General features: G+C 43.1%; 42 protein-coding genes and 1 tRNA gene (1 of these 43 only partly in view). 6 read left to right on the plus strand and 37 right to left on the minus strand.

What is annotated here, in order from left to right; all coding sequences use genetic code 11:
- Both DABAL43B_RS12290 and DABAL43B_RS12295 read left to right on the plus strand, forming a co-directional pair.
- On the plus strand, positions 1 to 240 hold the 3' end of the coding sequence (locus tag DABAL43B_RS12290; RefSeq protein ID WP_079692661.1) for an SMI1/KNR4 family protein. 402 nt of this gene lie to the left of the window's left edge; the window shows 240 of its 642 coding nt (coding positions 403–642); its start codon lies beyond the left edge, outside the window; the stop codon is at positions 238 to 240.
- 141 nt (positions 241 to 381) lie between these two features.
- A complete protein-coding gene (locus tag DABAL43B_RS12295; protein WP_079692662.1) occupies positions 382 to 1,176 on the plus strand; it encodes a Cof-type HAD-IIB family hydrolase in 795 nt (264 codons plus the stop codon).
- Positions 1,177 to 1,248: 72 nt separating this feature from the next.
- On the opposite strand, the gene DABAL43B_RS12300 is transcribed toward DABAL43B_RS12295, so the two are convergent.
- The 3 genes from DABAL43B_RS12300 to DABAL43B_RS12310 form a co-directional block, all read right to left on the minus strand.
- Positions 1,249 to 2,043, minus strand: a complete 795-nt coding sequence (locus DABAL43B_RS12300) for a hypothetical protein (RefSeq protein ID WP_145952538.1) — start codon at positions 2,041 to 2,043, stop codon at positions 1,249 to 1,251.
- Positions 2,044 to 2,107: 64 nt separating this feature from the next.
- Positions 2,108 to 2,374, minus strand: a complete 267-nt coding sequence (locus DABAL43B_RS12305; RefSeq protein ID WP_079692664.1) for a hypothetical protein — start codon at positions 2,372 to 2,374, stop codon at positions 2,108 to 2,110.
- A gap of 52 nt (positions 2,375 to 2,426) precedes the next feature.
- The gene (locus DABAL43B_RS12310) at positions 2,427 to 3,224 is read right to left on the minus strand and encodes a 3-oxoacyl-ACP reductase (RefSeq protein ID WP_079692665.1); all 798 of its coding nucleotides are present in this window, start codon (positions 3,222 to 3,224) and stop codon (positions 2,427 to 2,429) included.
- A gap of 285 nt (positions 3,225 to 3,509) precedes the next feature.
- Between DABAL43B_RS12310 and DABAL43B_RS12315 the strand changes: the two genes are divergently transcribed.
- On the plus strand, positions 3,510 to 4,634 hold the full coding sequence (locus tag DABAL43B_RS12315) for an ABC transporter substrate-binding protein (protein ID WP_079692666.1): 1,125 nt from the start codon (positions 3,510 to 3,512) through the stop codon (positions 4,632 to 4,634).
- Positions 4,635 to 4,759: 125 nt separating this feature from the next.
- On the opposite strand, the gene DABAL43B_RS12320 is transcribed toward DABAL43B_RS12315, so the two are convergent.
- The 11 genes from DABAL43B_RS12320 to pilM form a co-directional block, all read right to left on the minus strand.
- Positions 4,760 to 5,995 carry an FUSC family protein gene (locus DABAL43B_RS12320; protein ID WP_079692667.1) on the minus strand — a complete coding sequence of 412 codons (1,236 nt, stop codon included), beginning with the start codon at positions 5,993 to 5,995 and terminating at the stop codon, positions 4,760 to 4,762.
- 198 nt (positions 5,996 to 6,193) lie between these two features.
- Positions 6,194 to 7,615, minus strand: a complete 1,422-nt coding sequence (locus DABAL43B_RS12325) for a glutamate synthase subunit beta (RefSeq protein WP_079692668.1) — start codon at positions 7,613 to 7,615, stop codon at positions 6,194 to 6,196.
- A 171-nt stretch (positions 7,616 to 7,786) separates the two neighbouring features.
- Positions 7,787 to 12,250 (minus strand): glutamate synthase large subunit, encoded by a 4,464-nt coding sequence (gene gltB / locus DABAL43B_RS12330; RefSeq protein WP_079692669.1) that lies wholly within the window; start codon positions 12,248 to 12,250, stop codon positions 7,787 to 7,789.
- 668 nt (positions 12,251 to 12,918) lie between these two features.
- Positions 12,919 to 14,046, minus strand: a complete 1,128-nt coding sequence (locus DABAL43B_RS12335; RefSeq protein ID WP_079692670.1) for a hypothetical protein — start codon at positions 14,044 to 14,046, stop codon at positions 12,919 to 12,921.
- Between the two features lie 116 nt (positions 14,047 to 14,162).
- Positions 14,163 to 15,296, minus strand: coding sequence for a 3-dehydroquinate synthase (gene aroB / locus DABAL43B_RS12340; RefSeq protein ID WP_079692671.1), 1,134 nt, complete (start codon positions 15,294 to 15,296; stop codon positions 14,163 to 14,165).
- An 84-nt stretch (positions 15,297 to 15,380) separates the two neighbouring features.
- Positions 15,381 to 15,941 (minus strand): shikimate kinase AroK, encoded by a 561-nt coding sequence (gene aroK, locus DABAL43B_RS12345; protein ID WP_079692672.1) that lies wholly within the window; start codon positions 15,939 to 15,941, stop codon positions 15,381 to 15,383.
- A 175-nt stretch (positions 15,942 to 16,116) separates the two neighbouring features.
- On the minus strand, positions 16,117 to 18,471 hold the full coding sequence (pilQ, locus tag DABAL43B_RS12350; protein WP_079692673.1) for a type IV pilus secretin PilQ: 2,355 nt from the start codon (positions 18,469 to 18,471) through the stop codon (positions 16,117 to 16,119).
- Positions 18,472 to 18,498: 27 nt separating this feature from the next.
- Positions 18,499 to 19,032: a pilus assembly protein PilP gene (locus DABAL43B_RS12355; RefSeq protein WP_079692674.1), complete on the minus strand. Its 534-nt coding sequence runs from the start codon at positions 19,030 to 19,032 to the stop codon at positions 18,499 to 18,501.
- Positions 19,032 to 19,766: a type 4a pilus biogenesis protein PilO gene (locus tag DABAL43B_RS12360; RefSeq protein WP_079692675.1), complete on the minus strand. Its 735-nt coding sequence runs from the start codon at positions 19,764 to 19,766 to the stop codon at positions 19,032 to 19,034. Before DABAL43B_RS12360 ends, DABAL43B_RS12355 begins: the two co-directional genes overlap by 1 nt.
- On the minus strand, positions 19,763 to 20,416 hold the full coding sequence (locus DABAL43B_RS12365) for a PilN domain-containing protein (RefSeq protein WP_079692676.1): 654 nt from the start codon (positions 20,414 to 20,416) through the stop codon (positions 19,763 to 19,765). The genes DABAL43B_RS12360 and DABAL43B_RS12365 overlap by 4 nt, the downstream gene beginning before the upstream one ends.
- Complete coding sequence (gene pilM, locus DABAL43B_RS12370; protein WP_079692677.1) at positions 20,416 to 21,471, minus strand: type IV pilus assembly protein PilM; 1,056 nt, start codon at positions 21,469 to 21,471, stop codon at positions 20,416 to 20,418. The genes DABAL43B_RS12365 and pilM overlap by 1 nt, the downstream gene beginning before the upstream one ends.
- 193 nt (positions 21,472 to 21,664) lie before the next feature.
- Between pilM and DABAL43B_RS12375 the strand changes: the two genes are divergently transcribed.
- Positions 21,665 to 24,367 carry a penicillin-binding protein 1A gene (locus DABAL43B_RS12375; RefSeq protein ID WP_079692678.1) on the plus strand — a complete coding sequence of 901 codons (2,703 nt, stop codon included), beginning with the start codon at positions 21,665 to 21,667 and terminating at the stop codon, positions 24,365 to 24,367.
- Positions 24,368 to 24,449: 82 nt separating this feature from the next.
- On the opposite strand, the gene DABAL43B_RS14285 is transcribed toward DABAL43B_RS12375, so the two are convergent.
- The 15 genes from DABAL43B_RS14285 to DABAL43B_RS12450 all read right to left on the minus strand — a co-directional run bounded on the left by DABAL43B_RS14285 (position 24,450) and on the right by DABAL43B_RS12450 (position 45,540).
- Positions 24,450 to 24,977: a DUF6586 family protein gene (locus DABAL43B_RS14285; protein ID WP_079692679.1), complete on the minus strand. Its 528-nt coding sequence runs from the start codon at positions 24,975 to 24,977 to the stop codon at positions 24,450 to 24,452.
- 207 nt (positions 24,978 to 25,184) lie between these two features.
- A complete protein-coding gene (gene rpoC / locus DABAL43B_RS12385; protein ID WP_079692680.1) occupies positions 25,185 to 29,405 on the minus strand; it encodes a DNA-directed RNA polymerase subunit beta' in 4,221 nt (1,406 codons plus the stop codon).
- A gap of 151 nt (positions 29,406 to 29,556) precedes the next feature.
- Positions 29,557 to 33,675, minus strand: coding sequence for a DNA-directed RNA polymerase subunit beta (gene rpoB, locus DABAL43B_RS12390; RefSeq protein ID WP_079692681.1), 4,119 nt, complete (start codon positions 33,673 to 33,675; stop codon positions 29,557 to 29,559).
- 777 nt (positions 33,676 to 34,452) lie between these two features.
- Complete coding sequence (gene rplL, locus DABAL43B_RS12395) at positions 34,453 to 34,824, minus strand: 50S ribosomal protein L7/L12 (protein WP_011514491.1); 372 nt, start codon at positions 34,822 to 34,824, stop codon at positions 34,453 to 34,455.
- 126 nt (positions 34,825 to 34,950) lie between these two features.
- Positions 34,951 to 35,478 (minus strand): 50S ribosomal protein L10, encoded by a 528-nt coding sequence (gene rplJ / locus DABAL43B_RS12400; protein ID WP_079692682.1) that lies wholly within the window; start codon positions 35,476 to 35,478, stop codon positions 34,951 to 34,953.
- A 461-nt stretch (positions 35,479 to 35,939) separates the two neighbouring features.
- Positions 35,940 to 36,641, minus strand: coding sequence for a 50S ribosomal protein L1 (rplA, locus tag DABAL43B_RS12405; protein WP_079692683.1), 702 nt, complete (start codon positions 36,639 to 36,641; stop codon positions 35,940 to 35,942).
- Positions 36,641 to 37,072: a 50S ribosomal protein L11 gene (gene rplK, locus DABAL43B_RS12410; RefSeq protein ID WP_079692684.1), complete on the minus strand. Its 432-nt coding sequence runs from the start codon at positions 37,070 to 37,072 to the stop codon at positions 36,641 to 36,643. Before rplK ends, rplA begins: the two co-directional genes overlap by 1 nt.
- Positions 37,073 to 37,166: 94 nt before the next feature.
- Entirely contained in the window at positions 37,167 to 37,697 is a 531-nt protein-coding gene (nusG, locus tag DABAL43B_RS12415) for a transcription termination/antitermination protein NusG (RefSeq protein WP_079692685.1), read from the minus strand.
- 85 nt (positions 37,698 to 37,782) lie between these two features.
- Entirely contained in the window at positions 37,783 to 38,268 is a 486-nt protein-coding gene (gene secE / locus DABAL43B_RS12420; RefSeq protein ID WP_079692686.1) for a preprotein translocase subunit SecE, read from the minus strand.
- Positions 38,269 to 38,319: 51 nt separating this feature from the next.
- Positions 38,320 to 38,395: transfer RNA gene (locus tag DABAL43B_RS12425), tRNA-Trp, on the minus strand.
- 314 nt (positions 38,396 to 38,709) lie between these two features.
- The gene (gene tuf, locus DABAL43B_RS12430) at positions 38,710 to 39,900 is read right to left on the minus strand and encodes an elongation factor Tu (RefSeq protein WP_079690918.1); all 1,191 of its coding nucleotides are present in this window, start codon (positions 39,898 to 39,900) and stop codon (positions 38,710 to 38,712) included.
- Positions 39,901 to 40,122: 222 nt separating this feature from the next.
- Positions 40,123 to 42,249 (minus strand): elongation factor G, encoded by a 2,127-nt coding sequence (gene fusA, locus DABAL43B_RS12435; protein ID WP_079692687.1) that lies wholly within the window; start codon positions 42,247 to 42,249, stop codon positions 40,123 to 40,125.
- Between the two features lie 427 nt (positions 42,250 to 42,676).
- Positions 42,677 to 43,150, minus strand: a complete 474-nt coding sequence (gene rpsG, locus DABAL43B_RS12440; RefSeq protein ID WP_011514497.1) for a 30S ribosomal protein S7 — start codon at positions 43,148 to 43,150, stop codon at positions 42,677 to 42,679.
- Between the two features lie 209 nt (positions 43,151 to 43,359).
- Positions 43,360 to 43,734 (minus strand): 30S ribosomal protein S12, encoded by a 375-nt coding sequence (gene rpsL, locus DABAL43B_RS12445; protein WP_011281154.1) that lies wholly within the window; start codon positions 43,732 to 43,734, stop codon positions 43,360 to 43,362.
- 450 nt (positions 43,735 to 44,184) lie between these two features.
- The gene (locus tag DABAL43B_RS12450; protein WP_079692688.1) at positions 44,185 to 45,540 is read right to left on the minus strand and encodes an EcsC family protein; all 1,356 of its coding nucleotides are present in this window, start codon (positions 45,538 to 45,540) and stop codon (positions 44,185 to 44,187) included.
- A 610-nt stretch (positions 45,541 to 46,150) separates the two neighbouring features.
- On the opposite strand from DABAL43B_RS12450, the gene DABAL43B_RS12455 reads away from it, so the two are divergent.
- Both DABAL43B_RS12455 and DABAL43B_RS12460 read left to right on the plus strand, forming a co-directional pair.
- Positions 46,151 to 47,386 carry a beta-ketoacyl-ACP synthase II gene (locus DABAL43B_RS12455; protein ID WP_079692689.1) on the plus strand — a complete coding sequence of 412 codons (1,236 nt, stop codon included), beginning with the start codon at positions 46,151 to 46,153 and terminating at the stop codon, positions 47,384 to 47,386.
- Between the two features lie 3 nt (positions 47,387 to 47,389).
- Complete coding sequence (locus DABAL43B_RS12460; RefSeq protein ID WP_079692690.1) at positions 47,390 to 49,111, plus strand: anthranilate synthase component I family protein; 1,722 nt, start codon at positions 47,390 to 47,392, stop codon at positions 49,109 to 49,111.
- Positions 49,112 to 49,251: 140 nt separating this feature from the next.
- On the opposite strand, the gene hisC is transcribed toward DABAL43B_RS12460, so the two are convergent.
- The 8 genes from hisC to DABAL43B_RS12500 all read right to left on the minus strand — a co-directional run bounded on the left by hisC (position 49,252) and on the right by DABAL43B_RS12500 (position 57,583).
- On the minus strand, positions 49,252 to 50,385 hold the full coding sequence (gene hisC, locus DABAL43B_RS12465; RefSeq protein WP_079692691.1) for a histidinol-phosphate transaminase: 1,134 nt from the start codon (positions 50,383 to 50,385) through the stop codon (positions 49,252 to 49,254).
- A 90-nt stretch (positions 50,386 to 50,475) separates the two neighbouring features.
- Complete coding sequence (gene hisD, locus DABAL43B_RS12470; RefSeq protein ID WP_079692692.1) at positions 50,476 to 51,771, minus strand: histidinol dehydrogenase; 1,296 nt, start codon at positions 51,769 to 51,771, stop codon at positions 50,476 to 50,478.
- Between the two features lie 264 nt (positions 51,772 to 52,035).
- Positions 52,036 to 52,731, minus strand: a complete 696-nt coding sequence (gene hisG, locus DABAL43B_RS12475) for an ATP phosphoribosyltransferase (RefSeq protein WP_079692693.1) — start codon at positions 52,729 to 52,731, stop codon at positions 52,036 to 52,038.
- A gap of 143 nt (positions 52,732 to 52,874) precedes the next feature.
- On the minus strand, positions 52,875 to 54,143 hold the full coding sequence (gene murA / locus DABAL43B_RS12480) for a UDP-N-acetylglucosamine 1-carboxyvinyltransferase (protein ID WP_079692694.1): 1,269 nt from the start codon (positions 54,141 to 54,143) through the stop codon (positions 52,875 to 52,877).
- A gap of 112 nt (positions 54,144 to 54,255) precedes the next feature.
- Positions 54,256 to 54,507, minus strand: a complete 252-nt coding sequence (locus tag DABAL43B_RS12485; protein ID WP_079692695.1) for a BolA family protein — start codon at positions 54,505 to 54,507, stop codon at positions 54,256 to 54,258.
- A gap of 128 nt (positions 54,508 to 54,635) precedes the next feature.
- Positions 54,636 to 55,586 carry an alpha/beta hydrolase gene (locus tag DABAL43B_RS12490; RefSeq protein WP_079692696.1) on the minus strand — a complete coding sequence of 317 codons (951 nt, stop codon included), beginning with the start codon at positions 55,584 to 55,586 and terminating at the stop codon, positions 54,636 to 54,638.
- A gap of 433 nt (positions 55,587 to 56,019) precedes the next feature.
- On the minus strand, positions 56,020 to 56,856 hold the full coding sequence (locus DABAL43B_RS12495) for a BON domain-containing protein (RefSeq protein ID WP_079692697.1): 837 nt from the start codon (positions 56,854 to 56,856) through the stop codon (positions 56,020 to 56,022).
- Between the two features lie 217 nt (positions 56,857 to 57,073).
- A complete protein-coding gene (locus tag DABAL43B_RS12500) occupies positions 57,074 to 57,583 on the minus strand; it encodes a YraN family protein (RefSeq protein WP_079692698.1) in 510 nt (169 codons plus the stop codon).
- Between the last annotated feature and the right edge of the window lie 88 nt (positions 57,584 to 57,671).

The raw sequence follows: 57,671 nt of genomic DNA on the forward strand, positions 1-57,671 counted from the left end.
TTAGACCCAGACAAGCTCGGTACCATTGGACAAGTAATTAACTTTGGTCGTGATGAAGAGCGGAAAATTGTGGCTAGCGAAAGTGTTAGTGACTTCCTATCATGGCTAGTAAAAGAGTTGGGCAACAGTAATTTTAATATAGCTATCGAAGATGATGAAGATAGAAGTTTGAATATGCTTACTCCCGAGAGCGGACATTTTTTAGATGCTTTAGCAAAAATTTATCCTGAGCAAAAGTGATGGCATATGATGGATAGCCACATAACATTAACAAAAACACATGAATTCATTTTATTACAACCACGCTACTTCTTTATAGTTAATACGTTTTAAATCACTAGCGATGGTAATATTTAACATAATAGGACTGTTAAACTCACTATGAATAATAAAGCCCCCACCCCCAAAATCATATTTTTTGATATCGACGATACCTTAAGCCGCAACGGTATTATCGCCGCGCACAATCAAGCAACGCTTGAAGCGCTAGCTAAGACTGATATTAAACTGGTGATTTCGACAGGACGATCAAAAGCCATATTGCCTGCGGATATTTTAGCGTTACTAGATGCCGATGTACTAGATGCTATCATCTGTATGAATGGACAATACAGCTTTAATAAAGAGGGCATGATTAGTCATTACCCATTAACAGATACGCAGACCAACAAAATTGTACTGTTATGCCAAAAAAGTGAACTCATCCATAAATTTGACTCAGCAACTCATATTGCATGGTCACATGAGAACGAGCGTCTGCGTGAATACAATGCGATAACGCCAAACTCTATCCTTGACCCAGATTATCATAAGGCCAATACGGTTTATCAATGCTCGGTATTTTTTAACAACCAAGAAGAGAAAATGCAGGAGGTTGATTTCGCTCAGGATGATTTAAAACTGGTACATTGGCATCATATTGGCGCAGATATCTTGCCAGCAGAAGCGTCCAAAGCACGAGGTATCATAGATTTATGCCAGCATTACGCCATTGATGCGAAGGATTGCATGGCATTTGGTGATGGATTGAATGATTTAGAGATGTTTGATTTGGTCGGGTTTGCCGTAGCAATGGGCGATGCAAAAGCAGAACTTATAGAGCGTGCAGATTTTGTCACTGGTACGATTGAAGAGCATGGTATTCAAGCGGTGGTTGAGCATTTACTTGTAGTCTAGCAGTCAGTTCAAAAATCGTAAAAGAGAAAAGCTTAAATTATATTAGCTATACTGCGTTTAATTACTCCTACATTATTGTTTAAATTGATTAAACGCATCCACACCAAGCCAATCTGCTCCCAGCATCACTACACTCAGTACTAATCCTATAAGCAAACACAACTTAAAACCAAAAGGCATATACCTGTATGGCATTTGGGTAATGCCATACAGGTGCATATTTTCCACTTTATTAATGGGATAAAATATTAGTCCAACAGCTATCATAAACATAAAAGGCGCTAAGAAATAAAACCCCAATAATTGCATCGGCTTTTCTGCATAGAAAATAACCATCAAATATGCGCTCATCACCATAATAAATAGAGCAATAAGACGAGTGATAAATCGTGGTTTGGCAAATTGACGAGCATATTTGCCTACATCGTGGACACGCTGATTTTGGACATTAAGTATAGGATCAGTATAAATTTGTTCTATCGATTTTATGGCAGGAATTAAGCGTCCAATCTGCCAAACATCTCTAATTGAGGAATACAACCAATAAGTTAAAATAAATACAATAAGCAGTAGCCACCATTTTACATTTGGATAGACTGCCCAAATCATAACTACAAATATGAATAATGATATGAGTGAGACAAGGCACTTTAAAAGAGCGTTCAACCGCTTTGCTTGCAGTCCTATTAATATAAGTCGTTTTCGAGCAATAAACGTAGGTGACTCCGCGCCAAGCGGTATCTCATTGGTCAGTTTTTTGCCCATAATGCTGAGTGTGCCTTTGATACTGGCATCGTTCAGCCCTACTCCATGATGAAGAATCTCCATCAGCTCATCAATACGAGCTTGGTGTTTATGATTTATCAAAATATATAAATTCCAGCTGCGTTTATCTTTTAGAGACTAAAATAGTTTAGTTTCTTAATAACTTCTAACCCCTCCCCATAACCAAACCATAAATCCAACTACCCAGTTTGTATAGGCCAACAGCAATCAAAATGAATATTAATGCAGCGATTAGATAAGCCAAAAATGTTGGCATATTGGTCAACCAACCAATACTAAACGCCACACCCAAATACGTTTCTAATGGCCAGCTTAAAAGTGGCGTGTCTATACCACCCGTATTAAAAAATGCCATGATGGCGCACAGACCTATCAAAGCAGTGATGATTCCAGCAATTTTTTGGTTATTCATATCATCTCTCTTTTACAATTGATTCAAATTTATCTCATAAATAATCGAACCATTACGGCATTGTCAAACCACCATCAACCGCAATAGATTGACCAGTGATAGCCGAACTCAAGTCTGACGCCATTAGCAATACTGAATTGGCAAAATCGGCAACTGAGGTTGCTTGGCGCAATGGCGTCGTCGTGGCGATATAATCAAACACTTCTTCAGTCGTTAATTTACTAGCATCAGTAGTTTTCAACAGTCCACCTGCCAGTAAGTTAACACGGATACCATATTGTCCAAGCTCAGCCGCTAGATTACGCGTCAAACCAATGAGCGCAGATTTTGCCGTAGTATAGTCGTAATAAGTCACCACCGGATTATAAACAAGATTGGTTGAGATATTGATAATCTTGCCCATCTGCTGGGCTTTCATTTGCGGTAATACTGCTTGCACGGTATTAACTGCGCCTTGGACAATACCATCTATTTGCTGAGAAAAATGCGCCCATTTAACGGTCTCAATACTGGTGTAATCAGCACTTGGGTTGAACTGATAGCTCGGCAAAGCATTATTAATCAAGATATCAATACGCCCGAAACGTTCTACAACTTCCGCTGCCATCGCTTGCATTTGTGCCAAGTCAGTCACATCACCTTGATAAGCAAACGCTTGCCCACCTGCCGCTTCGATATGAGCAACGACTGTTTCAGCAGCCGCTTTACTATTGAGATAATTAACACAAACAATCGCGCCTGCCGCTGCCATTTGCTGAGCAATTTGCGCGCCGAGACCACGACTCGCGCCTGTAACTATGGCGACTTTATTGGTCAATAATGCTGGTATAGTCGCTTGAATCTCATTCATTATGTTTTATCCTTTATTATTTGATACTTATAGAAAACAAGGCTTATTTTAATGGCTTTATTTTAGTGACACTACAAACTAGACAGCGCCAATCATAGCATGATTAACGAATTGCATAATGTGGGGCTATTCTCACTACCTTTATATACTTTAATTAAAACTAAGCAAATTCAAGCAGTTGCCCTTTAAATTTCGACTTAGCATAACCATAACCGTATAATGAATATACTATAACGGTATCATGTGCCCGACTTTTATCTTTTTGCCCTATTTAGGAGAGCCATCTTGTCCCATTTATCATCAAGTCTTTCAACTAGCAACCTTACCCGAATGCTACCTAAAGCACTGTTGTGCGTTGCTATTGGGCTTTCGCTTGCTAGCTGTAGCAAATCTGACAATGCCGCGGCTGATGGTAGTGCTGCTCCCAGTAATGTCACGCTCAATCTCTATAACTGGTCAGAGTATATGCCACAAGAGATTCTCGATGGCTTTACTAAAGAGACCGGCATTCGAGTTAATTACACCACCTTTGATTCAAATGAAGCAATGTACGCTAAATTAAAACTGCTTGATGATTCGAGCCAATATGACTTGGCGATTCCATCGACTTATTATGTCGAAAAAATGGCAAAAGAAGGTCTGCTACAAGAGCTTGATAAATCTAAATTAAGCAACTTTAAAAACCTCGATATTTCATTTACTAATACTAAAGTTGACCCAGAGAACAAATACTCGATTCCCTATATGTGGGGCAGCACCGGTCTTGCTATCAACGGCGAAACGGTTGATCCTGCTACGGTTAATAGTTGGAATGACTTATGGCGTCCTGAGTTTAAAGGTCAAGTGATGCTGATGAATGATATGCGTGAAGTGTTTGGCATGGCGCTATTGACCCTTGGTTACTCAGGTAATAGCAGCAATCCTGATGAGATTAAGGCAGCCTATGAAAAGCTGACGACCTTGATGCCAAACGTCAAAACTTTTAACTCAGACGCCTCGCGCATGCCCTATATGGAAGGCGAAACGAGCGTCGGTATGACGTGGAATGGTGAAGCAATCATCGCCAATAACGAAGGTCTGACCAGCTTGGTTTATAAATACCCAACCGAGGGCGCGATATTATGGATGGACAACTTCGTCATTCCTAAAAACGCCAAACAGGTCGATGCGGCGCATAAATTTATTGATTATCTAATGCGTCCCGAGAACTCTAAGATTGTCAGTGAAGAGATTGGCTATGCATCGCCTAATATCGCGGCTCGGGAATTGATGCCTGAGGACGTTAGAAATAATCCAACCATCTATCCGAGCAAAGAAATATTAGCAAAAGCTGAATTCCAAGAAGATGTCGGTGATGAGGCGTTGCAAGTCTATCAGCAATATTGGGATAAGCTAAAAACCGGTCGTTAATTATCTAGCTATTAAGCTCAAAAGACAGCTTAGAATATCACCCATAAAAAAACGCTGACTTTAAATGGTCAGCGTTTTTTTAGCATTGATATTTAGCATTGATATTTAGCATTGATATTTGGTATTTATAAATGCAAATCAGTTTCGCTACCTTTATGTTCAATTCGGCGTTGTTCGCGGCGCTGATAGCGCAGACCAGAAGCAGCAAACCATTGCGCTTGAGTCGCTTGTAATAAGTCACTGAGCCCCTGCAACTGTACTTGTAATGTTTGGGTCAACCAAAAATAGCCTTGCCACTCAAAGCCCAAACTTTCTACACTTGGATATTCTGATACCGCAATACGGGTAATGGGACGAAAAACTTCGTCATTTGGGCTACGTAATACTGCCGCCATATGTTGCATCGCTTGCGTCAATTCATGTTGATAATGTATGAGCAGAATATGATTTTCATCGTCAATCTCAATATTAGCCAAGCGCGGCGCAGCACTTAATAACAAATCAATGGTACCGATAATATTACGATGCGTGCGCTGAATCGTCTCTAGGGTTTCTTTATCGATTCCTGATTCGCTGGCAGTCGCCGCGATATGCGGACGGACGGCTAACAGGCGCTTATTAATTTTTTGTAACGCCTTAACCAAAGATTTATTAACCGGTGTATCAGGTACAGAGCGGCTCGCAGGATAAGTCAAACTTGATAAGCTGGTGGCCTTGCTAAATTTAAACGGCTTTGGCACCAAAACCTCAGCATCAATATGATTTCCAACCCCTGCATACAGATTGCTGCACGTTTCAAGGTTGCTTGCCAATAAAAACCGCCACATCAAGGTAGATTTAAGTGGTAAAACTAAGGTCGCCGCTACTGCCACGCCAGCGCCAAGCAAAATATTAAAGGCGCGGTAAAGACCATCTTGCGCTATATTACTGTGATCAGGACTCGAGACAATCATAAGCATGGTAATGCCCGTTAACAGACCGATATAACCCAACTGCTTGACCGCCACATAACCGATGATGCCGCTAATAATGCCAATCAGCGCATAATACAACCACAACCAACCACCGATATCTTGAATCAGCCATAAAAAACTCAGTCCGACCACCACCCCAAGTGAGGTGCCCAATATTCGCTCTTTAGCCTTGGTATAGATCGCCCCTTGATACTGCAACAAGCCCAATATCACAAACACAGTAATGGTCGTCCATTCACCATGCGGCAGGTTCGTAAGCTCATTTAACACTAATGCAGTGAGAACGGCGCTACCCAAACGTATCGCATGCAAGACGTCAGCATGCTGATAGCGGGCATAAGGCTCAATAAGCGGTGCAGTAAATCGTTGCCAAAAATTTAGTTTCACGCAAGACGTCTCTTATAATTAAGGAATAAAAATAGCGTTAAGTAATGATTATAAATTTAGCAATGCACAAAGCCATTATCAAAAAATAACGCCTTTTACCTATTAAAAGATAAAAGACGTTAAAGGTCAAACATGCTAGCACATAATACAAAAAACATGAGTATATGCTAATACTTGGCGCTCTGTTGCTGTAGAAAACTAGACGTCTAAAAAGTCTAATATACCTTCAGCAGCTTCGCGACCTTCCCAAATGGCCGTCACCACCAAATCAGAGCCGCGTACCATATCGCCACCGGCAAAGATTTTAGGGTTACTGGTTTGAAACCTAAACGTTTGCTTCTCTAAAGCTAAAACGCGACCGGAGTCATCCATCGTTACTTGCTGGGTCTCAAACCAATCGGCAGGACTAGGACGAAAGCCAAAAGCTAGAATCACCGCATCACAAGGAATAATCTCTTCAGAGTTTATAATCGGTTCAGGACGACGGCGACCGCGTTCATCTGGCGCGCCCAAATGTGTCGTGACTACTTTAACCGCATTAACCTTACCATTTAAGCCAATAATTTCGGTTGGTTGGCGGTTGAATAAGAATTCAACGCCCTCCTCGCGCGCATTGGTCACCTCACGGCGTGAGCCAGGCATATTTTCTTCATCACGGCGATAAGCGCATATAACTTGCTCTGCACCTTGACGGATACTGGTTCGGTTACAATCCATCGCCGTATCACCGCCACCTAGCACCACGACCTTTTTACCTTTTAGATCGATATAGTCTGCTGGATTTTTTTCCCAGTCATTACAGCGATTGACGTTAGCTATCAAAAAATCCAGTGCATCATGAACGCCCTCTAGCTCTTCACCGGCGAAATCACCGCGCATATAAGTATAAGTGCCCATGCCCATAAATACTGCATCGTAGTCAGAGAGTAGCTCATCGATACTGACGTCGGTACCAATTTCAGTCTCTAAGCGAAACTCAATACCCATGCCTTCAAATACCACGCGGCGATTGCGCATGACGTCTTTTTCCATTTTAAACTCAGGAATACCAAAGGTTAATAAACCGCCAATCTCAGGACGTTTATCAAACACAACAGGGGTAACGCCATTTCTAACTAAGATATCCGCACAGCCAAGCCCTGCTGGTCCTGCACCGATAATGGCAACTTTTTTATCTGTCCAAATAACTTCTGACATATCCGGACGCCAGCCGAGTGCAAAGGCGGTATCGTTAATATATTTTTCCACGTTACCAATGGTCACGGCACCAAAGCCATCGTTGAGCGTACAAGCACCTTCGCACAAACGATCTTGCGGGCAGACACGACCGCAAACCTCAGGTAAGGTATTGGTTTGATGACACAACTCTGCTGCTTGAAATATCTGCCCTTCAGCCGCCAGTTTCAGCCAATTCGGGATGTAATTATGTACCGGACATTTCCATTCACAATACGGATTGCCGCATTCAAGGCAGCGGTGCGATTGCTGCGCGACCGACTCACTTTCAAACGGTTTGTAAATCTCCACGAATTCGGTGGCACGAGTGGCAATATCTTTTTTGCTCGGCTCAAGCCGTGGTACATCTAAAAACTGAAAATCATTGTCTAAGCGCTTTACCATGATGCTGTCTCTTTTATATAAGGCTTTTCAATAAGAAGCTTTGACAGTCAACGTATACGAGGCTAATTAATATGATAAATTAATAAAACTCGCTAATACTTCGTTGCTGTCACGGCTCTGCTTAACATATTTGGATTGCAAACTTAACCTACAATATTTACCTGACGACCGTTATTGTGGGTCGGCCATGGTGGTCTTAAGTAAGGTTGCAATGTTTGCCGCTTTTGGCTTAACCAAGTAAAACTTACGCGCATAATGTTCAAAGTCAGCCAATATGGCCTGCCCCCAAGCGCTAGCCGTTTTATGCACATGGTTTTCGATGACTTGTTGTAAATAGATACGATGCCCTTCGGTTTGCTCGCTTGAGATACGATTTAAATCAATCAGCTCATGGTTACAGCGATCAAAAAAGTCACCTTCCATATCAAGTACGTAAGCAAAACCACCGGTCATCCCCGCACCGAAGTTAAGACCTGTGCGCCCAAGGACGGTGATAATACCGCCGGTCATATATTCACAGCAGTGATCGCCAGTGCCTTCGATGACCGCATGAGCACCAGAGTTTCGGACGCCGAAGCGCTCGCCTGCAGTACCAGCAGCGTATAATTTGCCACCCGTTGCGCCATATAGACAAGTATTACCAATGATAGCCGTATCTTGCGCGGTGAAACTGGAATCCTTGGGTGGATAGATGACTATCTCGCCGCCCGCCATACCTTTACCGACATAGTCATTGGCATCGCCTTCTAATTCAATATGTAAGCCACCAGCATTCCACACACCCAGACTTTGCCCTGCGGTACCGGTTAAATGCAGCTTAATCGGCATCTCATTCATGCCAAGATTGCCCCAAACTTCTGCAATCTCACCTGAGATACGCGCGCCAATCGAGCGATCGCAGTTACCGACGGCATAGCTATAATCGCCACCATTACCTTGGCGAATATTAAGTAGCATATCCTTTATCATTTGCTCAGCAAGTAAGCCTTTATCAAACGGCTCATTACGGGCAACCTGACAGGTTTGCGCTTTGCCGCTACTGGCTGGATGACTAAATAGTAACGGCGTTAAGTCAAGATGACGCTGCTTATCTGTCGTGCCTTCTAGCACTTCAAGTAAGTCAGTACGGCCGACCAGCTCTTCCATACTACGGACGCCTAATGCAGCTAGCCATTCACGCGTTTCGGTCGCCACAAATTTAAAGAAGTTAATCAGCATTTCAGCTTCACCGATAAAGTGATCATCACGTAGCTGGGCTTTTTGGGTGGCGACCCCAGTTGGGCAATTATTCAGATGGCAGATACGCAAGTATTTACAACCGACTGCTATCATCGGCGTGGTACCAAAGCCGAAGCTTTCCGCACCAAGAATCGCAGCTTTAACCACATCAAGTCCTGTTTTTAGACCGCCGTCAGTTTGAATACGAACCTTATGACGTAAGCCATTCACCCGTAGTGATTGATGAGTTTCAGCAAGCCCTAATTCCCACGGCGAGCCTGCATGATGGATAGAAGACAGTGGCGATGCTGCCGTACCACCGTCATAACCTGAGATGGTAATCAAATCGGCATAGGCTTTTGCTACCCCAGTCGCAATGGTGCCAACGCCCGGACGCGAAACTAACTTGACCGATACTAAAGCATCTGGGTTGACTTGCTTAAGATCAAAAATCAGCTGCGCCAAATCTTCAATCGAATAAATATCATGATGCGGCGGCGGTGATATGAGCGTCACACCCGGTACTGAATAACGCAGGCGCGCAATCAAAGCATTGACCTTACCGCCTGGCAGCTGCCCGCCCTCACCGGGTTTTGCTCCTTGAGCGACTTTGATTTGCATGACTTCCGCTGAGCGCAAATAGGCTGGTGTGACGCCAAAACGACCGGAAGCGATTTGCTTAATTTTTGAGTTACGCAGTGTGCCGTAGCGTACGGGATCTTCGCCACCCTCACCTGAGTTTGAACGTCCGCCAATGGTATTCATCGCCATGGCAATGGCTTCATGCGCTTCTGGCGACAACGCCCCTAACGACATGCCCGCAGAGTCAAAACGCATAAGAATTGCCGAAATATCTTCAACCTCATTGACATCGATACCGTTGTCCGTTTTAAGCTGCAGTAAATCACGCAAAGTCGCCACTGGACGGTTATTGACCAGATCAGCATACTGACGATAATTATCATAATTGCCCGTCCGTACCGCGGTATGTAGGCTATTAATCACATCAGGGTTAAAGGCATGATATTCTTTATCAAAAACAAATTTTAGTAAGCCGCCTTGATCCAGTGGCGCGCGCCGTTTAAATGCATTTGCCGCAAGCTGCGCTTGATCCGCTGCCAAATCAGCAAAGGTTGCGCCTTTAATACGACTTTGCACGCCTTTGAAACACAAGCTGACGACTTCTTCAGAGAGACCAACCGCTTCAAATAGTTGCGCACCGCGATAAGAGACAATGGTAGAGATGCCCATCTTTGATAAAATCTTGAGCAAACCTTTATCTAAACCTTTACGAAAATTTACTCGCGCTTGAATCGGATCACCAAGCAGCTCACCAGTCGCGACCAAGTCATCAATCACATCATAAGCCAAATATGGATAGATACAGGTCGCACCAAAGCCAATTAGTACCGCCACTTGATGCGAGTCACGAGCCAGACCGGTCTCAATAATTAAATTGCCATCAGTACGAATACCTTGAGCAATCAGATAATGATGTACCGCACCGGTGACCATAATGGCATTAGCTGGCACTTTAGCAGCATCAATATCTTTATCAGACAAGACTATCAGCGTATGACCGGCACGAATGCTACTAGCGACTTGCTCACAAATAGTGGTAATGGCAACGGACAATTCTAGATTGCGCTCATAATTTAAATCGATACGCGCCATTTTAAATGCAGGATCAGCGAGCGTTTCTAACTGCTGCATCTTGCTCGCTGACAATACTGGCGACGACAAGATAATGCGATGGGCATCTCTTGCTGATGGTGCAAACACATTGGTTTCAGCGCCTAGACACGTCTGTAACGACATCACGATAGATTCACGCAGCGGATCAATTGGCGGATTGGTTACTTGTGCAAACTGCTGACGGAAGAAATCACCGACATGGCGTATTTGCTGTGACAGCACTGCCATTGGCGTATCATCACCCATCGAACCGACTGGCTCTTGAGCATTTTCAGCGTTTGGACGGATGATTTCTGTACGTTCTTCATTGGTGATGTGATACATTTTTTGTAGTGCTTTTAGCGGCTCACCGCGACATGCCCGCGCGGCAAGATCTTCCTCTAAACGCTCATCATCACGGATACGTGTTGCTTCTTCACGTAACCATTTACGATAGGGATGCGCCTTTTTCAGTAAGGTCGCAATCGCCTTGGTATCCATGATTTGACCCGTCTGCGTATCGATGACCAGCATTTGACCGGGGCCAACACGACCTTTGGCAAGCACATCCTTTGGTTTGTAGTCCCAAACACCAACCTCAGAGGCCACGGTGATATAACCATTCTTAGTCGTCACCCAGCGCGACGGGCGTAGACCATTACGATCCAGCATACAGACCGCATAGCGACCATCTTGAATAACCAACCCTGCTGGGCCATCCCACGCCTCCATATGCTGCGAGTAAAACTCATAAAACGCCCGCAAGTCCATATCCATACTATCGACATTTTGCCAGGCAGGTGGCACAAGGATAGACATGGAATGGAACAAACTCATACCGCCTGACATCAAGACTTCCAACATATTATCTAAGCTAGATGAATCTGAACCACTGCTATTTACCAATGGTGTCAACTCGTTCAAATTGGGCAGTTTGGCAGATTTTAATTTCGGCGTACGTGCCTCAGACCAGCTGCGGTTACCCGTGATGGTATTCAGCTCACCATTATGAGCAAGATAGCGAAATGGTTGTGCTAAGGGCCAACGCGGCAAGGTATTGGTTGAAAAGCGTTGGTGAAATACCACAATATGCGACGCCAAACGCTCATCTTGTAAATCCAAGAAAAAAGCAGGCAAATCGGATGGCATTACCAAACCTTTATAAATGATGGTCTGACAGCTTAATGAGCAGACATAAAACAGCTCATCACTCACTAAGCGCTGCTCTGCTTTTTTACGGGCAACAAACAGCTTACGGTTAAAATCGTCCGCAGCTAGATTATCAGGGGCATTGACAAATACTTGCTTAAAATCTGGTAAGGTCTGACGCCCAATATCACCGACAATGCTTAAATCAAGCGGTACGTCACGCCAGCCAGCTACCTCTAAACCTTGTGCTGTAATCTCATCGCTTAATACCTGCTGACTATGCTGTGCTTGGGTTTTATCATCATTAACGAACACCATGCCAACCGCAAAGTTATTCGTCATCTTAAACTGCTGATCAGCCGCGATATCTTTAAAAAATGCAATAGGCGTCGCCAGTAATAAACCGCAGCCATCGCCGGTCTTACCATCAGCGGCAACACCGCCACGATGGGTCATGCAGCTTAGGCTATGAATGGCCGTTTTTACTAAATCATGGCTGGCTTGTCCCTCAATATGAGCAATCAAACCAAAGCCGCAATTGTCAGAAAAATCATCTGGCGTGGCCAAATGCGTGTGGGAAGAAATCATCGACATAGCGTGTCCTTTTAAATGAGCGGTAGTCTATGCAACCAATGTGATGCACAAACCATACTCCGCAAGCAGAACGGGTTAAATATATTCACATAAGCGGATTAATAAAGCGCAGGCAGAGAAAATAGTGCAAGCGTTTTGAGCCTGATAAAAATACTTATCACGACTCCATTTATTCTAGAGCAAGTAGAGCTATTACCTTAACGCTAGCTACTAAAATAACATCGGTAATAAGATGAGATAGTCATCAAAAGACCAAGTTATTCAGCATTTAGGCGTTATCATCTACCGGTATCATCTGCCAGTATTGTCTCTGTTATAACGTTCAATGTGAACGCCACAACACCTGATGACTAACCCGTAAAACAGCTCATATAACGCTAGTTTTCCATCACATCTGAATATCAAACACCCTGTATCTAAGCGCCTTAATAATCCTAATAATAAGAGGGATTGCGCTATTTACGATAACTATACAGAGCATTGCCCAGCTTTATATTATTGAATGCTAGCTAAAAAATCTAGTTTTTTTATTAATTTATCCATCAGATTTTGTAAGCGCTTATATTATCTTTCGTTATATTAAACATAAGAACACATGGATAAATTATTTATAAAAAAAGCCCACTACAATTTTGAGTGGGCTTTTTAATACAGATTTATATTTTAACTTAATTACTCTTTTCTTCGATCAGCTCTTTGATAGTATCGCTGTTCTCTTTTGCTACCGCTGCACTTTTACCCTTGCTATTATCTTTTGGTGCTGCTGCAGTTTTAGCATTGCTATTGGAGTTTTTATTCGCCGAGCCTGTATTTTGATTCTTACTATTGGCATTTGCACTATCAGGATTAGCATTATTACTGTTGCCGTTATTAGCACTAGCAGCCGGCGGCTTAGGAGTAGCAACCACTGGTGGTTTCTTCGGTGCATTGGTATCGGTATTCTTGGGTGCTGAAGTAGTCGCACCTTGCTCTTCTGTGCCGACAATACGCTCTTCATTGACAGATAAGGTCTCAGAGGTATCGACGGACTGGCGAATGCTCTCAGCATTGGCAGCGTCTTGAGCATTACGATTGGCAGTATTGCTTGCTGCTTGGTCAGTGTTGTTATTGGTTTGCTGACGAACCGGTACTTCTCGTTTGGTTGGTCGTAAATTTACCGAACGCGTGCGTTTAGCGCTTAAGTCTTTGACAGGGTCAGGACGTTCATAATTATCGATAATACTGACGTAGCGATTAATCTCTTCAGGCAATACTCGTACATTAGCAGGCAGCTTAAAGTCTATTAGCTTGGCAGCCCCGACCGCTTCTTGTGGACTGCTCATCAGCCCATAAGTCAGCATATAACGTACTTGCTCGTTATCATCAAGATAGCGGAAGTACGCAAACTTGTTGCGATCTTCACGACCTTCTAAGTAACTAGCAATCACATCATTTTCAGCGACATTCATCACCTGTACGGTCCATTTGCCTTTGTTGGCCAGCAAATAACGCTTATCTTTAAATTCGTCAGGATAGCTACGCAAATCACGAACGGTGGCATCAAAACTTATCGGCTGCACATCGGTATCAAGCTCATGCAATGATTCGATTTTTAATGGTTGTTCAAGCTCAGCGCTCAACGTTTGCGGCGCTGATATTGGGGCGTTTTCTATTTTGGCACCCATCGCCGGTGTTTGACTGAACATCCAGACTAAAGCGGTAAACACGCCCAGCAGCAAGGTCGCTATCAGCCAAATCAATGCTTGACGGCGATAGGATTGGCTAGCGGTGCGAGTCGTCGAGCGGGTTGCTGCCATGGGAGTGTCCTTGGTAAAGATGTACTTAGAATTTATACTTAGTGCTCATAAAAAACACAGTCAAATAAAAACAAGACCAAACTGCCTAATTTGAATGCCCATTTGTCAGCAGCTATTTATAAGATGCTTTCTGCCGTACCTTGCGAGTGATTTTTTGCCAACACCTCAGTCAGTAGCTGCGCATCAAAATCACTGGTTAAGACTGCCTTACCTAATGATTTTAACAAAATAAGGCGAATTTGTCCCTGTTTCACTTTTTTATCATGACCCATCAAGCCTAAAGCCGTCTGTACTTCTATAGGCGGCGGATTGATTGGTAAGTTGGCCAAGGACAATACGCGTTTAACACGGGCGACTTCATCGCAAGTTAACCAGCCAATTTTTTGCGATAGCTCAGCAGCTTGCACCATACCAGCAGCGACCGCCTCACCATGTAGCCAGTTACCATAGCCTTCATGCGTTTCAATCACATGACCAAATGTATGACCAAAGTTTAATAACGCCCGTACGCCTGATTCTCTTTCATCTTGGGCGACGATATTGGCTTTATATTCACAGCAGCGTTTCACCGCCTCGCCAAGTACCGCCAAATCTAATGCCATCATCGCAGGTAGATTCTGCTCAAGCCATGTCAAAAAATCTACATCCATAATGAGGGCGTATTTAATAACTTCAGCCAATCCTGCTGATAACTCTCGCGCTGGTAAGGTTTTGAGCGTACTCATATCAGCCAATACCATTTGCGGCTGCCAAAATGCCCCAATCATATTTTTACCTTGTGGATGATTGATACCCGTTTTGCCACCAACGCTTGAATCCACTTGTGACAGTAATGTGGTTGGGATTTGAATAAAATTTACACCGCGCATAAAGCTTGCCGCCGCAAAACCTGTCATATCGCCAACCACACCGCCACCAAGCGCGATAAGGGTGACATCACGATTAAAGTGCGCCGCCATTAGCGCATCATAAATTTGGTTAATACTGGTCTGATTTTTATATTGCTCGCCATCTGGCAGTATACAAACCTTAACGGTAAATTGTTCTTCTAATAGTTGCTGTAGGGCTTCTAAATATAAGGGTGCAACCGTCTCATTGGTGACGATCAATACTTGCTGACCCACAATATATGGCGCAATTTGGCTTGCCATACTCTTGTTGTCTATGGCTATTTTTTCAGTAATGACGATTGGATAATCATGACTTTGCGTATGTACTGTCAAGTCAGCATGAAACAGTGGCGTTGCCATGAAAGTCTCCTTAAGTCTTACGAGTAAAAGTTAAATAATAAATAGGTATTCAATAATATTTGTCACATCAACCACTTTTTGACATCAGTCTTTTTCAGGTTCTGAAGCGACATACGTAGACGCGCAAAATGAATTGAGCTGCTGCAATAATTGATTGACCATATGCCGTGGATATGTGTGTCCCGTCGGCATGATAATATGCGCCACCTGCCGATATAATGGGTCGCGCGCGCTATATAAATCTTGCAATATTTTTCTGGGATTCGGCTGCTGTAACAGAGGTCGCGATTTGTCTTTGGCGGTACGAGCCATTTGCACATCGACTGGAGCATTAAGGTAAATGACTATACCGCGCTGCTTTAGATACTCACGATTCTCAGCTGCCATAACCGCACCGCCGCCAGTCGCTAAGACAATTTGCGGTTGCTGGGTTAATTCATCTATTGCTCGTGTTTCACGTTCACGAAAGCCTGCTTCGCCCTCTTTAGCGAATATCCAAGCAATATCAGCACCCGTTTGCGACTCAACATACCAATCACTGTCTACAAACGGTCGTCCTAATTGCTTTGCCAGTAATCTGCCAATTGTGGTCTTCCCTGCTCCCATCGGCCCTACTAAAAATACCGACGGTAATTCCTCAACCATAGTACTCACTCAGCTAAATTAGGTATGATACAACGTCATTGATATTCTGGCTAGTAATGAGCTGTGATTATTGTCAGTAAAATCCATGTAATTAAAGAAGTGCTAATCATCACAACCATAAAAAAAGCAAGCGCTAAGGCTTGCTTTTTCGGACTGAAAACCAATGAAAGGCTTATTAATCTAAGCGACTAATGCCATCATTGATCAGTTTTGGCGTGATAAATATCAGTAGCTCTTCTTTAGAGGTGCTACGTACATCTTTGCGGAAGGCGCGACCAATATAAGGCAAGTCGCCTAAGAAAGGTACCTTATCGACACCATTACTGGTACGGTTCTTAAAGACGCCGCCCAATACAATCGTTTGACCATCTTCGACAATCACGTTGGTTGAAATAGAGTCTTCGGCGATAGCAACCTGATTGTTAATAATGGTAGGTGTGCCATTAGTGATTAACAGTTGCAAACCAATCTTACCATCTGGAGTAATGTTTGGCGTGGCTTCCAGACTTAATGCTGCTTCTTTAAAGCTGGTAGTAGTGGCGCCACTGGCCGATGCTTCTTGATAAGGAATCTGCGTACCAGAAGATACCTTTGCGGTTTGTTTATCAGCCGTCAAAATCTTTGGTGTAGAGATAACTTCACCACGATTGTCTGCTTGCATGGCTGACAACTCAAGATCCAACATAAAATCAGAGATACCAAGTAGACCAAAAGCAATACGGCCAGCAGGATTATCAACACCCAAGTCGACGTTTAAGTTATCAGGACGGCTGATATCGTATTTAGGATAAGAGATCGTTTGTCCATTGACTGTCGTTGTCTCTACATCAAAATCTTTTAAATCCCATAAGGTTTGATTGCTACCACCAACCAGCAAGTTTCGGTTATTGGCGGCGCCGTTTGACAAGATACCCCAACGAACGCCAATCTCTTTACTAAAGTTATCGCTAGCGCTGACGATACGTGCTTCAATCATTACTTGACGGACAGGAATATCAATTTTGCCAATTAACTTATGAATATTTTCAATACTGGCTGCCACATCTTTAACGATTAAGGTATTGGTACGCTCGTCGACCGTTACCGTACCACGATTAGACAATAAGGTGTTGCTGTCATTTGCGTTGCCTGTACTACTGCTGCCAGAAGAGCCGCCGCTACCTTGCGAGATAAGCGTCAAAACATCTGCTGCTTTTGCATAGCTTAGACGAATATATTCAGTGCGTAGTGGTGCATAAGACTCAACGGCTTGCTGTGCTTCAAGGTCTTGAGCTTCTTGCTGCGCAAGCTCAGTAGAGGGCGCAACCAAAATCACATTACCATTTTCGCGCTTGCCCAGATTTTTACTCTTGAGAATAATATCAAGCGCTTGATCCCAAGGTACATTAATAAGGCGCAAGGTGATATTACCAGCGACCGAATCACTAGCAACGATGTTCATCTCTGTAAATTGTGCCAAAATATCTAATACACTACGAATTTCGACGTCTTGAAACTCCATAGATAACGCTTCACCCGTATAAACTTTTTCTTCAAGCGTTGGTTCGCGTAGTAGCTCTGGCTTTCTGATACCGATATTTAACTGATTACCTGACTGATAGGCTTGATATTCATAATCTTCTTTCATATTAATGGTGATGACACCATTTTGACCTTGGTTTTTAGTATCAATACTATCAACCAGACCGCTATTAATATTCAAGCGGCGTAATAGATTTCTAGGCACGGTACTTCCAGTCAAGCGTACGACCAGTTTATTACCTTGGCGCTGAACATCCACTGGAATTGCTTCATTGGCAAGGGCAATACTTACATTACCGCCGCCATCATTCCCTGCTGAAAAATTAACGGCGCTTAGTCCGTCATAACTATACTGCTTGCTAACTTGTGAGGCCGCAAGCTGTGGACTTAACAAGGGGTTGACTCGTACTACCATAGTGTCAGCAGGCACTTGGGTTTTTGTTACGGTCGGCTTAATAGGAGCAACTGCTCCGCTATTGCTCTCTACGATTGGGGTGACAATCGCAGTAGTGGTGATGGCAGCATTGCGATTAAGCACATCTTGAACAGGATCATTGGTAATCACTTGGCTAACCACAGCACGATTAGGGTCGGTAATCGTCAGCAATAACTCATTGCCATCAATAGCCGTGGTATAGTTGCCAGCTTTTTTTAGCCCAACAATAAGACGCGTGGTACTATCGCTGTTCAGCGTAGTGACGTCATTGATTATACCGATATTATATTCATTAAAGCGACTGGCAAGCCCATTTTGCACCTGTTCAAAATCCAACACCAAACGGCTGGGATTATCTAACTGGTAAGCGGCAGGTAATACTGGCGCGCCTGTAAATCCCAAACGCATTTGCGTCACGGCTGGGGCAGTCTGCACGACAGAAACATTATTGATGCGCTGTTCGGCATAGGCACTGCTACTTATTGCTACCATACTCATTGCCAATGCTGAGATGGCAAAAGTAGAAGATACGCGGTTGCTCATCGTCATTACCTTGTTATTGCGTACTGTCATTATTTATTCCTCAAAAAATCTGCCGACTTAGCTTATAGGGGACACTAGTGACTGGGGTTTTTCAACAAACCCAGCACGGCTGTCTGGCACAATTTCAATCAAGTTAATCTGGGTCGGCGTGATTTCAACAATACGGCCGTCATTTATTCCAAGATAATTACCGACTCTAACGCTCGCAACCGAACCATCAGGACGCTGTACTAAAGCGTATTGCTGACCTTCGGGTGAAATAACGACACCGCGAAAGACCAGTTGCGATAGCTCGTATTGCTCAAGCGGTTCTTTGACTCGGGTTATATCAGGGCGCACGCCATCAATAGAGGTCGTCGGACCTTGTACATTCACTAAACTTGGTGGCAAAAATGGGCTACGCTGTGCACTGGCGCTATAGACAAAATCTTCTACCAGCTCAGCTTTAGGCGGTGGCTCAATCGGCTGTGCTGACTGGTTGCGAACATCAGCCATCGCCTGCTCTGCCAAACCAATACGATCAGTACAACCAGTCATAGATAAAACTGCAGTGCTTAAAATCAGTAGCATGGGTAGTTTTTGGCTAGTCATTAGTTGCCTCCTGCAGCATCAGTAGGAGCGGCTTCGGCAGTGGCAACCGTTTCATCGCCTTCAGGAGCCGCTTCTTTTGAGCGATAAGTTTTGGTTTGTAGTACCAAATTAAGCTCCGGTAAAACATCCAAGGTCGGCTGTGGATTACTGACTTCAAAATCGTGCATAGTGATAATGCGCGGTAAAGCTGCCAAACCACTAATAAAGCTACCAAACTGATGATATTCACCCAACGCAGCGATACGAATAGGCTGCTCAATGAAGAATTCATTTTCAATTTCAGGCTCTACTGAAATATCTTGGAAACGTATATTACTACCCACGCCCGTCATATTGATACCCTCTACTAATTCTGATACGCGAGTATCTTTTGGTAGCTGGTCGAGTAAGGTATTAAACTCAGTTTCCATCTGAATAACTTGTGCTTGATACGCCTTTAGATGGCGAGCACGTGATTCTTTTTCACGGTAGCTATCAAGTAGAGTTTGCTGTTGACTTTCAGCCGCTGTAATTTCGTCGATTTTACTGCTAATTGGTAGCGCCCATGAAATGGCGGCAATCAAGGCAATAATAAAACTAATAACAGTGACTTTGACTGGGAGCGGCCAACTGCCATAGTTTTCAGCATCCAATGACTCAAAACTGCGTCGAAACTCATTTAAATCAAATTGCTTCTTTGATTTTAAAGCAGTCTTTTTGGTTTTAATAAGCGTTTTTTTACGGGTCAGCTTCATAACTCACCTCCAGGTCCAGTAGTGCCATCTACAGGTGCAGCTGTCTCCGACTGTACTTTAGTCGTTACCACAAACTGTACATAACTGTCTTCAGGATAAATAGGACGCGGTTGTGCACCAGTGGTGACCGTGGTTTCTAAAGTAGGCGCAGCTTGATAAGCCGTGATATTTTGCTGGATATTACTGACGGCTGAATTACCCATCCACTTACTATTATCAAGATTACGAATCAAACTTGATACGATGTTTGGATTGTCTGCAAGACCTGTCAACGTCAGCACATCACCTTCACGCTTTAAATTATTTAAATAAAGTGCTGGAGGAATGGCTTTGGCAAGATCATCCCATAAACGCACAGGCACAGGGCGTCGACCTTGTAAGTCTTGGATAACCTGCATACGTGAGATGATATCTTCACGGCGCTGCTCCAAGCTATCAATTTCTACTAAAGCTTTATCTAAGAGCGCATTTTCTTGCTCAATCAGCGCATTGGCATCCAACTGTTCGTCGAGTTCATTGTTAAAATAACTCCAAGAAGCGAATGCAGCGAGCAAAGTAAGCAAAGTCACTGCCACCACTAAGGTGATAAATTCTTTATTACGGCGTGCGCGCTCTTCTTGCCGCCAGGGCAATAAGTTAATACGAGCCATTAGTCAAAGCTCCTTAACGCTAGACCGCAAGCGGCCATTAAGCTTGGTGAATCAATCGCCAGCTGCTCATTATCGATATGCGGAGCAATGGTCATGTTGATAAACGGATTTGCTATGCTAACAGGCACGCCCAATCTCTGTTGGGCCATACCAGCAAGACCAGCAATAGAGCTACTGCCACCAGCAAGTACCACATGATCAATACTGCTATATTGGCTTGAGGAGAAGTAAAATTGCAACGAACGAGTAATCTGTTGAATAATATTTTCTATAAATGGGGTCAATACATCAGAATAGTAATCATCAGGTAAAGTACGCTCACGTTTACTAATAGTGGCTTCTTCAGCCGATAGTCCATAACGGTTCTGTATCGCCTCAGTTAGCTGACTTCCACCAAATAATTGCTCTCGGCTATAAATAAACTCACCGTTTTTAGCAACATATAAAGTCGTTTGATTATGCCCAATATCGACTAAAGCCACTAAATCTGGCAGATTTGGCAAACTGTCTGCCATCAAACCAAAAGCACGTTCGATCGCATGAGACTCAATATCCATGACTTTAGTTTGTAGACCACCAAACGTTAAGGCGTCAACCCTTTGGTCGACGTTTTCCGAGCGAGAAGCGGCGAGTAGCACTTGTACCATGTCGTCGTTTATAAGAGACGGACCTAATACCTCAAAATCCAAATTAACATCTTCTAATGGATAAGGCACATATTGATCAGCATCCAGACGAATTTGAGCTTCGCGCTCCACATCATTGAGCACCATATCCATATCGATGACTTTAGTAATCACCGCTGACCCTGAGACTGCGGTTGCAGCGCTGCTACTCGAAACTTGGCAACGTCGAGCCAAGCTTGCTATGGCATTCCCTACAGTCTCAGTGTCTATAATGAGTTTGTCGATGACTACGCCTTCTGGTAGTATTTCAGTACCATAAGATTTTAAATGAAAAACGCCTTGTTGGCGCTGTATGTCGACCAACTTTACTGAGGTGGTACAAATATCCACGCCAATTAAATGTCGACTCTTAGAAGTAAATAGCCTCACAAACTCTATACCTTATATTTAGTGTACAATCTGATAGTTATTTGTAATAATTTAGTACAATACTTTACTTAACAGACATATTCAAGCATTTAAATTATCTATTGAGGATAACTTACACATTTATTATTACTTGCCTATTTTGTTCAAGGTATAATGCCATACCTGTTGCAAATTTTAATTGATAAGTCTGACTATGACCAAAAAAAATGCTACCGTTCGTCTTATTCACTTTTTGGTGGGGCTTTTCATCGCTTGTTTAGCGTTAGCGGTTATATTGGCGCTTGCCGTACCTATTGGATTTTATGGTATGGCGATGTATTTATCGCCAACCTTGCCTAGTACTCAAGAGATTAAAACGGCAAATTTAGAGATGCCATTACAGATATATAGTAGTGATGACAAGTTAATTGGACAGTATGGCAATCGCCTATCACTACCCATTACCTTTGACGAGATACCGGAAGATTTGACCCACGCTTTTTTGGCAGCAGAAGATGCCTCATTTTTTCAGCATAGTGGTATCAGCATTAAAGGGCTTGGTCGTGCCGTTACTGAAGTAGTGACTGACGATGACAGCCAAACTGGCGGCTCAACCATCACCATGCAGGTGGCCAAAAACTACTTTTTAAGCTCAGAACGTACCTTAAATCGCAAGCTGACAGAGTTATTTCTAGCTCGTAAAATTGAAGACGAGCTGAGTAAAAACGATATCCTCACCCTTTATGTCAACAAAATTTATTTAGGAGAAGGCGCTTACGGTATTCGCGCCGCTGCTAAAAAATATTATAGTAAATCACTAGAAAGCCTCACCATTGCCGAAATGGCCATGCTAGCAGGGTTGCCAAAAGCGCCTTCTAAATATAATCCGGTGGCCAACCCTAGTCGCGCGCTCACGCGGCGTAACTGGATTATCGGACGCATGCATGAATTGGGCTATATTAATAAAGCCCAACATGACGAAGCTATCAACGCCCCAATCGGCATTAACCTTTATCAAGAAAAACTTGATGTTAATATGCCTTATTTGGCAGAAATGACACGTTCTGCGTTGGTTGACCGCTATGGTGAACAAGTCATGCATGGCGGCTGGCGTGTACGCCTTACCGTTGATAGTAAAGCACAGACAGATGCCGAGGCTGCCGTACTAACAGGATTGGTTGCTTATGAGCATCGCCATGGTTGGCGCGGCGCTGAAGCAAATGACGAACCCCTTGAAAACTTCCGCCGTTATAGCAATATGTCGCCCGCTAAAGTCACTAAGGTTAACGCCCGTAGTTTTGAGGCGACAATGCCTTCAGGTGAAAGTATTACGGTCAACTGGTCTGGTATGAGTTGGGCGCGCAAATATATTTCTGCCGATCGTATTGGTTACTTTCCTAGTAATGCCAGCCAAATTGTCAGTAAAAACGACATCATTCGCCTGATACCTACCGCTAGTGGTGGTTGGCAGTTGGGACAAATACCTAAGGTACAAGGTAGCTTGGTCTCTTTGAATCCTGAAACAGGTGCCGTTCGAGCACTGATTGGTGGCTTTGATTTTAACCATAGTAAATTCAATCGTGCCCTTCAAGGCTGGCGCCAACCGGGTTCAACCATCAAACCACTTGTTTACACTGCGGCGCTAGAAAAAGGCTATCGTCCAGATAGTATTGTCTCCGATCGTCCGATTCAAGTAGGTGACTGGAAACCTAAAAATTCTGATGGTCGTTTTTTAGGTGATATTACCTTACGCCGCGGGCTATATTTATCACGTAACTTAGTTTCTATTCGCTTACTGCAAGCGATTGGAATCTCTGATGTGCGCAATCTATTGGATGAATTTGGACTGGATAAAGAAAAGCTACCAACCACTTTGTCTCTGGCCTTAGGTGCCGGTCAGGCCACCCCATTACAAATGGCAACAGCTTACGCCACCTTTGCCAATGGCGGTCACCGCGTTCAGCCTTATTTTATCGAACAAATTTATAACTATAATAATAAACTCCTATTTCAAGCCAATCCTCAGCAAGCTTGTGCCTTATGTTTCAATGATCAGCTTGACGACGTTAATAAAAAACTCCTCGAAGATTATGAATTGAAAAAAGAAAAGGATAGTAAGACAGTTGATTCTATTGATGAAAAAGCGCGCTCTAAAGCTAACTCTTCAAATGAGAATCCAGATAGTGATATAGACGTAGAGAATGGTGACAATACGGCCAAAGCTAGTAAAGAGGTGGATTTAAGCGTTTATGATGCTAGCCCAGAATCGGATCGTCTAAAAGCGCCTGTTATACAGTACGTACGTGCTGAGCAAGCGCCGCGTATTTTAAAACCAAGGGTGGCTTTTGAGATGGCAGATATCTTACGCGATGTGGTACAGCGTGGTACAGCCTTTAAAGCAAAATCTTTGGGACGTGATGACATTGGTGGCAAGACTGGTACTACCAACGAGGCAAAAGATGCTTGGTTTGCAGGATTCCATCCTACCAACGCAACAGTGGTATGGATGGGGTTTGATCAACCCTCAACGTTGGGTCGACGTGAGTATGGTGGTGTAGCAGCATTACCAGTATGGATGGACTTTATGAAAGCCCAATTAAAAGACACTCCTCATCAGTGGGTCTCTATTAATAACAGAGCTAAGTCCAAAAAACAAAAGCAAAGTATTATAGAGATGATAGATGAAGGGGTTACCGATCTTGAAGACGAAGATGCCGATATAGGCAAATCAGAAAAGCCCGTCAAGACCACCACACAACAACGTCAACCACCTACTCCTAAGCCTGTCGAAATGCCGGAGAGTACACCGGTATCAAAACCTACTAATAACAGTAGTGCTAATAGTAACAGTCCAACGCAGAAACCAAAACCGTTAGCGCCCACGCCTGTGGAACGTATGCCAACGATGCCAGAATAAATATACAACTGACAATATAGACTTATACCTTAAACAAAAAGGCTTGTTCAGTATTTACTGAGTAAGCCTTTTGTTTGTCCTCTTAAAACTCTACCATACCAGCACGTAGCTGTTCTATCAGCTCCAAAAACTGCTGGCGCCATTCACGTATTGTTGCATCATCCGGCAACCACTGATTCGATAATGTAACGACATTTACAATAAGATCGGGCGACTCTGTTGCACCTCTATTTACCTGTTCATCGATTATAGGATCAGATACTACGGCATATAAACAGCGCTGGTAAGCGTGCTCTATATTCGCTAAAAACCCCTGTTGTTGTAGCTGCTGTAAGCGCTGCACTTCCGGCGATACTTGGGTACGCTCACTGAGCGCCGCTTCAATATCTGACAGCGTTGGTGCCGCCAACGTTATATTATAAAAATAACCAAGCTCTTGTACAAAAGCTAAGAAAGTACCGTATAAATGAAAAATAGCCGTTTCACAATGCGCTTGATAGTGCTGCTTATCGTTAGTACTTGCCGCAGCTTGACAGGCCAGACGACAAAAATATAGCTTTTGATTGGTACGGTCAGCTTGATACTTAGCAACGCGAGTCTTACCAGCCATGCGCCTATCCTTTTTAATTATTAATGATGATGAGCTATTATTCAAACAGCCATGACTGTTTTATAAAGCTACTTTATTGCAGTGTACTATTTTCTTAAGTAACTTCCTAAGAAAATAACCCGTGATTCTTCACTTTCTTAAAGGCGCAAAAAAGCCAGCAACATGGCTGGCTTTTTTATTTATAAAAACAATTGAACGTTATTTCAATTAATGATTACCTTGATTAAGCTCTTGAGCAAACGCTTCATCGAAGCTAGCAAAATCTTTGCTATCTGTACTGGCTGTCATATCAAACGCTGCATTCAAATCTTTATCATGCAGTTTTTGCTCCGCTTTTTCTTTACGGGCTTTATGATAAGCAAGACCAGTACCAGCAGGAATCAAGCGACCAACCACTACGTTTTCTTTCAGACCACGTAGCTCATCGACTTTACCAGTAACCGCAGCAGCCGTTAGGACACGTGTGGTCTCTTGGAAAGAAGCCGCTGAGATAAAGCTTTCAGTTGCAAGGCTTGCTTTGGTGATACCAAGTAATTGACGCTCATACTGTACTGGGAATTTATCTTCCGCAACCAGCTTCGCATTCAACGCTTTAATATCAGCATACTCTACCTGATCGCCTTTGAAGTGGCTTGAATCGCCGCCGTCGGTAATTTCAACTTTACGCAACATCTGACGAATAATGACTTCGATGTGTTTGTCGTTGATTTTTACACCCTGCAAGCGATATACATCCTGTACTTCGTTGACGATATAGTCAGCAAGCGCGGTTTGTCCTTTTAGACGTAAGATATCGTGCGGGTTTTGTGGACCATCAGCGATAACTTCACCACGTGCAACCGTCTCGTTTTCAAAGACGTTGATTTGACGCCATTTCGGGATCAGCTCTTCATGAATCTCGCCATCTTCATTGGTAATGATAAAGCGATTTTTGCCTTTGGTCTCTTTACCGAAGCTCACGACACCAGTCATCTCAGCCATGATAGCGTGATCTTTTGGACGACGTGCTTCGAATAAATCAGCAACGCGTGGTAGACCACCGGTAATATCTTTAGTACCTGATGATGCTTGTGGTACACGGCCTAAGATCGAACCTGCTGCTACTTTTTCACCATCGCTCACGCGAATAATGGTTTCAGCTGGTAAGAAGTAAACCACTTCTTTACCTTCGTCCGTGTTCAAGATAATCGCAGGACGTAAGTCTTTTGCTGAGCTTGAACGGTCACGAGTGGCTAGAATCTCAAATGAGCTCATACCAGTCGCATCATCAACCTTCACAGTCGCAGTTAAGCCATCAGTAATGTCACTAAAGCGTGCTGTACCGGCGAATTCTGTGATAATAGGATGCGTGTGCGGATCCCATTTAGCGATGGTTTGACCACCTTCAACCTGATCTTCGTTTTTCACGAGTACGCTTGAACCATAAGGTACTTTATAGCGCTCACGCTCACGGCCAAGCTCATCAGTCAATGCAATTTCAGCTGAACGCGATACGATAACCAAGTGACCATCGGTATGTTGAACGGTTTTCATGTTTTCGAAATGCGCTTGACCAGCACTACGTACAGAGATGCTATTGTCTACAGATGCTGAGCTTGCGGCCCCGCCCACGTGGAAAGTACGCATCGTTAACTGAGTACCCGGCTCACCGATAGACTGCGCTGCCATCACACCGACTGACTCGCCGATATTGACTTGATGACCACGAGCAAGGTCACGACCATAGCACTGTGCACAAACACCATGTTCGATATCACAAGTAATGACCGAACGTACCCAGATATCATCAATTGCATTGTTATCAAGGACGTTAACCCAATGCTCATCGATTAAGGTACCAGCTGGAATCAGAATTTTTGATTCGTCATCGTTATAAGATACGTCACGTGCCGTCACACGACCAAGCACTAATTCGCCTAGCTTCTCAATGATTTCACCACCTTGGATATGTGGTTTCATGAGCAAGCCTTGCTCAGTACCACAATCTTTGCTAGTAATAACCAAATCTTGTGCCACGTCAACCAAACGACGAGTCAAGTAACCTGAGTTAGCCGTTTTCAATGCCGTATCAGCTAGACCTTTACGCGCACCGTGAGTTGAGATAAAGTACTGTAGTACGGTCAAACCTTCACGGAAGTTGGCTTTAATTGGTGTTTCGATAATTGAACCATCCGGTTTAGCCATCAAACCACGCATACCCGCCAACTGACGAATCTGTGCCGCACTACCACGAGCACCAGAATCTGACATGATAAAGATAGAGTTAAATGACTTCTGCTCTTCTTCCTCACCTTGCGCATTGATTACTTTATCTGTAGCCAAGTTATCCATCATCGCTTTAGCGACTTTGTCATTGGTACGTGACCAGATATCAACCACTTTATTATAACGTTCACCAGCCGTTACGAAGCCTTGCTCAAATTGGTCTTCAATTTCGCGAACTTCAGCTTCAGCCACTTCAATGATTTGCTTTTTCAGTGGTGGGATGACCATGTCATCAATACCAATAGACACGCCAGATAGTGTTGCTTGAGCAAAACCAAGATACATCAATTGGTCAGCAAACATAACACTTTCTTTGACCCCTACTTTACGGTAGCAAGAGTTGATCAATTTAGAGATATTTTTCTTCGTCATCTCTTCGTTACATTCATCAAACGACATACCTTTAGGCATGATGTTCCAAATCAGTAAGCGACCAGCTACGGTGTCTTGTAACTTGATTTCTTTAGTCTCATTACCATCGTCATCGATATGCGTTTCAGTAACCCGGACTTTAATCTTAGCGTTCACATGCAAATCGTTTGAGCCAATCGCACGCAATGCTTCATTAACGGTGGCAAAAATCATGCCTTCGCCTTTGGCGTTGACCGATGAACGGCTGATGTAATACAAGCCCAAGACCACATCTTGTGATGGTACGATGATTGGCTCACCGTTCGCAGGGGACAAGATATTGTTGGTAGACATCATTAGTGCGCGTGATTCAAGCTGAGCTTCTAGGGTCAATGGCACGTGGACCGCCATTTGGTCACCATCAAAGTCAGCGTTGAATGCAGTACAAACCAGTGGATGCAACTGGATTGCTTTACCTTCAATCAATACTGGCTCAAATGCTTGTAGACCCAAACGGTGAAGCGTTGGTGCACGGTTAAGTAGTACTGGATGCTCACGGATAACCATGGCCAGCATATCCCAAACTTGCGGCTCTTCACGCTCTACCATCTTTTTGGCAGCTTTAATCGTCGTTGCCAAACCATGAGATAATAATTTGTTATAAGTAAATGGCTTGAATAACTCAAGTGCCATTTTCTTCGGTAAACCGCACTGATGCAGACGTAGGGTTGGGCCAACAACGATGACCGAACGACCAGAATAGTCAACACGCTTACCAAGTAAGTTTTGACGGAAACGACCTTGCTTACCTTTGATCATATCAGCCAAAGATTTCAATGGACGCTTATTACTACCCGTAATCGCACGACCGCGACGACCGTTATCTAACAAGGCATCAACTGACTCTTGCAACATACGTTTTTCGTTACGTACAATAATATCAGGCGCACTCAGCTCAAGCAGACGCTTTAAACGATTGTTACGGTTAATCACGCGACGATATAAATCGTTTAGATCTGATGTCGCAAAACGACCACCTTCTAGCGGCACTAATGGGCGCAAATCTGGTGGTAGTACTGGCAAGATGGTCATAACCATCCATTCAGGCTTGTTATGCGAATCACGGAAAGCTTCTAATAACTTAAGACGCTTAGACATCTTTTTAAGCTTAGTCTCAGAGCCTGTTTGTGGAATCGCTTCACGTAGCTCATCAATCTCAATATCTAAATCGATATCTTTTAATAGGTCTTGAATCGCTTCTGCACCCATCTTGGCAACGAACTCATCACCAAATTCTTCAAGGGCTTTATAGTAATCTTCATCATCAAGCAATTGATACTTTTCTAAAGAAGTAAGACCAGGCTCAGTAACGATATAGCTTTCAAAATATAGGACGCGTTCGATATCACGAAGCGTCATGTCTAGCAATAGACCGATGCGGCTTGGTAATGATTTTAAGAACCAAATATGCGCAACAGGACTCGCTAGGTCAATATGACCCATGCGATCGCGACGAACTTTAGCCGTGGTAACTTCAACGCCACATTTTTCACAGATAACGCCTTGGAATTTACGGCGTTTGTATTTACCACATAAACATTCAAAATCTTTTACTGGACCAAAAATTTTGGCACAAAAAAGACCGTCACGCTCAGGTTTAAAAGTACGATAGTTAATCGTTTCAGGTTTTTTAACTTCACCATGCGACCATGACTTAATAACGTCAGGCGATGCTAAGGTAATTTGAATGCTATCAAACTCTTGATTACCGTTGCCGGTAGGGCTTTGCATGATATCGAGTAAATCTTTCAAGTTGCTTCTCCGTTATCTTTATAATCATCTGACAGCGTATTATGAGCGCGGTTAAGATGAATGAAGGCAATGAATAGGGTTGAGACAAATCACTAAAAGCAGCAGCAATGAGCATACTGCCTTTAGTTGACAACTAAGTTAAACAACGGATTTAGTTGCTTTGTTTTAACTCAATATTGATACCCAGTGATTTGATTTCTTTGGTCAATACGTTAAACGATTCAGGCATACCTGGATCCATATATTGCTCACCATCGACGATGTTTTTGTACATACGCGTACGACCTTCAACGTCATCCGACTTCACTGTCAACATCTCTTGCAGCGTATATGTTGCGCCGTAAGCTTCTAGTGCCCAGACTTCCATCTCACCAAAGCGCTGACCACCAAACTGAGCTTTACCGCCCAATGGCTGCTGCGTTACTAGCGAGTATGAACCAGTCGAACGTGCATGCATTTTGTCATCAACCAAATGGTTAAGTTTAAGCATATACATGTAGCCGACCGTGACTTTACGATCAAACTTCTGACCAGTACGACCATCATATAACGTCTGCTGACCATCACGCGCCATACCCGCAAGCTCAAGTAAGTCTTTGACTTGATGCTCATGTGCACCATCAAATACTGCCGTACCCATCGGTACGCCATCACGTAAGTTATCCGCTAGCGCCATGATGTCATCATCGGTTAAGCTATCAAGATCGACCTGCTCGCCGCCAACTTTGTTATAGATTTGGTCTAGGAAATCACGCAAATCTTTTATCGCAGCTTGGGCTTTGAGCATACCATCAATCTTCTCGCCCAAGCCTTTCGCCGCCATACCTAAATGCGTCTCCAATACCTGACCGATGTTCATACGTGATGGTACACCAAGCGGGTTCAATACGATGTCGACGGTATTGCCATGCTCATCATAAGGCATGTCTTCAACTGGCATAATGCGCGAGACAACCCCTTTGTTACCATGACGACCAGCCATTTTATCACCAGGCTGGATACGACGCTTAACCGCTAGATAAACCTTAACGATTTTTTGCACGCCATGTTGCAAGTCGTCGCCTGCAGTCAGTTTACGTTTTTTCTCAGCAAATTTCACATCGATGTCTTTTTGCTTATCGACTAAGTACTCTGCAATTTGCGTCAAACGCTCAGAGATTTCTTCTTCAACTGGCTGGATATCAAGTAAAGTTTCAAGGCTCATATCTTTCATATCAGCCAACGCCATGACTGTACCGGCTTTTAGACCAGAACCACCACTGACTTTTTGGCCATCTAATAGATTACCAATACGGCCACGGGCTGCTGCTTCAAAAATACGTAGCTCTTCTTTTAAATCTTTACGATAGCTGTCAAGTTGTGACTTTTCAATAGCACGTGCGCGCGCATCTTTTTCAACGCCGTCACGGGTAAAGACTTGTACGTCAATAACCGTACCCTTGCTTGATGTTGGTACACGTAAAGACGTGTCTTTCACATCAGCCGCTTTTTCACCAAAGATAGCCCGCAGTAATTTCTCTTCTGGCGTTAGTTGTGTCTCACCTTTAGGCGTGACTTTACCAACTAAGATATCACCCGCATCGACTTCAGCACCGATATAAACGATACCGGCTTCATCAAGACTTGATAATGCAGCTTCGCCAACGTTTGGAATATCAGCAGTGATCTCTTCTGTACCTAGCTTGGTATCACGCGCTACACAAGTCAACTCTTGAATATGAATGGTGGTGAAACGATCTTCTTTCACTACTTTTTCAGATAACAAGATTGAATCTTCGAAATTGTAACCATTCCACGGCATAAATGCGATGCGGATGTTCTGGCCCAATGCAAGCTCACCAAGATCCGTTGACGGACCATCAGCCAAGATATCACCTAAAGCAATAGCATCACCTTGGTTAACAATAATACGTTGGTTGATACAAGTGTTTTGGTTCGAACGGGTGTATTTAACTAAGTTATAGATATCAATACCGGCTTCACCAGCAATCATCTCTTCTTCGTTCACACGAACCACGATACGCGACGCATCAACGTCTTCGATCACACCGCCACGCTTAGCGATCACACAAACACCTGAGTCACGCGCAACGTGACGTTCCATACCTGTGCCTACTAACGGCTTATCAGCACGTAGCGTAGGAACTGCCTGACGTTGCATGTTCGAACCCATCAAGGCACGGTTAGCATCATCATGCTCTAGGAATGGAATTAAGCCTGCTGCGACCGATACTACCTGACTTGGCGACACATCCATATGCGTCACTTTTTCTGGTGGCATACGGACAAATTCACCATAGCTACGAACACTGACCATCTCATCAGACAACGCGCCATCAGCGGTCACTGGTGAATCAGCCTGTGCAATGACTGTACCTACTTCTTCAATCGCTGACAGATACTCAATAATATCCGTAACTTTACCATCAACTACACGGCGATAAGGTGTTTCTAAGAAGCCAAAGCTATTGGTCTTAGCAAACGTCGCTAGTGAGTTAATCAAACCAATGTTTGGACCTTCAGGAGTCTCAATCGGACATACGCGACCATAATGGGTGTCATGGACGTCACGTACTTCAAAACCAGCACGTTCACGAGTCAAACCACCGGGTCCTAATGCTGACACACGGCGTTTATGCGTCACTTCAGACAATGGATTGTTCTGATCCATAAACTGTGACAACTGACTTGAACCAAAGAACTCTTTAACCGCAGCCGCAACTGGCTTAGAGTTAATCAAATCTTGTGGTGATAAGTTATCAGATTCAGCTGAGCTTAAACGCTCTTTGACCGCACGCTCAACACGCACTAGACCAACACGGAATTGGTTTTCTGCCATTTCGCCCACTGAACGAATACGGCGGTTACCTAAGTGGTCAATATCATCTACTTCACCGCGGCCGTTACGAATCTCAATCAGCTCTTTTAATACATTGACGATATCAGCATTGGTTAGAACACTGCGTTCACGCTGAATGTCAGCGTCATCAGTATCTACAAAATCAAGACCTAAACGACGGTTAAACTTCATACGACCGACATTTGATAAGTCATAACGATCGGCGTTGAAGAACATGCTATCAAACAACTTCTCAGCAGTTTCAACCGTTGGCGGCTCACCTGGGCGCATGACTTTATAAATCTCAACCAACGCTTCTTCGCGGCTTGAAGTGCTATCAGCGCGTAACGTATCGGCAATATAACTGCCTTGATCGATATCGTTAGTGAATAAGATACTGAACTCTTTGATAGATTCACTGGCTTCAAACGCGCTCAATTTAACCAATAATTCATGGTCAATAAGGGTGTTTGCTTTAGCGATTACTTCATCATTAACGATGATGTCTTCGGCTAAAATACGCTCATATAAGTATTCATCAGGAATCGAGATTTTCGTCATACCCGCTTCTTCAAGCTGGCGGATACGGCGGGCATTAATACGTTTGCCCTGCTCAACAACCACGTCACCTGCAGGTGTAACGATATCGAACTGTGCCATCTCGCCACGTAAGCGATCCGCAACCAGATCAATCTCGAATTGCTCTTCGCCTTTATAAACTTTCACTTTATCAAAGAATAAATCTAAGATCTCAGAAGTGCTTAAGCCTAAAGCGCGGAGGATAATTGACGCGAGTAATTTACGACGACGGTCAATACGAGCAAAAACTAAGTCTTTAGCATCGAATTCAAAGTCAAGCCATGAACCACGGTAAGGAATAATACGGGCGTTATAAAGCACTTTACCACTTGAATGCGACTTGCCTTTATCGTGGTCAAAGAACACACCCGGTGAGCGATGTAATTGCGACACGATAACACGCTCAGTACCATTAATAATAAAGGTACCGTTAGCGGTCATCAATGGCATCTCGCCCATGTAAACGCTTTGCTCACGGATATCTTTAATGGCTGCTTTGCTGTCTTTATCTTTGCTGTCTTTATCTTTGATAATTAAGCGAATTTTGACACGCATAGGCGCAGCAAAGGTTGAGCCACGTAAAATACATTCACGCTCATCAAACTCAGGCGTACCTAAATAGTATTCAACGAATTGTAGCTCTGCGTTACCAGAGTGACTCTCAATTGGGAAAATAGAGGAATACGCAGCTTGCAAACCAGTATTCTCACGAGCTTTTGGCTTTTTGTGCTCTTGCAAAAATTGCTCATAAGAATCTACTTGAATAGACAGTAAATAGGGAATGTCCATCACAGTGGGCAATTCAGCAAAACTTTTGCGAATACGCTTTTTTTCAGTATAAGAATATGCCATCGAGAGTCCTTACAGTAAACGTGGAAACAAATTAAAAGCGTGGCCAGCGTGCATCAATACTATTTAATATTAATATTGTGCAAAACTGGCGACGTAAACGATAATATAAAACGGGTCTTAATGCTCAGCTAGTGACTATTTATCCATCGGTACAAGTGATACATTGGTACGTGCTTCACTACAACACTTTATTTAATCTTATAACTTACATCTAATAATCGATATCTAAGCCACTCTATATGATGACTCAGACCAACAATTTCAATATCATACAATCTATAATAGATTGCCTAGAAGGCAAAACTTACCAATATTCTTGAGAAGAAATAACTTCAATCGGGGTTATCCTAAACTACTTGCTATCAAAACCAATATCGTCACTCATATCTACCGTCTAAAAACCTATCTATTGACAGTAAAATCATGCTAAATGGATAACCTAAGTTCAATAGCTTTTCAGAATTAATAACAATTGGGGTAACTATAACTTTTAGAACCAGTATAAACTATAGTGTTATTGGGAAAGCATGCAGACACAAAAAAATGCCAAACATCTATGGACGTTTAGCTGATATTAACTGATTTCAAAAACTGGTATGTGTGCTTGCACTGTGTTTATTTGCATAGCTATCGTCTGTCCTTTTGATGGGTATCCACCGTGTTGTTGCTTACGACTGTTGGCAGACACAAAAGGTCAAGCTACGAATTATAATAAAAAAAAGCTGGCAATGCAAGGCATTACCAGCTTTTTTTGTACAACACTAAGATAAGCGAGGCTTATTTTAGTTCAACAGTTGCACCAGCTTCTTCAAGTTTCTTTTTCAACTCTTCAGCTTCAGCTTTGTTAACGCCTTCTTTGATTGGAGCTGGAGCGCTTTCAACCAAATCTTTCGCTTCTTTCAGGCCAAGACCAGTAGCTTCACGTACGGCTTTAATTACGCCAACTTTCTTCTCGCCAAAGCTGGCAAGAACTACGTCAAACTCGTCTTTTTCTTCAGCAGCAGCAGCAGCAGGACCAGCAGCAGCAGGTGCAGCAGCAACAGCAGCTGTTACGCCGAATTTTTCTTCCATAGCGCTGATTAATTCAACGATATCCATTACTGACATTTCAGCGATTGCGTTTAACACATCATCTTTAGATAGTGCCATGAGAACTCTCCGTTATCTGATAAAAATTAATTGATTTTAATATCGCTTCGATTGCTTGCCAAGTTTTCAAATAGTTATGACAATAAAGTGCAATCGGCGATGTCAAAGTTACGTTAAAACAAGCAATTATGCCGCTTCTTTTGCGTCTTTGATTGCTGCTACCGTGCGAACAAGCTTACTAGGAACAGCGTTCATAGTCTGGACAAGCTTGGTCACTGGTGCATTCATAGTAGCCATCAAGATAGAGATTGCTTCGTCGCGAGTTGGTAGCTTCGATACGCGCTCTAGCTCTTCTGGACCATAAACAACACCACCAACTGATACCAATTTGGTCTCTAAAGCTTTGTGATCTTGGCTGAAGTCATAAATGACTCGAGCTGCAGATCCCAAATCTTCCATAGAGAAAGCCAAAAGTAATGGACCAGTCATACGGTCTGACATGCTCTCAAACTTAGTGCCTTCAAACGCACGTTTTGCTAGGGTATTTTTTACCACTTTCAAAACGACGCCTTTTTCACGGGCTTGTTCGCGCAGCTTAGTAAGCTTTGCAACACCAATACCATGATATTCGGCAGCTACTGCTGAGTAAGCATTAGCAGCAACTTCAGACACTTCAGCCACAACTTGTTGTTTTTGCTCTAGCGTTAATGCCATAAGTTGACTCCTTTAATCTTATCAATCAGCTGAGTATTTAATCATTCAAACCTAAGTTTTCAACAATCAAACAACTCGCTTAGACTGACTTGATACGATACGTTATTAGCAATTACTAAAAAATCTAGCGCCCGCCAATAACGACTGATTACGGCACCGTTATCAGAATGACATCAAGTGATAGCCTAGCGCTTATATTAATTAATAATAAAAGTACTACTCTATCGGCTCTTATCAACAACTGGGTGGGTCACCGTCTGCGTAGGACAATTAAGATTTTCATCTGTCATCGATTAACAAAAGCAGCTTATTTTTATTAATAACAACTCAAAAGAGTCATACTTAATTTCGCTAAACTGCTCTCTACCTACGGTCTTAGACAGCATAGCGTTTGCTACGCTGACCTAATTTTTACAAATAGTTTGTACCTTTATTCAAAATATTTGAATATTAAGTACGTATTATTTCGCTGTGCGATATGGAACTGGATCAATACTTAGACCAGGACCCATTGTGCTAGACAAAGTGATTTTCTTGATGAAAATACCTTTAGAAGTAGCAGGCTTAGCACGTCTTAAATCTGCAATCAGTGCTTCAGCATTCTGTATTACTTGCTCAGCAGTAAAACCAATTTGACCGATAGTCGTGTGGATAATACCAGCTTTGTCTACACGGTACTGTGCTTGACCGGCTTTAGCGTTAGTAACCGCTTCAGCAACGTTAGGCGTAACTGTACCGACTTTAGGGTTAGGCATTAAACCACGTGGGCCTAGGATAGTACCTAGTTGACCAACAACACGCATTGCATCAGGAGCAGCAATAACGATATCAAAGTCCATGTTACCGGCTTTGATTGATTCTGCTAGGTCTTCAAAACCAACGATGTCAGCACCCGCTTCTTTAGCGGCTTCAGCAGCAGCGCCTTGAGCGAATACAGCAACGCGTTTGGTTTTACCAGTACCAGCAGGTAGATTGGTAGCGCCACGAACTACTTGATCAGATTTACGTGGGTCAACGCCCAAGTTTACTGCGATATCAATAGACTCTTTGAATTTTAGAGGTGGCAAATCATTTAGGATTTGAACCGCTTCTTCGATAGTGTATTGTTTTTCGTGCTCAATACGGCTATTGATTTCTTTTTGACGTTTGGTTAGCTTAGACATTATACACCCTCCACGGTAATACCCATTGAACGAGCGGTACCAGCGATGGTACGGACAGCAGCATCAAGACCAGCAGCAGTTAAATCTGCATCTTTAGTCTTAACGATCTCTTCTAATTGCGCACGATCAACTTTACCGACTTTAGCGGTATTTGGTGTACCAGAACCTTTAGCAACACCTGCAGCCTTACGTAATAGATACGCAGCTGGTGGTGACTTCATGATGAAGGTAAATGACTTATCGCTGTATACAGTGATCTCAGTAGGAATCGGTAGACCCGGCTCTTGATTTGAGGTCGCAGCGTTAAATTCTTTACAGAACGCCATGATGTTCACGCCTTTTTGACCCAATGCTGGACCAATCGGTGGTGAAGGATTTGCTTTGCCTGCAGGGACTTGTAGTTTGATGTAACCATCAATCTTCTTAGCCATGATTTTCTCCTAAATGGGTGATAGCGCCAAATCAACATTGTATATGTATACGTAATTGACTAACAGCTCCCCGGTTGATGATTTTTTTGCGGGTTTAGTCTAGTTTTTCAACTTTACTAAACTCAAGCTCAACCTGAGTCGGTCGATTAAATACGTTAACGGTTAAATGTAGCTTAGATTTCTCATAATCCACTTTTTCAACCAACCCTTTAAAGTCAGTAAATGGACCATCGATAACCAACAACTCTTCGCCCGGCTCAAATAGCGTTTTAGGACGTGGGTCAGTTTCAGTTTGATTAAGACGATTTAAAATGCGATCGGCTTCTACTTGCGTAATCGGTGCTGGCGTTTCGGGTGTACCACCGATAAAGCCCATAATACGTGGGCAGTCTTTAACGATGTGCCAAGTATTATCGTTCATTTCCATCTGGATTAAAACATATCCCGGAAAGAACTTACGCTCACTTTTACGTTTTTTGCCGTCTTTCATTTCGACGACTTCTTCAGTAGGAACCAATACATCACCGAATGATTCAGCGAATTCACTACGGTTAATACGATCAGTTAATGAACGCTGTACTTGTTTTTCATATCCTGAAAACGCTTGGACAATATACCAACGCATATCACGCTCCTAATCGTTATAAGTAAGTCATTAAAGTTAAGTCGTTAGCCGTAAATTTTGGATTAACGCTCGCTAATACGCGTCATTAACCAATAAATATGCCAACGAACCAAGTAAAAAAGTTATCCAACAACCAAACTATAAAACCAACAATCGCAATCATGACAATCGTTTGCCAGGTGTATTGAAAGGTTTCGTCTTTGCCTGGCCATGTAACGCGGCGTAGTTCTACAGCAGCGTCTTTCAATAAAGTTTTAAAGGCACGGCCTTGATTAGTCAATGCCAGACATAGCAGTGCAAATACAAAAAGCGCAACGATAATACCAATACGTACCCAAAGATCATTGGCAGGTTGCCAATAGCCGGGTAGATATTGATTGACTAAGGTTGCACCAATTAAAACGGCTGCGGCAAGTAGCCACAAGATCACATCTTTTATTGAGCCCGTCTTAGCAACTTCAACAGCAGAGGTGTTAACCGCTGAGATGTGCTTATCTTTAGACAGCATTCCACCAGCAATTGCCTTGGCATCAGATAACTTATTCTCGAGGTTATCTTGATTATTGCTCATAAAGAACTCACTTCGGAGATGATGGGGTATGACAAAGATGTGATAAGAAGATGGCAGGCGATGTAGGACTCGAACCTACAACCCTCGGTTTTGGAGACCGATGCTCTACCAATTGAGCCAATCGCCTAGGGGTGTTAAGGCTGATAATTATACAAGGTTTTGATGATAATGCAAGTTTTAAGACGATATTTTATCCGATTAATTCAATGAATGATTTTTTTAGCCATAAATATCAGGAATATCAGGGATCTCAGAAATAATTCTACAATCAATAGCCGTTTTCGTTGCAACTGTTTAGCTGTTTAACTGTTTAACTGTTTAGACCATAAATTAATTCATTTAACGCTTTAGCCACAAAAAAGCCGCTCTCAATAAAGAGAGCGGCTTTTAACTAACTACTTAACATAAACTAAGCATCAGATTGCTCTGATGTTTTAAATCTTAGTTCAATACAGTAGCAACAACACCAGCGCCTACCGTACGGCCGCCTTCACGAATAGCGAAGCGAAGACCTTTGTCCATAGCGATTGGGTGGATAAGCTCTACGCCCATCTCAACGTTATCACCAGGCATTACCATTTCAGTACCGTCTTGTAATTGGATTGCGCCAGTTACGTCAGTGGTACGGAAGTAGAACTGTGGACGATAGCCGTTTAGGAATGGTGTGTGACGACCACCCTCTTCTTTTGACAATACATATACTTCAGCGTCAAACTTAGTGTGCGGGGTGATAGAACCTGGTTTAGCAAGTACTTGGCCACGTTGTACGTCTTCACGTTTAGTACCACGTAGTAGTACGCCACAGTTTTCGCCTGCACGACCTTCGTCAAGCAGTTTACGGAACATCTCTACACCAGTACAGGTGGTTTTTTGCGTGTCACGGATACCGACGATTTCGATTTCGTCGCCAACGCGTACGATACCTGATTCAACACGGCCAGTTACCACAGTACCACGACCTGAGATTGAGAATACGTCTTCGATTGGCATTAGGAATGCTTTGTCGATGTCACGCTCTGGCTCTGGGATGTAAGTATCTAGGATGTTTAGTAGTTCTACGACCGCTGGTTGGCCGTATTTTTCTTGTGAACCTTTAAGGGCTTCAGTAGCTGAGCCTTTAACGATTGGGGTGTCATCACCTGGGAAGTCATAGTCGCTTAATAATTCACGAACTTCCATTTCTACTAGCTCTAACAATTCTTCGTCATCAACCATGTCACATTTGTTCATGAACACGACGATGTACGGTACGCCAACCTGACGTGAAAGCAGGATGTGCTCACGGGTTTGTGGCATTGGGCCGTCAGTGGCTGATACAACTAGAATAGCACCATCCATTTGAGCCGCACCGGTGATCATGTTTTTAACATAATCGGCGTGACCTGGGCAATCGACGTGGGCATAATGACGTGTTGGCGTGTCATATTCTACGTGTGAGGTGTTGATGGTGATGCCACGTGCTTTTTCTTCTGGTGCACTGTCAATGGCTGCGTAGTCTTTGGCTTCGCCACCAGAGGTGATTGCAGCTACAGTTGCGATAGCAGCGGTAAGGGTTGTTTTACCGTGGTCAACGTGTCCGATGGTACCGACGTTAACGTGTGGTTTTACGCGTTCAAACTTGGCCTTTGCCATGGGTATTTCCTCTTTTTTTGGGGTCAGTGCTTAAATAATATTGAGACAGTATTTAAAGCAATTTTAACCACATTAAGATAATTGTTAAAAGGGTGCACATACTAATGTGCAGATATTATAAGAAATTTGCGACCAATAACAAGTCTTTTAACAAGTTATTGGCTTAATAAATCTGACAATACAAAGCTAGGCTCTATATTGCCTTTATTAATTGGCTATTAATTACTCGTCGCCATCTTTAGAATTGAACTTAGAGATGATGTCAGCGGCAACTGATTTTGGAATCTCAGCGTACTTTTGGAATTCCATTGAGTATGTTGCACGGCCCTGTGACATTGAGCGCATTTGTGTCGCATAACCAAACATTTCTGCTAATGGTACTTCTGCACGAATCTGCTTGGTGCCACCAGGTAAATCTTCCATGCCTTGAACCATACCACGACGACGGTTTAGATCGCCCATGATATCACCCATATAATCTTCAGGTGTTTCAACTTCTACTTTCATTACTGGCTCAAGTAGCGTTGGGTTTGCAGCCATGAAGCCTTTACGGAAAGCGATAGAACCTGCCATTTTAAATGATAACTCATCCGAGTCAACATCATGGTAAGAACCATCATACAAGGTTGCTTTTACGCCAACGATTGGATAGCCAGCAAGTACGCCATTTTTCATGCGTTCTTGAATACCTTTATCAACCGCACCGTGGAATTCTTTTGGTACTGTACCACCAACAACTTCTTCAGCGAATTCGTATAAAACTTCGCCTGCTGGATCCATAGGCTCAAGACGTAACCAAACGTGACCAAACTTACCACGACCACCCGTTTGACGTACGAATTTGCCTTCTTGTTCAACAGTTTCACGAATCGTTTCGCGATAAGCAACCTGCGGCGCACCGATGTTGGCTTCTACGTTGAATTCACGCTTCATACGGTCAACAAGAATTTCTAAATGCAGCTCACCCATACCACTGATGATAGTCTGACCAGATTCTTCGTCAGTATGCACACGGAACGATGGATCTTCTTTCGCCAAACGACCTAAAGCAATTGACATTCTTTCTTGGTCAGCTTTAGTCTTAGGTTCAACCGCTAGGCTGATAACTGGATCTGGGAATTCCATACGCTCAAGCGTGATAACATTTTGCTCATCACATAAGGTATCACCAGTAGTCACGTCTTTCATGCCAACTAAGGCTGCGATATCACCCGTACGAATCTCTTGTAGCTCTTGTTGGGCATCTGCCATCATCTGCACGATACGGCCAACACGCTCACGCTTCATTTTAACAGGGTTATAAACGCTACTGCCTTGCTTTAGAACACCTGAATAAACACGTACGAAGGTTAAGTTACCAACGAACTTGTCGTTCATGATTTTGAACGCTAGAGCAGCAAACGGTGCATCATCTGAAGCTTCACGAGTACCTTCGCTTTCGTCTTTGTCGTCAAGAATACCTTTAATAGCAGGTACATCTATTGGTGCTGGAAGATACTGAATAACTGCATCCAACATTTTTTGAACGCCTTTGTTTTTAAAGGCTGTACCACAAAGTAATGGGATGATTTCATTATTAATCGTTAGTTGACGAATGGCACTATGAATCTGCTCAACAGACAATTCACCATTTTCTAAATATTCTTCCATCAACTCTTCAGTGGCTTCAGCAGCATTTTCTACCAGATACTCGCGATACTCTTCTGCTTGTTCTTGTAATTCAGCTGGAATCTCACGTTCTTCGTATTCCATACCTTGAGAGGCTTCATCCCAATAGATGGCTTTCATGGTCACAAGATCAACAACACCTTCAAAGTAGTCTTCTTTACCAATTGGAATAACCAATGGTACTGCCTTGCCGCCTAGACGAGTTTTGATTTGTTCGACAACACGGAAGAAGTCGGCACCAACGCGATCCATTTTATTAACGAATGCAAGACGTGGCACTTTATATTTATTTGCCTGACGCCATACGGTCTCAGACTGTGGCTGTACGCCGCCTACTGCACAATACACCATGCACGCGCCATCAAGCACACGCATAGAGCGTTCAACTTCAATCGTGAAGTCAACGTGACCTGGGGTGTCAATGATGTTGATACGGTGTTCATCAAACTGCTTGGCCATACCTGACCAAAAACAAGTTGTCGCCGCAGAAGCAATGGTAATACCGCGCTCTTGTTCTTGCTCCATAAAGTCCATGGTAGCCGCACCATCATGCGTTTCACCAAGTTTGTGACTGACACCGGTGTAGAACAAAACACGCTCAGTAGTAGTAGTCTTACCAGCATCAATATGCGCTGAGATACCAATATTACGATAGCGTTTTAGGGGAGTTATACGAGCCATAGTGTTTTCCTAGGGAAATTCGTGTATAGATTAATGTGTTGTGTCTCTACCTCATACTCTATGACAAAGCTACTTGGCTTCGTAATATTATTTACTAATTATTGGGCCTAATACGGACAAAAAAGAGTAAATACTAAGAATAGTGCGGCATTAAACTCAGGAAACCTTTTTCGTAAGCTTTGCAGGCTTTGAAAAGTAGCATCCCTTTCAGAACAGCATCTTGACAGATGTCCGCCATCTAAGGTGGTTAACTGTTTAAGTATCTTGCGATCAAAACAATAGAACCACCCATTAATAATGGCGGCAATCAATAGAATAAATCAACAATACGAGGATTGCTTGGCCTAAACCAGCAATCCAAAGCTATTATTAAAAAAGCTGCTATTAAAAATAGTTATTGATAAAGAACAGCTTAAATAAAAGTAGCTTAGAAACGGTAATGAGAGAATGCTTTGTTCGCATCTGCCATGCGGTGAACTTCGTCACGCTTCTTCATAGCATTACCTTTACCATCAGCAGCGTCATTCAATTCGCCAGCTAAACGTAAAGCCATTGATTTTTCAGAACGCTTTGCAGCAGCTTCAGCTAACCAACGCATAGCCAAGGCGGTACGACGGGAGGGGCGTACTTCCATTGGCACTTGGTAGGTTGCACCACCAACGCGGCGAGCTTTTACTTCAACCATTGGGCGAACATTTTCCAATACTTCTTCAAAGAAAGAAACTGGATCTTCGATGTTACGCTTTTGGCTTACTGTCTCAAGTGCACCGTAAACGATACGCTCAGCAGTAGATTTTTTACCATGACTCATGACATGGTTGATGAATTTTGCAACAGTTTGGCTACCAAACTTAGGATCCGGTAGGATCTCACGGGTAGCAACGACGCGACGTCTTGGCATAATAATAATCCTTTTCTTCAGGAGTGTCTGACATTCACAATCTCGCACCAATTAATATTGGATGGCGTTATATCGAGTTGTCAGTCAGCCTTACTGCATGGCGCTATGTGATAAGGGTTAATGACTCATTTGGTCAAAAAATTACTCACATCAGACCCATGCACAGTTAATGGGTGATACATAGAAACTCATTTAATAACGATTAGTTATTAAACTTTAGGTTTCTTAGCACCATATTTAGAGCGACCTTGCTTACGGTCTTTAACGCCTGCGCAATCTAGTGCACCACGAACGGTGTGATAACGTACACCTGGTAGATCTTTTACACGACCACCACGGATAAGAACAACACTGTGCTCTTGTAGGTTATGACCTTCACCGCCGATGTAGCTTGATACTTCATAGCCTGAAGTCAAACGTACACGACATACTTTACGCATGGCTGAGTTAGGTTTTTTAGGGGTAGTAGTATATACGCGAGTACATACACCACGGCGCTGTGGGCACGCTTCCAACGCAGGAACTTTTGACTTTTCCTTGATGGTTTTGCGACCTTTACGAATCAATTGGTTAGTTGTTGCCATGAGGCATCCTTCTCCCGTTTGGTAAAAAACAAAAAAATAGGGAAACGCACCATCTATCTGACTTTAACGACAGATTTTGGCACACCCATTTTTAGGACAGTGTATTATAAAGACTTGTTGCTGCTATTTCAACCACTTATGAGCAGTTGGACTTTACAGCAGCGGATAGATATGTATTCAGTCTAGTACTATACCACTTTATTTGTTTTTGATGACATAAGCCAAAAAACAGTGGACTAAATATGGTATCAAAAGTAGACGTATACATCATTTAGATAAGATATTTAGAGATAAAAAAGTCGTTTATTTTAGCTATATGGCGATATCGACTTACTATTCAAGAGAAGTAAGACAATATCGCCAATATTAAAGTTAAACAGTAAAAGCATAAGATAGTAGTTTACTAAAAAACAATCAGCAAACCTTTAATCAACAAACCTTAAGTTCTTGTTATTTGCTCGACTTAGCAGAGTCTTTTTTTGATTTGCTAGCAGAAGATTTATCTACACTACCCTGCTGGTCATCCTTGATACTGTCGGCTTTATCATTGCCAGTTTTTTGAGTGTCTTTTTTAGCTTCTTCTGAAACCGCTTTTTCTGATTTTGTCTCTTTAGGCTTATCTTCTTTAGGCTTATCTTCTTTAGGCTTATCTTCTTTAGGCTTATCTTCTTTAGGCTTATCTTCTTTAGAGTTGGCTTCTTTAGAGTCAGACTGTTTCTGCTCAGAGTTGGCTTTACTGCCTTTCTCGCTCTCTTTCACAGCATCTTTTTTAGCAGCGTCCTTTGATGCATTATCTTGAGCTTTATCTTCTTTTTGCTCATTATTACTCGCGGATTTATTAACCTCAGCTTCGCTACTTCTATCATCAGTAATAGCACGGTTGGCAAGCTTGGCTTCTGGTGCAAAAGTTGCTTGAGCAACGCCAATCACTTCATCAATCAGCTGGCTGTTATAGCGCATACCAATAATCACTGCTGTGGCTGGTAAGAAGCGGCGTATCCACGATAAATTAATTTTATCCAAATCAATACCGACTTGACTGGCAATACTATCGACTTGTTCAGCATAAAAATTCACATTTTTGTTTTTTAGACCTAGGTTTTTAAGTTCGTTGTGCAAGCCACTGCTTTGAGCATTGTCAAGTAAGCCTTTACCAATACCAATACCTGCAAGTAATGCTTGTTTTTCTTGCATCTTGCTCAGGTCAGCATTTGCAAGCAGCTCATAAGCCATCTTGACGCCTTGCTTACCTGTTAGTGGCTTGTTGTATACCGCACCCAGCTGATAAACGGTACGCAGTGATACCAACAATAGCCACAAGGTATCGGCGAGCAAACCCGGTAGCCCAGCCAGACCTGTCAAACCACCTATCGTTGCCAACGCACGATTTTGATTGGCAATAGCGGTCGCTAATGCGTAACGCTCTTCATCATCTAAGCTGGCGATATTAGCAAAACGGTGCTCGTTAGGTAAATCAATTTGGCTCCAGTTGGCAGCAAGCTTTGCAACTTGGGCAAAAGCGCCATCAACGGTCGATTCAAACAAACTGTTTGGCACTACTTTTTTGGCATATTTACCATAAGTTGCGAAACGGGTGCCCAATAATTGCTGGGTTGCTTTTAATGTTTGCTCACGAAATAAATCTTGTTGGTAATCTTCATCCCCTAGATTTACAGCTTTAAATTGACGCGGTTTGCCAGTTTTGGCATTAACGCTATCAATCATGGCGCCCATACGTTCTAGGTTACTGCGAGTAAAAGTTCCAACCGTACTGATGCCTTTAGATAAAGTGCTACGCTTTCCCATCGTGATATCCTTAATGTGATAAATGTGATGATTGCTTGTTTTTTATAGTCGTAATCTGTGTGCCATTCTAGCGAACAATTATTATGAGTGTCAGTGCGAACAATGTTATCGCTATCGCCCCTTTTGTATCCAAAAGTATCCCTTATTGATAACTCGATCACTTTATTAGTATATCTCTTAATTGGGTTGACGTTAAATAATTTTACTCTATTTTCATGGCAGTCATAGCAACTATTCTACTACTGCAAATATCGAAAAAAGCCCTGAATATCAATTTTTGATAATAAATACTGTTTTGTCATTATTTTGCATTTACACAAGGCTTTTGCCCCCTTGATACGTTATCATATGCCATAAGCTCAAGCATGATTGCACCACTACTAATAGAAAATTATTTGTATTGGCCACATTATCTCAATAGTGGTTTTATTGTGACCGCAACCATAGTTTTAGAAGCAGCGTTTAGCGCTCAAACACTGTCTTTTTTGCAATATTTTTACTATCAGAGACAGTTTCGACGTTAAACAATAGAAGTAGAGGTTTAAAGACGATGATTACAGATAATTATCAAAAAATCGTTACTAATATCGTTACTAATAAGGAATAGAATATGCGCCGTGTTGTTATCACTGGAGCAGGGATTGTCTCTTGTATCGGACATGATTTGGCTACTGTCACAGATGCTCTGAAACAAGGGCGCTCTGGCATTACGTTCAATGAATCTTATGCTGAGCACGAATTTAAATCACACGTTAGTGGCAGTATTGATCAATCAGAGCTTGATACCTCAGGTATTGACCGTAAATTGAAACGATTTTTTAGTGACGCGAGTCTCTATGCTTATGTCAGTGCCTTAAACGCCATTGAGCACGCTGGATTGTCACTTGAGACCATCAATAGCAATCCGCGCGTAGGTGTGGTTGCAAGTTCAGGCGGCGCTTCAACAGAAAATATCGTCAATGCTGTCGATGCCATGCGAGAAAAAGGTCTGCGCGGTGTCGGTGCCATGGCAGTACCAAAAACGATGGGCAGCTCGGTATCCGCAGCGCTTGCCACTGGCCTAAAAATACAAGGTGTTTCCTACTCTATCTCGTCTGCTTGCGCAACTTCAACGCATTGTATCGGTCATGCTGCTGAGCTGATTCAGTTGGGTAAAGCCGATGTAGTGCTCGCTGGTGGTAGTGAAGCTGAGCATTGGACCCAGTCTTGTATGTTTGATGCGATGGGCGCAGTCAGCACCCAATATAATGACACGCCAACACTCGCATCAAGAGCTTATGACAAAGACCGTGACGGCTTTGTCATTGCCGCTGGTGGTGCGATGGTGGTCGTTGAAAGTCTTGAGCATGCTCAAGCACGCGGTGCCAATATTTTAGCCGAAATCGTCGGCTATGGTGCCAGCTCTGACGGTGCAGAAATGGTTGCTCCAAGTGGTGAAGGCGCGGTACGCTGTATGCAGCAAGCACTCGCTGAAGCAGGTCTAGAAAGCGTTGATTATATTAATAGTCATGGTACGAGCACGCCGTTAGGTGACATCACTGAGCTTAAAGCCATTGCTAAAGTATTTGGTAATGATGTCAGTAAAGTGCCCGCTATTAGCTCCACAAAATCTATGACGGGTCATAGCTTAGGTGCGGTAGGCGCGCAAGAACTGATTTATTGCCTACTCATGCTACAAGAAGAGTTTATTGCGCCAAGTATCAATATTACAGAATTAGATCCGGCAGCCAAAGGCTTTGATATTGTCACTGAAAAACGTGACGTTAAGCTTGAAACCCTTATGAGCAATAGCTTTGGCTTTGGTGGCACTAATGCCACTCTAATCATCAAAAAGTTTGACGCGTAAACTATGGTCGCATCACATCATAATACTACTGTGCAGACAGTTTCTGCCCCATCGCCAGCTACTAAACCTAGCTGGCGTTTTGGTGATCTGTCTGCCGCAGAACTGATGCCAAAGCTACGGCGTCATTTGCTAGCACAAGATGCCAAGGCAAACTGGCAATTGATTTGGCTGAGTAATGATGGACGACCTGTGATTGGATTATTGCCAAAAGTAAGCTGGTCAGTTTACTTTTGTGCTAACGAGACGTCATATCCTGATAGACAAGCAAGTTTTTATCAAACAAACCCTTATAAAGTTGAAAAAACTTGCCGCGCTACCCATCACAACAATGATAATACGGTTACTACAGCGTATATAAGTTATAGCGACTGGCAGGATGAATTAATTGCTTATAGTCAAGCTTATGAAAGCGAAAACCACCTCTCAACTTCGATAAACAAAAACAATGAGAAGCCCAGTTACTATCATGGTCTTATAGGTTTTATTGGATATGATATTGCCGCTCATGAGCTAAGTCCAAAAGCCAAAATTGAGCTGGCAGCACAGCCGTGTGCGCTACTGGGACATTATGATATTTATCTAGCACCTAACAAAGACGATGAAAAAGATTGGGAGCTAACAGTAAATACGCTCAGTAATGACTGTGATGAAAGTACTGATAATAAGAAAAAAAATAAGCTCGTAGCAGCACTTATAGCCTATTTGGATGAACTGGATAGCAAACTGTCCAGTATAGATATGGCCAATAACGCTAGCTGTCCATTGCTACCTTTAAAGCTAGATGCTAAGTGGCATAAAAATGATTATCAGCAGGCATTTAATCAAACTCAAAACTATTTGCAGCAGGGCGATTGCTATCAAATAAATTTAACCCAAGTATGGAATGGTGATTTCAGTGATGTAACTGATGTAAATGGAAGTAATAAATCAGCCGCCATGCTTATCGATTATTTGCCTGCTTTGTATGGTAATACACAAGCACCATTTGCAGGCTATTTAGCGGTTAATTATATTAAAAGTGAAGTCAACGCTAATACGCCAGAGCATCAGTTTGAATTATTAAGTTGCTCACCTGAGTTATTTTTCACTTTTAGTAAAGACGATCAAACAGGTAAGCACCATATACGCACCAAGCCCATCAAAGGAACGATGCCGCGCGGCTTAACTACTGAGCAAGATGATAAATACAAGCAGCAATTAATCGATAGCGAAAAAGACCGTGCGGAAAACGTGATGATTGTCGATTTATTGCGTAATGATTTGGGTAAGTATGCCAAAATCGGTAGCGTAAAAGTGCCACAGTTATTTGCAATTGAGAGCTTTAGTAATGTGCATCACATGGTCAGCACCATTACCGCTGAATTAAAGACAGATACGCATCCATTAGCCGTCTTATTTGGCAGTTTGCCTGCCGGCTCAATCACTGGAACGCCAAAGAAACGGGCGCTCGAGATTATTGCAGAATTAGAATTAGCGCCGCGTGGTGCCTATTGCGGTACCATGGGCTATATGAACTTTGATGGTAGTGGTCAATGGAATGTATTGATTCGCACGCTACAAGCCAACCATTTATCAAGTAATACAGCAGGCAATACAAAGCAAGTTAGTCTGTGGGCAGGTGGCGGCATTACTGTCGCCTCTGACTGCGACGCTGAATACCAAGAGTGCCTCGATAAAGTCGGTAATCTGATGATCGTCTTGACTCAAAAGCACAGCAGCAAATAAGATTCATCGTTATATTAAAGATAAATTTAAAGTAGCTAAAAAAATAAAGCCTGCTAACGTTATGTTGGGCAGGCTTTATTTTTAGTACGTACCAATAACTTTAGCCGATTCAATTTAAAAAAATAAAGTACTGCTAAATATTAATTAGCAACGACATCAACAACAGTTTCTAGAGCTTTTAATGCATGAATCAAACGCTCATGCTGTGCTGCCGTACCGATAGTAATACGTAAATACTCTTGCACACGGGGTTTATCAAAATGACGCACGATAATACCCTGCTCGCGTAACGCATTCGCCACTGTTATTGCATCACCATCATTTGGACGCGCAAATACAAAGTTGGCATGCGATGGTAGTACGTCATAACCCAATGCTATCAATTCTGCCGTCAACGATGTGCGCAAATCAATCACTTGCTGGCGGGTTTGCTCAAAATACTCGGTATCCAAAACACTAGCGGTCGCTCCTGCTTGAGCCAACTTATCTAATGGATAGCTGTTAAAGCTATTTTTCATACGTGTCAGTGCTTCGATTAATGAGGCATTCCCGAACGCCATACCAACGCGCAAGCCAGCAAGCGAGCGTGACTTTGAAAAAGTCTGGGTGACTAGTAAATTATCAAATTCATTGATAAGAGAGATTGCTGATACTTGAGAATCCAAACTACCCTCCTCTAGCTGAGCAAAATCGATATATGCTTCATCAATCACAATCACTGAGTTTGAATGCTCACTAGCAAGCTTACTGATATCAGCAAGCGACAATAACAAACCGGTTGGGGCGTTAGGATTGGCGATAATTATACCGCTACAAGGCTGGCGATAATCATCAGGGTCGATATTAAAATCAGCACCAAGCGCAATTTGTACCAGCTCTATGCCAAAGGTAGTGGCATAGACCGGATAGAAGCTATAGCTGATATCAGGTGCTAATACAGGGCGCTCTTTTAAGAAAAAGCTGGCAAATACTAGTGCCAATACTTCATCTGAACCATTTCCGACAAACACTTGGTTTATATCAAGGTTATAAAGTTCTGCCAATGCGCCACGTAAATCATCAGATTCAGGTGCGGGATACAAACGCAGGTCGTCCGCTTGCCGCGCTAATACTTTTGTAATTGCCTCACCGACTTTTGGTGATGGCGGAAACGGGTTTTCATTGGTATTTAATTTGCATAAATTGTCATGCTGAGGCTGCTCGCCGGGGACATAAGGCGATAAATTGCGCGCTTTAGATGACCAAAGTCTGGTGTCTACCTTTAACTCACTCATAAGTTATCCTACTATTAGCCACAGAGACTATTAAAAATAAATTTCAACAGTTAATTTTAAAATTCCTACTGTTGAAGCAATCAAAAAATATTACTGATAACGATAACGGGCTGAACGCGCATGGGCTTCTAAGTCCTCGCGTTGCGCTAAAATATCTGCCGTCTCAGCTAGCGGCTTACTACCAGCCTCACTACAATAAATAATCGATGATTTCTTTTGGAAGTCATAAACACCAAGCGGTGAAGAAAAACGTGCGGTACCGGATGTTGGGAGCACATGATTGGGTCCGGCACAGTAGTCACCAATCGCTTCTGGCGTATGACGACCCATAAATATAGCGCCTGCGTGACGAATACTATCAAGCAATGCATCAGGGTTATCAACAGACAACTCTAAATGCTCAGGTGCGACGCGATTAATAACCGCCATACCTTCTGCACGGTCTTTTACTAAAATAAGCGCGCCGCGGTTTTTTAGCGAATCACGAGCGATATCCGCTTTTGGTAACTCTACTAATGCTTTTTCAATCTCAATTGCAACTTCTTCAAGCTGTTTTTCACAAGTAGTGACAAAAATCGCTTGGGCAATACGGTCATGCTCAGCTTGGGATAATAAATCCATGGCGAGCCAATCAGCGCGGTCTTGCGCTTCGCCTTCTGCATAGACCAGCACTTCAGAGGGACCAGCAATCATATCAATGCCTACTTGTCCAAATACGGCACGTTTGGCTGCCGCGACGTACTTATTACCCGGACCGGTGATTTTGTCTACTGCTGGAATGGTTTCGGTACCATAGGCCAATGCGGCCACCGCTTGCGCACCGCCGATGGTAAAGACACGGTCTACTTTTGCCAAATGTGCCGCTGCCAATACCAAAGGATTTAATACGCCTTTTGGTGCTGGCACGACCATGATAACCTCAGCGACGCCAGCAACTTTGGCAGGAATAGCATTCATCAATACGGAAGACGGATAAGAAGCCAAACCGCCCGGTACATAAATACCGACACGGTCAAGCGCTGTCACTTTTTGACCTAAGCGATTGCCCAGCTCATCATCATACTGCCATGTTTCTTGTACTTGGCGCTCATGAAACGTCTGTACCCGAGTCGCCGCTGTAATCAACGCTGTTTTTACTTTATCATCAAGATTTATAAAGGCTTCAGCAAGTGCCTCTTTAGATAGCTCTAACGCTTGCATCGTCGTCGCTGGATGTTGATCAAATTGCTGGGTCAATTCTAGTACGACGCTATCGCCACCATGACGCACTTTAGTAATAATATCATCCACAGTCTTTAGTAAATCAGCATCATTGACCGTTTCAAAAGCAAGCAGTTGTGTCAATTGACTGTCAAAATCGGCATCTTGAGTACTTAATTGGCGCATGACTTTATCCTGTATTTGGGCATGGAATACGGCTGTAAAAAATAAAAGGGCTAATATAAATAAATGGAAATTACTACTTCTTATAAGCCAGCTTATTTATTATTATCTGACTCAGATTATACTGAGCTTTTATTATCTGGCAAGCGAATACAACAAAACCAGTTTAGCACGCTATATCTATCCTAGAGCGCTAAACTGGTTTAAAATTTTGTATGACAATGCTTTATATTACCAATGATTGGCAACGTTTTATAAGGGGCTGATTTATGAAGCGCTGGCAATGCTGTCTTTAAAGCTATTCAAGATAGGCTCAAGGAGTGCAAATTTGCGCTTATAGCTGACCTGATTGACGATTAGACGGGATGAAACATCACAGATATGGTCGCGTGCTTCAAGCCCATTGGCGCGTAGTGTGTTACCAGTATCGACTACGTCGACAATCAAATCACCCAAACCAACCAACGGTGCAAGCTCCATTGAACCATATAGCTTAATCACATCTACCTGTTGACCTTGGCTGGCAAAATAAGCGCGGGCAACATTGACATATTTAGTGGCAATACGTAGACGACGATTCGGCAGTGGCGCATCCTTCACACCAGCGGTCATCAGTTTGCATTGAGCAATTTTTAAATCTAATAACTCATAAACATGATTGGCACCATGCTCAAGTAGCACGTCTTTACCAGCCACCCCAAAATCAGCAGCACCGTGTTCAACGTACGTCGGCACGTCACTGGCGCGTAAAATCAATACGCGGACATTCGGGTTTGAGGTTGGGAAAATAAGCTTGCGCGACGCTTCAGGGTCTTCGAGAAGCTCAACACCGGCGGCGCGTAGCAAAGGCATCGTCTCTTCGAGAATACGACCCTTTGATAGCGCGAGCGTTAAGCCTGAAAACTCATCATTTACTTCATTTAATAAGCCGTTATTTGCTAGGCTGTTGGTTGCTTCAGTCATAATGACTCGTGTCCGTGTGCAGTTGGTATTCCCATCACAGGGAATTCTTTGATTTTATAATGCCAAGCTTTTAAAGTTGTAACGCCAATATTATCAATAACTGACGTCACAAGGCTAAATAGGATAGGATAAGCCGATCCATACTAATCGTTAGTATTGATACGTTCAATATTCACACCCAAGGCGCGCAGTTTTTCTTCAACATGCTCATAGCCACGATCGATATGATAAATACGGTCGATTAAGCTCTCGCCTTCAGCAGCAGCTGCAGCCATGACCAATGACATCGAAGCGCGCAAATCGGTAGCCATAACCGGCGCTGCTGTAAAGCAATCAACACCTTTAACGACAGCGGTATGACCATCTACTTGGATAGATGCGCCTAAGCGGTTAAGCTCTGGCACATGCATATAGCGATTTTCAAAGATATTTTCGATGAAAGTACTAGTGCCATCAGCTAGGCAAGAAATAGCCATTACCTGCGCTTGCATATCCGTTGGGAAGCCGGGATGTGGCTGAGTACGAATATCAACTGACTTTGGACGCCCTTTCATCTGCGCACGAATCCAATCATCGCCTGTGGTGATGATGGCACCCATATCTTCGAACTTCTCTAACACGGGCGTCAATAATAGTGCAGAAGTATTTTTGGTCAATACATCACCGCGCGTCATCAACGCACCTGCTAAATATGAGCCAGTTTCAATACGATCTGGTACCACTGAATACTCGCAACCATGCAAACGCTCAACGCCTTCGATAGTCATGGTTGCTGTACCAATACCACTGATTTTAGCACCCATCGCAACTAGCATATTGGCCAAGTCAACCACTTCTGGCTCAAGCGCACAGTTACCTAATACGGTAGTCCCTTTGGCTAGGGCTGCTGCCATGATAACGTTTTCAGTACCACCAACAGTTACCATATCAAAAGAGAATTTACAGCCAAGTAGCTTGCCGCCTTTTGGCGCTTGCGCTATCACATAGCCGTTTTCTACCGTAATAGTAGCACCCATCGCTTCAAAGGCTTTGAGATGCTGATCAACAGGACGCGAACCAATCGCACAGCCGCCCGGCAACGACACTTCTGCCTCACCGAAACGCGCCAGCAATGGCCCTAGCACTAAAATTGATGCGCGCATGGTTTTGACCAAATCGTATGGCGCATAAAAATTATCAATATTTTTGGTATTGCACGTGACGGTATCGCCCTGCTTTTGGATATTGATACCCATGCCACCAATCAACTCAATCAAAGTGCGCACATCTTGTAACGATGGCACATTATGCAATGTCGTTGGCGTCTCGGCCAATATCATGGCCGCAAGTAACGGCAACGCGGCATTTTTGGCGCCTGAGATATTGACTTCCCCTGCGATACGACTACTACCAGTGATTAAAAATTGATCCATAAAGGTGACAACCTAGCAATAAGTGTAAAAAATGATGGAAAACCAAATAGTATAAAACTGGCAACAATATTGCTAGTAGTAGAAAATCCGGTCATAGATGAAAAGTCATAGCCTAGCCTTGCGATTGAACTTCCCACTCAACAGGCGTTAACGCTTGAATATTGAGCGCATGAATATCGCCACTCGCAATTTTGTCGTTTACCAAAGCATAAACCGCTTGCTGACGCTGAACGGCACGTTTGCCTTCAAAACTGGCATCAACCACGCGTACATCAAACTTAGTTCCTTGATTGGCAGCTTGAATAAAAGCATCCGGAAAGTGAGTTTGTAAAAATGCGATCAAATCGTCAGCGTTCATGCTCATAGAATATTCTGCCTTAAGGTTTAAAATAGGGTATAGATTTAAAGTGACGACATTATAACAAGAGTTTGACCATCTTACAGTACTGTCTTACGCAACTGAGTCTCAGTATTAATGACAGTATTAGCTAATTATTTAAGAGCTTTGTCCAAATAGCTCACCACTTGCGCGCGTACGTCATTGACCCAACGTAATGGCGGCGCCATCGCCCCAATGCTAGTGGCATGACTGGCACCTGCAATTTCACCCGTTTGAACGGTAACACCCGCGTCTTGTAATGCTTTGGTCATCTTAATAGTATTGGTAGGATACACAACTTTATCTTTTTCGGCAGTCAATAATAGATAAGGTGGTTGCTCGCCTTTGATTTGTCGGTCTGGCATCACTTCATCGGGCGTAGCGTCGGCAGCAAAAGCCGTCACGCTATCAAATTTACGAAAATCATAGCTATAAGGACCAGCAATACCAACCACCGTCTTGATGTCTTTTGGCTTAATACCGTAAGGCTTTAAAAAGTCCTCATTGGCGACGGCAGCAACGGCATTAAACGCGCCAGCAGAATGCCCAACGACTGCTAGGCGTTTTGGGTCAGCATGAAAACGCTCTGCGTTTTTATAGCTCCAAGCAATAGCTTGTGCTGTATCTTCGACATAATCAGGGTACACATGCTCAGGTGCTTTACGATAATTAATCACTGCGGTCACATAACCTGCTTGCGCAAGGCTTTGACCGACAAACGCATATTCTTCTTTAGTGCCGTTCTCCCATGAGCCACCATATACGAACACTACCATAGGATAAGTATCCGTAATTGCCCGCTCACTCTGCATCGCTTTTGCAAGAGGTTTAGGATAATACATATCCAAATCTTGCGACGGCTTGTCGCCATAAAGAATATCTTTACTGACCCCAACACCGCCACTTGAGGTAAGACCATTAACGATAGCAAGCGCCGATAAAGCCTGTGCTTGCTGTGTTGCTAGAGCAATTCCACCGATTGCCAATGCCGCGGTAACCCCTGCGCTGATGATTTTCGGCGTCATTGCTTTGGCTCGCCGTGCATCCTTACTTAAACCCTTCATAGCAGTATCCCTGTTATATATCATTCAGTCAATATCATCCAGCCAGCGATAGTGCCATGACCGTTTGTTATTTTATCTGTGCCATCTCATCTGGATTTTACTGCTCATATATTTTTTACTGTTCATATCTTACGGGCTGACTGCGGATTTATCGTGCTTTTACTGTTATGAATATTTAGGCTTATTGTGAGTAGCATTTTGACGGTTTGAGGCGTCCGAAAGTCGTCATTAAATATTATGATTTCAAAATAAAAAAGCTGCACTTATAACGATATAGTAGATTCACTTTAAAAAAGATACAGTGCTATTGGCTATAAATTTTTTGCAGCCTCTGTCACGCCTGCGAACAGCAAGCAAGAAAAAATTATAGCCAATAGCACGTTATTACAATCGTATCGCTTTTATTTTGAACTGACTATATTAGGCAACCTATTTACTGGTTTTGATACAGGTCAATATACGGACTCGATGAAGGCTCATTGACTGGCGAACCATCTTCTGTGATGATAATCGGAGTGGCATTGATAGCCGTATCTGCTGCTATCGAACTGTTTGCCTCGGGGGCTGCTCTGCTGTTAACAGCTGGCCCTTTGGTAGGATTGGCTAAATTGTTCTCGTACATAATGTCATCGCTACCGAGCTTTACCCCTCTATCGTCGACGACGGTGGTCAGCAGTACCAATTCTGTGATGCCAACTGTATTATTGGCGATATCGATCAAGTGGCTTTGTTGCGTCGGTGTCATACGGCCCATGATATAAACCACGCCATTATTAGTCACTGCTTTTATCTGTGAGGCTTTAACACCATTAGCTGTGGCTGTTTTTGCCATTAGCTTCGATGTGATATAGCCGTCATGGACGGTTTGGCTATAGCCTTTTGAGGCACCGATGGTCAGCTCATTATAAACTTGGCGAACGTCTGGCATAGAGCCAACGACTTTTCCGATTTCGGTCTTGATTGCCTCAGTCGGCACTTCGCCAGTAAGCAATACGGTGCTATTAAAGCTATCAATACTCATGCGACTGGTTTGCTGCAAATTTTCCTGCAAACCATAAACGTTAATCTTGACAGTATGTTCGATACTACGATCGAGCAGACGCTGCGGAATGGTACGCTCAGTCATCGGCACGCCATACGTGCCTTCTGTACTATTGGTCAAATAGTTGGTGGTACAGCCAGTAGTTATAATGCTAGACATTAGCATCACGCCAATCGCGGTACGGCGTGATGAGCCAAAAATAGCAGTGCGCAAATGCATCCGTGTCATGATTTACCTCTTAGAACATGGTTTATAATAATTGAATAGTTGATAGTGTCGATGTAAAAGTAGTGATGTAAATTTGATTCAATTAATGATTTTTAATACCGCTACTTTACTTAATTTTTATGGTAGACAGTTAGTCTTTTGGTAAAGACAGCTTGATGCAATTATTTATTTCGCTATCAAATTAAACAATCTTAAAACAAGCGATCAAAAACCTTTACTACCAAGCTGCCGTTATAAAAGCGCCTTTTAGCCATTCCGGCTGAACATTTTCCGACTGCGTTTTAGGGATGTTATTTATCTGATTGTTATGATTGTTATTGTCGATAGTATTGTAAGCCATCACATCAAACCGGCATTCATAATCGTTATATTTAGGATGTTGTTGCAAAAAATAGCGTGCTGCTTTGATAATTTTACGTTGTTTACTTGCCGTTACGCTGAGCGCAGCATCACCAAAATCTGAACGCTGCCTTTGACGCACTTCAACAAAGACCAGTGTCGACCACGCCTGCCCTTTTTCTAACATGACTAAGTCCAGCTCGCCAACTTTAGGCTGCTGCCAATTTTGCGCAATCAATATCAGCCCTTGCGCCCGTAAAAACTCACAGGCCTGTTGTTCAAAACGGCTACCTTGTCGCTGTTTTGGGGAGGTTAGAGTCAAAGGTTTATCATTCACCATCACGTCTATTGGTCTACTTAACATTTCAGAATTATCATAGCACAACATGCTAAACTAACCACCTTTGCGTGTTTCTGTGCGTGCTTATGATGATTTAATGATTCACTCTTTATATGAGTAATACTTTTTATATAAG

Origin of the sequence: Psychrobacter sp. DAB_AL43B (assembly GCF_900168255.1) — a bacterium.
Taxonomy (GTDB): Bacteria; Pseudomonadota; Gammaproteobacteria; order Pseudomonadales; family Moraxellaceae; genus Psychrobacter.

Excerpts from the sequence above, each read along its gene's own strand:
- DABAL43B_RS12295 (WP_079692662.1), top strand. The coding sequence starts at position 382 with ATGAATAATAAAGCCCCCACCCCCAAAATCATATTTTTTGATATCGAC.
- DABAL43B_RS12305 (WP_079692664.1), bottom strand. The coding sequence starts at position 2,374 with ATGAATAACCAAAAAATTGCTGGAATCATCACTGCTTTGATAGGTCTG.
- DABAL43B_RS12310 (WP_079692665.1), bottom strand. The coding sequence starts at position 3,224 with ATGAATGAGATTCAAGCGACTATACCAGCATTATTGACCAATAAAGTC.
- DABAL43B_RS12325 (WP_079692668.1), bottom strand. The coding sequence starts at position 7,615 with ATGGTAAAGCGCTTAGACAATGATTTTCAGTTTTTAGATGTACCACGG.
- gltB (WP_079692669.1), bottom strand. The coding sequence starts at position 12,250 with ATGTCGATGATTTCTTCCCACACGCATTTGGCCACGCCAGATGATTTT.
- DABAL43B_RS12335 (WP_079692670.1), bottom strand. The coding sequence starts at position 14,046 with ATGGCAGCAACCCGCTCGACGACTCGCACCGCTAGCCAATCCTATCGC.
- aroB (WP_079692671.1), bottom strand. The coding sequence starts at position 15,296 with ATGGCAACGCCACTGTTTCATGCTGACTTGACAGTACATACGCAAAGT.
- aroK (WP_079692672.1), bottom strand. The coding sequence starts at position 15,941 with ATGGTTGAGGAATTACCGTCGGTATTTTTAGTAGGGCCGATGGGAGCA.
- pilQ (WP_079692673.1), bottom strand. The coding sequence starts at position 18,471 with ATGACAGTACGCAATAACAAGGTAATGACGATGAGCAACCGCGTATCT.
- DABAL43B_RS12355 (WP_079692674.1), bottom strand. The coding sequence starts at position 19,032 with ATGACTAGCCAAAAACTACCCATGCTACTGATTTTAAGCACTGCAGTT.
- DABAL43B_RS12360 (WP_079692675.1), bottom strand. The coding sequence starts at position 19,766 with ATGAAGCTGACCCGTAAAAAAACGCTTATTAAAACCAAAAAGACTGCT.
- DABAL43B_RS12365 (WP_079692676.1), bottom strand. The coding sequence starts at position 20,416 with ATGGCTCGTATTAACTTATTGCCCTGGCGGCAAGAAGAGCGCGCACGC.
- DABAL43B_RS12375 (WP_079692678.1), top strand. The coding sequence starts at position 21,665 with ATGACCAAAAAAAATGCTACCGTTCGTCTTATTCACTTTTTGGTGGGG.
- DABAL43B_RS14285 (WP_079692679.1), bottom strand. The coding sequence starts at position 24,977 with ATGGCTGGTAAGACTCGCGTTGCTAAGTATCAAGCTGACCGTACCAAT.
- rpoB (WP_079692681.1), bottom strand. The coding sequence starts at position 33,675 with ATGGCATATTCTTATACTGAAAAAAAGCGTATTCGCAAAAGTTTTGCT.
- rplL (WP_011514491.1), bottom strand. The coding sequence starts at position 34,824 with ATGGCACTATCTAAAGATGATGTGTTAAACGCAATCGCTGAAATGTCA.
- rplJ (WP_079692682.1), bottom strand. The coding sequence starts at position 35,478 with ATGGCATTAACGCTAGAGCAAAAACAACAAGTTGTGGCTGAAGTGTCT.
- rplA (WP_079692683.1), bottom strand. The coding sequence starts at position 36,641 with ATGTCTAAGCTAACCAAACGTCAAAAAGAAATCAATAGCCGTATTGAG.
- rplK (WP_079692684.1), bottom strand. The coding sequence starts at position 37,072 with ATGGCTAAGAAGATTGATGGTTACATCAAACTACAAGTCCCTGCAGGC.
- nusG (WP_079692685.1), bottom strand. The coding sequence starts at position 37,697 with ATGCGTTGGTATATTGTCCAAGCGTTTTCAGGATATGAAAAACAAGTA.
- secE (WP_079692686.1), bottom strand. The coding sequence starts at position 38,268 with ATGAGCAATAATCAAGATAACCTCGAGAATAAGTTATCTGATGCCAAG.
- tuf (WP_079690918.1), bottom strand. The coding sequence starts at position 39,900 with ATGGCAAAGGCCAAGTTTGAACGCGTAAAACCACACGTTAACGTCGGT.
- fusA (WP_079692687.1), bottom strand. The coding sequence starts at position 42,249 with ATGGCTCGTATAACTCCCCTAAAACGCTATCGTAATATTGGTATCTCA.
- rpsG (WP_011514497.1), bottom strand. The coding sequence starts at position 43,150 with ATGCCAAGACGTCGCGTCGTTGCTACCCGTGAGATCCTACCGGATCCT.
- rpsL (WP_011281154.1), bottom strand. The coding sequence starts at position 43,734 with ATGGCAACAACTAACCAATTGATTCGTAAAGGTCGCAAAACCATCAAG.
- DABAL43B_RS12450 (WP_079692688.1), bottom strand. The coding sequence starts at position 45,540 with ATGGGAAAGCGTAGCACTTTATCTAAAGGCATCAGTACGGTTGGAACT.
- DABAL43B_RS12455 (WP_079692689.1), top strand. The coding sequence starts at position 46,151 with ATGCGCCGTGTTGTTATCACTGGAGCAGGGATTGTCTCTTGTATCGGA.
- DABAL43B_RS12460 (WP_079692690.1), top strand. The coding sequence starts at position 47,390 with ATGGTCGCATCACATCATAATACTACTGTGCAGACAGTTTCTGCCCCA.
- hisC (WP_079692691.1), bottom strand. The coding sequence starts at position 50,385 with ATGAGTGAGTTAAAGGTAGACACCAGACTTTGGTCATCTAAAGCGCGC.
- hisD (WP_079692692.1), bottom strand. The coding sequence starts at position 51,771 with ATGCGCCAATTAAGTACTCAAGATGCCGATTTTGACAGTCAATTGACA.
- hisG (WP_079692693.1), bottom strand. The coding sequence starts at position 52,731 with ATGACTGAAGCAACCAACAGCCTAGCAAATAACGGCTTATTAAATGAA.
- murA (WP_079692694.1), bottom strand. The coding sequence starts at position 54,143 with ATGGATCAATTTTTAATCACTGGTAGTAGTCGTATCGCAGGGGAAGTC.
- DABAL43B_RS12485 (WP_079692695.1), bottom strand. The coding sequence starts at position 54,507 with ATGAGCATGAACGCTGACGATTTGATCGCATTTTTACAAACTCACTTT.
- DABAL43B_RS12490 (WP_079692696.1), bottom strand. The coding sequence starts at position 55,586 with ATGAAGGGTTTAAGTAAGGATGCACGGCGAGCCAAAGCAATGACGCCG.
- DABAL43B_RS12495 (WP_079692697.1), bottom strand. The coding sequence starts at position 56,856 with ATGACACGGATGCATTTGCGCACTGCTATTTTTGGCTCATCACGCCGT.
- DABAL43B_RS12500 (WP_079692698.1), bottom strand. The coding sequence starts at position 57,583 with ATGTTGTGCTATGATAATTCTGAAATGTTAAGTAGACCAATAGACGTG.